This window comes from Methylobacterium sp. Leaf108 (genome assembly GCF_001423265.1).
In the GTDB taxonomy this organism is placed as follows: domain Bacteria; phylum Pseudomonadota; class Alphaproteobacteria; order Rhizobiales; family Beijerinckiaceae; genus Methylobacterium.
Genome location: NZ_LMND01000001.1, coordinates 727,116 through 778,553 on the forward strand (window position 1 = coordinate 727,116; position 51,438 = coordinate 778,553).

The 51,438-nt window shown below is 70.9% G+C and carries 50 protein-coding genes and 2 pseudogenes (1 of these 52 cut by a window edge); 31 read left to right on the forward strand and 21 right to left on the reverse strand.

The window, feature by feature from the left end; all coding sequences use genetic code 11:
• A protein-coding gene (locus ASF39_RS03420) for a DUF4926 domain-containing protein (RefSeq protein ID WP_056281022.1) crosses the window boundary here: on the reverse strand, positions 1-56 show its 5' end (the start). Its footprint begins 214 nt before the window's first position; the window shows 56 of its 270 coding nt (coding positions 1-56); the start codon lies at positions 54-56; its stop codon lies off the left edge, out of view.
• Positions 57-229: 173 nt separating this feature from the next.
• On the opposite strand from ASF39_RS03420, the gene dapB reads away from it, so the two are divergent.
• From dapB to ASF39_RS03440, 4 genes are all read left to right on the forward strand, one after another.
• Positions 230-1,027 (forward strand): 4-hydroxy-tetrahydrodipicolinate reductase, encoded by a 798-nt coding sequence (gene dapB / locus ASF39_RS03425; protein ID WP_055880690.1) that lies wholly within the window; start codon positions 230-232, stop codon positions 1,025-1,027.
• A gap of 117 nt (positions 1,028-1,144) precedes the next feature.
• Positions 1,145-1,783 (forward strand): 2,3-bisphosphoglycerate-dependent phosphoglycerate mutase, encoded by a 639-nt coding sequence (locus ASF39_RS03430; RefSeq protein ID WP_055880687.1) that lies wholly within the window; start codon positions 1,145-1,147, stop codon positions 1,781-1,783.
• Between the two features lie 8 nt (positions 1,784-1,791).
• The gene (locus tag ASF39_RS03435; RefSeq protein WP_056281024.1) at positions 1,792-2,487 is read left to right on the forward strand and encodes an alpha-ketoglutarate-dependent dioxygenase AlkB; all 696 of its coding nucleotides are present in this window, start codon (positions 1,792-1,794) and stop codon (positions 2,485-2,487) included.
• A gap of 114 nt (positions 2,488-2,601) precedes the next feature.
• Positions 2,602-3,561, forward strand: coding sequence for a hypothetical protein (locus ASF39_RS03440; protein WP_055880682.1), 960 nt, complete (start codon positions 2,602-2,604; stop codon positions 3,559-3,561).
• A gap of 182 nt (positions 3,562-3,743) precedes the next feature.
• On the opposite strand, the gene grpE is transcribed toward ASF39_RS03440, so the two are convergent.
• Entirely contained in the window at positions 3,744-4,385 is a 642-nt protein-coding gene (gene grpE / locus ASF39_RS03445; protein WP_056281026.1) for a nucleotide exchange factor GrpE, read from the reverse strand.
• Positions 4,386-4,473: 88 nt separating this feature from the next.
• The gene (locus tag ASF39_RS03450) at positions 4,474-7,263 is read right to left on the reverse strand and encodes a [protein-PII] uridylyltransferase (protein ID WP_055880677.1); all 2,790 of its coding nucleotides are present in this window, start codon (positions 7,261-7,263) and stop codon (positions 4,474-4,476) included.
• A gap of 181 nt (positions 7,264-7,444) precedes the next feature.
• Here ASF39_RS03450 and ASF39_RS03455 point away from each other — a divergent pair, with 181 nt between their 5' ends.
• The 3 genes from ASF39_RS03455 to ASF39_RS03465 all read left to right on the forward strand — a co-directional run bounded on the left by ASF39_RS03455 (position 7,445) and on the right by ASF39_RS03465 (position 9,970).
• Positions 7,445-7,738, forward strand: a complete 294-nt coding sequence (locus tag ASF39_RS03455; RefSeq protein WP_200938141.1) for an AbrB/MazE/SpoVT family DNA-binding domain-containing protein — start codon at positions 7,445-7,447, stop codon at positions 7,736-7,738.
• A 437-nt stretch (positions 7,739-8,175) separates the two neighbouring features.
• Positions 8,176-9,144: an aliphatic sulfonate ABC transporter substrate-binding protein gene (locus ASF39_RS03460; protein WP_056281030.1), complete on the forward strand. Its 969-nt coding sequence runs from the start codon at positions 8,176-8,178 to the stop codon at positions 9,142-9,144.
• Between the two features lie 10 nt (positions 9,145-9,154).
• Complete coding sequence (locus ASF39_RS03465) at positions 9,155-9,970, forward strand: ABC transporter permease (RefSeq protein ID WP_055880668.1); 816 nt, start codon at positions 9,155-9,157, stop codon at positions 9,968-9,970.
• A gap of 4 nt (positions 9,971-9,974) precedes the next feature.
• Here the strand turns inward: ASF39_RS03465 and ASF39_RS03470 are convergent, their stop codons facing one another.
• The 8 genes from ASF39_RS03470 to ASF39_RS03500 all read right to left on the reverse strand — a co-directional run bounded on the left by ASF39_RS03470 (position 9,975) and on the right by ASF39_RS03500 (position 16,088).
• The gene (locus ASF39_RS03470) at positions 9,975-10,676 is read right to left on the reverse strand and encodes a YggS family pyridoxal phosphate-dependent enzyme (protein WP_055880663.1); all 702 of its coding nucleotides are present in this window, start codon (positions 10,674-10,676) and stop codon (positions 9,975-9,977) included.
• A 113-nt stretch (positions 10,677-10,789) separates the two neighbouring features.
• Positions 10,790-11,194: a lysozyme inhibitor LprI family protein gene (locus ASF39_RS03475; RefSeq protein WP_056281031.1), complete on the reverse strand. Its 405-nt coding sequence runs from the start codon at positions 11,192-11,194 to the stop codon at positions 10,790-10,792.
• Between the two features lie 41 nt (positions 11,195-11,235).
• Entirely contained in the window at positions 11,236-11,634 is a 399-nt protein-coding gene (locus tag ASF39_RS03480; protein WP_056281033.1) for a DoxX family protein, read from the reverse strand.
• A 194-nt stretch (positions 11,635-11,828) separates the two neighbouring features.
• On the reverse strand, positions 11,829-12,005 hold the full coding sequence (locus ASF39_RS21715; protein ID WP_165700232.1) for a hypothetical protein: 177 nt from the start codon (positions 12,003-12,005) through the stop codon (positions 11,829-11,831).
• Between the two features lie 104 nt (positions 12,006-12,109).
• On the reverse strand, positions 12,110-12,598 hold the full coding sequence (gene cynS / locus ASF39_RS03485; RefSeq protein ID WP_055880655.1) for a cyanase: 489 nt from the start codon (positions 12,596-12,598) through the stop codon (positions 12,110-12,112).
• Between the two features lie 162 nt (positions 12,599-12,760).
• Positions 12,761-13,648, reverse strand: a complete 888-nt coding sequence (locus ASF39_RS03490; protein ID WP_244472258.1) for an ABC transporter ATP-binding protein — start codon at positions 13,646-13,648, stop codon at positions 12,761-12,763.
• 64 nt (positions 13,649-13,712) lie between these two features.
• Complete coding sequence (gene ntrB, locus ASF39_RS03495) at positions 13,713-14,555, reverse strand: nitrate ABC transporter permease (protein ID WP_055880648.1); 843 nt, start codon at positions 14,553-14,555, stop codon at positions 13,713-13,715.
• Positions 14,556-14,729: 174 nt separating this feature from the next.
• Positions 14,730-16,088, reverse strand: a complete 1,359-nt coding sequence (locus ASF39_RS03500; protein WP_056281035.1) for a CmpA/NrtA family ABC transporter substrate-binding protein — start codon at positions 16,086-16,088, stop codon at positions 14,730-14,732.
• Between the two features lie 297 nt (positions 16,089-16,385).
• Between ASF39_RS03500 and ASF39_RS03505 the strand changes: the two are divergent.
• The 5 genes and pseudogenes from ASF39_RS03505 (at position 16,386) to ada (ending at position 24,240) form a co-directional block, all read left to right on the forward strand.
• Positions 16,386-18,207: pseudogene (locus tag ASF39_RS03505) on the forward strand (sigma 54-interacting transcriptional regulator).
• 240 nt (positions 18,208-18,447) lie between these two features.
• Positions 18,448-19,023: a PilZ domain-containing protein gene (locus ASF39_RS03510; RefSeq protein ID WP_055881299.1), complete on the forward strand. Its 576-nt coding sequence runs from the start codon at positions 18,448-18,450 to the stop codon at positions 19,021-19,023.
• 123 nt (positions 19,024-19,146) lie between these two features.
• Positions 19,147-20,622, forward strand: coding sequence for a cytochrome P450 (locus ASF39_RS03515; protein WP_082494316.1), 1,476 nt, complete (start codon positions 19,147-19,149; stop codon positions 20,620-20,622).
• A complete protein-coding gene (locus ASF39_RS03520; protein ID WP_056281037.1) occupies positions 20,619-23,021 on the forward strand; it encodes an EAL domain-containing protein in 2,403 nt (800 codons plus the stop codon). Before ASF39_RS03515 ends, ASF39_RS03520 begins: the two co-directional genes overlap by 4 nt.
• 109 nt (positions 23,022-23,130) lie before the next feature.
• Positions 23,131-24,240 (forward strand): bifunctional DNA-binding transcriptional regulator/O6-methylguanine-DNA methyltransferase Ada, encoded by a 1,110-nt coding sequence (gene ada, locus ASF39_RS03525; RefSeq protein ID WP_056281038.1) that lies wholly within the window; start codon positions 23,131-23,133, stop codon positions 24,238-24,240.
• Here the strand turns inward: ada and ASF39_RS03530 are convergent.
• Both ASF39_RS03530 and ASF39_RS03535 read right to left on the reverse strand, forming a co-directional pair.
• Positions 24,218-24,787 carry a sigma-70 family RNA polymerase sigma factor gene (locus ASF39_RS03530; protein ID WP_055881292.1) on the reverse strand — a complete coding sequence of 190 codons (570 nt, stop codon included), beginning with the start codon at positions 24,785-24,787 and terminating at the stop codon, positions 24,218-24,220. The two genes, ada and ASF39_RS03530, sit on opposite strands and share 23 nt — an antisense overlap.
• Positions 24,787-25,086 (reverse strand): NepR family anti-sigma factor, encoded by a 300-nt coding sequence (locus tag ASF39_RS03535; RefSeq protein ID WP_156648297.1) that lies wholly within the window; start codon positions 25,084-25,086, stop codon positions 24,787-24,789. The genes ASF39_RS03530 and ASF39_RS03535 overlap by 1 nt, the downstream gene beginning before the upstream one ends.
• A 353-nt stretch (positions 25,087-25,439) precedes the next feature.
• On the opposite strand from ASF39_RS03535, the gene ASF39_RS03540 reads away from it, so the two are divergent.
• Both ASF39_RS03540 and ASF39_RS03545 read left to right on the forward strand, forming a co-directional pair.
• On the forward strand, positions 25,440-27,098 hold the full coding sequence (locus ASF39_RS03540) for an ABC transporter substrate-binding protein (protein WP_082494317.1): 1,659 nt from the start codon (positions 25,440-25,442) through the stop codon (positions 27,096-27,098).
• An 11-nt stretch (positions 27,099-27,109) separates the two neighbouring features.
• Positions 27,110-28,510 carry an amidase gene (locus ASF39_RS03545; protein WP_055880635.1) on the forward strand — a complete coding sequence of 467 codons (1,401 nt, stop codon included), beginning with the start codon at positions 27,110-27,112 and terminating at the stop codon, positions 28,508-28,510.
• A 12-nt stretch (positions 28,511-28,522) separates the two neighbouring features.
• Here the strand turns inward: ASF39_RS03545 and ASF39_RS03550 are convergent, their stop codons facing one another.
• Positions 28,523-28,969 carry a DMT family transporter gene (locus tag ASF39_RS03550; protein WP_055880631.1) on the reverse strand — a complete coding sequence of 149 codons (447 nt, stop codon included), beginning with the start codon at positions 28,967-28,969 and terminating at the stop codon, positions 28,523-28,525.
• A gap of 301 nt (positions 28,970-29,270) precedes the next feature.
• Between ASF39_RS03550 and ASF39_RS03555 the strand changes: the two genes are divergently transcribed.
• Positions 29,271-30,770, forward strand: a complete 1,500-nt coding sequence (locus ASF39_RS03555; RefSeq protein ID WP_244472246.1) for a hypothetical protein — start codon at positions 29,271-29,273, stop codon at positions 30,768-30,770.
• Between the two features lie 79 nt (positions 30,771-30,849).
• Here the strand turns inward: ASF39_RS03555 and ASF39_RS03560 are convergent, their stop codons facing one another.
• Positions 30,850-31,434: a phospholipase A2 family protein gene (locus ASF39_RS03560; protein ID WP_055880625.1), complete on the reverse strand. Its 585-nt coding sequence runs from the start codon at positions 31,432-31,434 to the stop codon at positions 30,850-30,852.
• Positions 31,435-31,596: 162 nt separating this feature from the next.
• Between ASF39_RS03560 and ASF39_RS03565 the strand changes: the two genes are divergently transcribed.
• The 3 genes from ASF39_RS03565 (at position 31,597) to ASF39_RS03575 (ending at position 34,468) form a co-directional block, all read left to right on the forward strand.
• A complete protein-coding gene (locus ASF39_RS03565; RefSeq protein ID WP_055880621.1) occupies positions 31,597-31,842 on the forward strand; it encodes a hypothetical protein in 246 nt (81 codons plus the stop codon).
• Positions 31,843-31,962: 120 nt separating this feature from the next.
• Entirely contained in the window at positions 31,963-33,117 is a 1,155-nt protein-coding gene (locus ASF39_RS03570) for an aminotransferase class I/II-fold pyridoxal phosphate-dependent enzyme (RefSeq protein WP_056281044.1), read from the forward strand.
• Between the two features lie 670 nt (positions 33,118-33,787).
• Complete coding sequence (locus ASF39_RS03575) at positions 33,788-34,468, forward strand: SDR family NAD(P)-dependent oxidoreductase (RefSeq protein ID WP_056281046.1); 681 nt, start codon at positions 33,788-33,790, stop codon at positions 34,466-34,468.
• A 21-nt stretch (positions 34,469-34,489) separates the two neighbouring features.
• On the opposite strand, the gene ASF39_RS03580 is transcribed toward ASF39_RS03575, so the two are convergent.
• Entirely contained in the window at positions 34,490-34,846 is a 357-nt protein-coding gene (locus ASF39_RS03580; protein WP_055880608.1) for a hypothetical protein, read from the reverse strand.
• Between the two features lie 261 nt (positions 34,847-35,107).
• Here ASF39_RS03580 and ASF39_RS03585 point away from each other — a divergent pair, with 261 nt between their 5' ends.
• Positions 35,108-36,001 carry a C40 family peptidase gene (locus ASF39_RS03585; RefSeq protein ID WP_056281048.1) on the forward strand — a complete coding sequence of 298 codons (894 nt, stop codon included), beginning with the start codon at positions 35,108-35,110 and terminating at the stop codon, positions 35,999-36,001.
• Positions 36,002-36,097: 96 nt separating this feature from the next.
• On the opposite strand, the gene hemJ is transcribed toward ASF39_RS03585, so the two are convergent.
• Both hemJ and hemE read right to left on the reverse strand, forming a co-directional pair.
• A complete protein-coding gene (gene hemJ / locus ASF39_RS03590; protein ID WP_055880602.1) occupies positions 36,098-36,544 on the reverse strand; it encodes a protoporphyrinogen oxidase HemJ in 447 nt (148 codons plus the stop codon).
• Positions 36,541-37,602, reverse strand: a complete 1,062-nt coding sequence (gene hemE / locus ASF39_RS03595; RefSeq protein ID WP_056281050.1) for a uroporphyrinogen decarboxylase — start codon at positions 37,600-37,602, stop codon at positions 36,541-36,543. Before hemE ends, hemJ begins: the two co-directional genes overlap by 4 nt.
• Before the next feature lie 530 nt (positions 37,603-38,132).
• Between hemE and ASF39_RS03600 the strand changes: the two genes are divergently transcribed.
• The 9 genes from ASF39_RS03600 (at position 38,133) to ASF39_RS03640 (ending at position 45,288) form a co-directional block, all read left to right on the forward strand.
• Positions 38,133-38,963, forward strand: a complete 831-nt coding sequence (locus ASF39_RS03600; RefSeq protein WP_055880596.1) for a pyruvate, water dikinase regulatory protein — start codon at positions 38,133-38,135, stop codon at positions 38,961-38,963.
• Positions 38,964-38,966: 3 nt separating this feature from the next.
• On the forward strand, positions 38,967-39,593 hold the full coding sequence (locus ASF39_RS03605; protein WP_244472247.1) for a Maf family nucleotide pyrophosphatase: 627 nt from the start codon (positions 38,967-38,969) through the stop codon (positions 39,591-39,593).
• 161 nt (positions 39,594-39,754) lie between these two features.
• Positions 39,755-40,684, forward strand: a complete 930-nt coding sequence (locus tag ASF39_RS03610; RefSeq protein ID WP_056281053.1) for a cation diffusion facilitator family transporter — start codon at positions 39,755-39,757, stop codon at positions 40,682-40,684.
• Positions 40,681-41,520, forward strand: coding sequence for a shikimate dehydrogenase (locus tag ASF39_RS03615; protein WP_056281055.1), 840 nt, complete (start codon positions 40,681-40,683; stop codon positions 41,518-41,520). The genes ASF39_RS03610 and ASF39_RS03615 overlap by 4 nt, the downstream gene beginning before the upstream one ends.
• The gene (gene coaE, locus ASF39_RS03620; RefSeq protein ID WP_056281057.1) at positions 41,517-42,116 is read left to right on the forward strand and encodes a dephospho-CoA kinase; all 600 of its coding nucleotides are present in this window, start codon (positions 41,517-41,519) and stop codon (positions 42,114-42,116) included. Before ASF39_RS03615 ends, coaE begins: the two co-directional genes overlap by 4 nt.
• A 24-nt stretch (positions 42,117-42,140) precedes the next feature.
• The gene (gene dnaQ, locus ASF39_RS03625) at positions 42,141-42,863 is read left to right on the forward strand and encodes a DNA polymerase III subunit epsilon (protein WP_056281059.1); all 723 of its coding nucleotides are present in this window, start codon (positions 42,141-42,143) and stop codon (positions 42,861-42,863) included.
• An 84-nt stretch (positions 42,864-42,947) separates the two neighbouring features.
• Positions 42,948-43,385 carry a hypothetical protein gene (locus ASF39_RS03630; RefSeq protein ID WP_055881284.1) on the forward strand — a complete coding sequence of 146 codons (438 nt, stop codon included), beginning with the start codon at positions 42,948-42,950 and terminating at the stop codon, positions 43,383-43,385.
• Positions 43,386-43,463: 78 nt separating this feature from the next.
• Complete coding sequence (locus ASF39_RS03635; protein WP_055880568.1) at positions 43,464-44,765, forward strand: PHB depolymerase family esterase; 1,302 nt, start codon at positions 43,464-43,466, stop codon at positions 44,763-44,765.
• Positions 44,766-44,889: 124 nt separating this feature from the next.
• Complete coding sequence (locus ASF39_RS03640) at positions 44,890-45,288, forward strand: hypothetical protein (protein ID WP_055880564.1); 399 nt, start codon at positions 44,890-44,892, stop codon at positions 45,286-45,288.
• A 156-nt stretch (positions 45,289-45,444) separates the two neighbouring features.
• On the opposite strand, the gene ASF39_RS03645 is transcribed toward ASF39_RS03640, so the two are convergent.
• The gene (locus tag ASF39_RS03645; protein WP_055880561.1) at positions 45,445-46,164 is read right to left on the reverse strand and encodes a GDSL-type esterase/lipase family protein; all 720 of its coding nucleotides are present in this window, start codon (positions 46,162-46,164) and stop codon (positions 45,445-45,447) included.
• A 152-nt stretch (positions 46,165-46,316) separates the two neighbouring features.
• Between ASF39_RS03645 and rlmN the strand changes: the two genes are divergently transcribed.
• The 3 genes from rlmN to ASF39_RS03660 all read left to right on the forward strand — a co-directional run bounded on the left by rlmN (position 46,317) and on the right by ASF39_RS03660 (position 50,376).
• Positions 46,317-47,606 (forward strand): 23S rRNA (adenine(2503)-C(2))-methyltransferase RlmN, encoded by a 1,290-nt coding sequence (gene rlmN / locus ASF39_RS03650; RefSeq protein ID WP_055880558.1) that lies wholly within the window; start codon positions 46,317-46,319, stop codon positions 47,604-47,606.
• Complete coding sequence (gene ggt, locus ASF39_RS03655) at positions 47,575-49,317, forward strand: gamma-glutamyltransferase (protein ID WP_055880554.1); 1,743 nt, start codon at positions 47,575-47,577, stop codon at positions 49,315-49,317. The genes rlmN and ggt overlap by 32 nt, the downstream gene beginning before the upstream one ends.
• A 297-nt stretch (positions 49,318-49,614) precedes the next feature.
• Positions 49,615-50,376: a lysophospholipid acyltransferase family protein gene (locus tag ASF39_RS03660; RefSeq protein ID WP_055880551.1), complete on the forward strand. Its 762-nt coding sequence runs from the start codon at positions 49,615-49,617 to the stop codon at positions 50,374-50,376.
• Between the two features lie 236 nt (positions 50,377-50,612).
• On the opposite strand, the pseudogene ASF39_RS03665 reads toward ASF39_RS03660, so the two are convergent.
• Positions 50,613-51,080 (reverse strand): annotated as a pseudogene (locus tag ASF39_RS03665) (integrase core domain-containing protein); the annotation flags it as partial.
• Positions 50,965-51,438 (reverse strand): integrase core domain-containing protein (locus tag ASF39_RS03670; protein ID WP_244472248.1); only part of this gene is annotated, 474 nt, incomplete at its 5' end. The pseudogene ASF39_RS03665 and the gene ASF39_RS03670, both read right to left, overlap by 116 nt.

Sequence of the window (51,438 nt, forward strand, 5' to 3'; positions counted from 1 at the left end):
TCGTCCTTTCGCGACAGATCCTGCTTTCGCACCAGGTCTTGGGCTGCGCTCGTCATGCGAGAACGATATGCCGTTCCCCATGCCGTGCAAGGTCCCTGCGCAAGGTCCCCGCGCCCCTGCCTCCTCGATCCCTTCGTCTTTGCAGAGTCTTGGCCGAGCAGAGTCTTGGCCGAGCCTTGGCAGAGCCGGCCCCAGGCTGTACCGCCAGCCGGAACGGTCGGAGGACAGCATGCGGCTCGTGGTGGTGGGCGCCGACGGGCGCATGGGGCGGATGCTGATCCGCGCAGTGGCCGAGGCCGAGGGCTGCACGCTGTCGGGGGCGATCGAGCGCGAGGGCTCGCCCGCGCTGGGCCAGGATGCCGGGACGCTGGCCGGCATCGGGGCGCTCGGCGTGCCCGTCACCGACGATCCGCTGCCGGTCTTCGCCGCCGCCGAGGGCGTGCTCGATTTCACCGTGCCCGCGGCCACCATCGTCTTTGCCGAACTCGCGGCCCAGGCGCGGATCGTCCACGTGGTCGGCACCACCGGGATGGACGAGGCCCACCTCGCCAGGCTGGCGGCCGCGGCCCATCACGCCAGGATCGTGCGCTCGGGCAACATGTCCCTCGGGGTCAACCTCGTGGCCGGGCTGGTGCGCAAGGTCGCCGCGGCCCTCGGCGAGGACTTCGACATCGAGATCGTCGAGATGCACCACCGCATGAAGGTGGATGCGCCGTCCGGCACCGCGCTGCTCCTCGGCGAGGCGGCGGCGGAGGGGCGCGGCGTGGCGCTCCCCGACGTGCGCGTCTCGACCCGCGACGGCCACACCGGCGCGCGCCGACCCGGCGACATCGGGTTCGCCACCCTGCGCGGCGGCAGCGTGGTCGGCGACCACAGCGTGGTCTTCGCCGGCCCCGGCGAGCGCATCACGCTCTCCCACCACGCCGAGGACCGCGCCATCTTCGCCCGCGGCGCGGTGCGCGCAGCGCGATGGGCCTTCGCCCGGCCGCCGGGCCTCTACGGCATGGCCGACGTGCTCGGGCTCTGATAGACGCGCTCGGCAAACGGCGCCCGCGTCATCGCGCGTTCAGGCTCGGGCAGGCATCAGCCGTGGCGGCGCACGTTTGTGCACCGCACCATCCACGACCGAAGGGATCGTTGCCCCATGGAGCGTCTGCTCGTCCTCGCTCGCCACGGCCAGAGCGAGTGGAACCTCAAGAAGCTGTTCACCGGCTGGCGCGACCCCGAACTGACCGAGCTCGGCATCGCCGAGGCCCGCACCGCCGGTCGCTGGCTCAAGGGCCAGGGTTTCGCCTTCGACGTCGCCTTCACCTCCAACCTGCGCCGGGCCCAGGACACCTGCTCGCTGATGCTGGAGGAGATGGGGCAGGGCGGTCTCGAGACCCACCGTGCCGAAGCCCTCAACGAGCGCGACTACGGCGACCTGTCGGGCCTCAACAAGGACGACGCCCGCGAGCGCTGGGGCGACGAGCAGGTGCGCCAGTGGCGCCGCTCCTACGACGTGCCGCCCCCCGGCGGCGAGAGCCTGAAGGACACCGCCGCCCGGGTGCTGCCCTACTACATCCAGTTCATCCTGCCCCGCGTCATGAACGGCGAGCGCGTGCTGGTGGCCGCCCACGGCAACTCCCTGCGCGCCCTGGTGATGGTCCTCGACGGCATGACCACCAAGACCATCGCCAGCCTCGAGATCGCCACCGGCATCCCGCTCGTCTACCACCTCAAGTCCGACACCACGGTGGAGAGCAAGTCGGTGCTGGAGCGCGACATCGACCAGGACCACTGATCCGGTCGATGGCCGCCGCCTCGCCCGGCGTGGTGCTGGCCCCGGGGCTCGTGCACCATCCGGGCTACCTCGACGCGGCGGCGCGCGACCGGCTCTGGACGGAGCTGGCGCGGGCGATGGACGAGGCCCCACCCTACACGCCGCGGATGCCGCGCACCGGCCGGCCGTTCTCGGTGCGGATGACCAACTGCGGCGCCCTCGGCTGGGTCTCGGACGAGGTCGGCTACCGCTACCAGGCGCATCACCCCGAGACCGGCCGGCCCTGGCCGGCGATGCCCTCGCTGGCGCTGCGCGCCTGGGCCGACCTGTCGGGCTACCATGCCGAGCCGGAGGCCTGCCTCGTCAACCTCTACGGCCCGGCCGCGCGCATGGGCCTGCACCAGGACCGCGACGAAGAGGCGCTGGATGCCCCGGTCGTCTCCCTGTCCCTGGGGGCCACCGCGCTGTTCCGCTACGGCGGGCTGCGGCGCGGCGACCCGACCCGGTCCGTCCGGCTCCGCTCGGGCGACGCCCTGGTGATCGGCGGGGTCTCCCGCCTGATCCACCACGGCGTCGACCGGCTGCTGCCGGCCGTGGTAGATCTTCTGGGCGAAGCGGGGGACGCGACGATTCCGGCGGTCATGGCCGATCGCCTGCCGGCCGGGGGGCGCTGTAATCTCACGTTGCGGCGGGTGCGGGTGCCCATGAGATCCGGCCACGCTTGACAGGGGAGGGATGTGGGCCGACCTCATCGGGGATCGAGACACGGCTCGGGGCGGCCCGACTGCCCCAAGCCGGCTGTCCCAAGACCGCCCACAGTGCCCGGAGACCAGGACCCGATGCGTCTGCGTGATTGTCTGCGCCCCTGTGCGGCGCTGGTGCTGAGCCTCGGCCTCACCGCGGCTGCCCTCGCGGCCGACGTGGTCTATCCGCCCAGCTCCCGCTTCGGGTTCACGCCGCCCTCCGACATGGCCCCCTCCAAGCGCTTCTCCGGGTTCGAGCGCCTGGAGGGCGGCGCCACGCTCTCGGTGGTGGAGCTGCCGCCCAGCGCCTACGTCGACCTCGAGAAGAGTTTCACCGACGAGAACCTGAAGTCGCAGGGCTTCGTCGTCTCGAGCCGCGAGGCGATCAAGGTCGCCGGCGAGGTCGACGCGGTGCTGTTCACCGGCGAGCAGCCGGTGGCCGAGCCGGCGGGCGCGCCCCCGATCAAGAAATGGCTGCTCCTCGTGGGCGATCCCACGGTCACCGGCATCATCATCGCCCAGAGCGTGCCCGGGGCGGAGACCGAGGAGACCATGCGCGGCATGCTCACGGGCGTGCACATCCGCCCCGCGCTCACCCTTCAGGAGCAGGTGGCGGCCCTGCCCTTCAAGGTCGGCACCGCCGCGGGCTTCCGCCCGGTCCGGGTGCTGGCCGGCAACTCGATGCTGATGACCTACGGCGCCAACGACGAGGTCAGCAACCTCGACCAGCCGATCCTGGTCCTGGCCCAGGCGGTGCAGCAGCCCCCCGCCGCCGACCAGCGCGAGGCCTTCGCCAGGGCCGCCCTCTATTCCAACCAGACCATGAAGGACTTCGTGATCGAGCGGTCGCAGAGCTACCGCCAGAACGGGGTCGACTGGCACGAGATGGTGGCCCGCGCCAAGGACCTGCCCACCGACATCCCGGTGGTGATCTCGCAGACCATCCGGTTCGCGCCCGACGGATACCTGCGCGCCGTCGGGGTGGTCCGCGCCGAACAGCGCGACGCCACCCTGTCGCGGTTCCGCGATGTCGTCGACAGCATCCAGCTCAAGTAGCGAACGCGCGTTCGGAAACCTCCGATACGGTGTCCGCTTGAATGAAGCGGGAACCGCATCACCGAGCCCGCGCGGCGCCTGAGCGAAGCCCATGTCCGCATCACGAAGTGATCAACCGGAAATGGGATGACAAGGCCTCGGACCGGACGGTGTGTCCGACCCGGGGCCTTGCCCGTCATCGCTCAGGCCGCGTCGTCGGCCGCCGGGCCGGCCGCGGCCTTCGGGCCGCCCTTGGCGACGCCGACGAGGGCCGGGCGCAGCACCCTGTCGCCGAGCACGTAGCCGGCCTGCATCACCTGCACCACGGTGCCGCTCGGCACCTCGGCATCGGGCACCTCGAACATCGCCTGGTGGCGGTTGGGATCGAACTTCTGGCCCTTGGGCTCCAGGAGCTTGACGCCGTGGCGCTCGAAGGTCTTGGCGAGGTCGCGCTCGGTGAGCTCGATGCCGTCGAGCAGCGCCTTGAACGGGCCGTCGGCGGTCTCGCGGGCGTCGGCCGGCACGCTCTCGATGGCGCGGCGGATGTTGTCGGCGGCGGTGAGCAGGTCGCGGGCGAAGTTGGTGACCGCGTAGGTGCGCGCGTCGGCGACCTCGCGCTCGGTGCGGCGGCGCAGGTTCTCCATCTCCGCCAGGGTGCGCAGGGTCCGGTCCTTGAACTCGTCGCGCTCGGCCATCAGCGTCGCCAGGGCTTCGGCGTGCTTGACGTCGCCGTTGGCGGAATCGGATTCGGCGGCCTGCGCCTCGCCGGGGGCGGACTCGTGGGCTGCCTGCGAAGCCTCGTTCGCCTCGCGCCGGTCCTCGTGCTCCATGTCGGTGGCCATCATCGGTTGTCGTCGATCGTTGAAGGAAAAGGGATGTCGGGGTCGCGGGTGATATCAGGCCCTCGCCGCCCGAAATCAAGTTGACCGGTCCTCACGCCTCGCGCGGCGGCGGCGAGTCGACCAGGGCTTCCAGCCCCTCGGCCCGCAGCGCCGCCACGTCACCGGCGAAAACCTCCATCACCGCGTTGCGGATCGCCACCTGCCGGTCGGGCTGGGTGACGCGGGTGCCGGTGAGGTCGGTGACGTAGAAGACGTCCACCGCCCGCTCGCCGAAGGTGGCGACATGGGCCGACGTGATGTTGAGGCTCAGCCGGCTCAGCGCCGTGGTCAGCTCGTAGAGCAAGCCCGGCCGGTCCAGCCCGGTGATCTCCACCACGGTCTCGCGGCTCGACAGGGCGTTGTCGATCGCCATGTCGGGCGGCACCAAGAAGGTGGTGGTGCGCGCGCTCGGGGGGTGCTTGTCGGCCACGAGGTCGGCGATGCGGATCTCGCCCTTGAGCGCCTTCTCGATCGCCATCGTGATGCGGCCGGCCCGGCGCAGCTCGTCCTCGTCCCGGTCGAAGGCGCGGGAGATGAAGATCGAATCGAGGGCAAAGCCGTCGGTGGTGGTGAAGATCTGCGCATCCACGATGTTGCCACCCGAGGCCGCGCAGGCGCCGGTGACGATGGCGAGCAGGCGCGGGTGGTCGGGGGAATAGATCGTGATCTCGGTGATGCCGCGGGCCGGGTCGGTCTCGCAGGCGGTGGCCACGGTGCGGCCCTGGGCGGCCAGGCGGTCGACGAAGCCGGCGTGCTTGAACTGGCGGGCGGAATCGACCTTGAGCCAGTAGGCCTGGTTGTGGCGGCCGGCATAGGCGTCGAAGGTGCCCGACTCCCAGTCGGCGAGTTGCTCGCGCAGGGCCATCTGGATGAGGCGGACCCGGTCGGTCCGGGCGATCTCGGAGTGGCCGCCCGAGAGCATCACCTCGGTCTCGTCGTAGAGGGTGCGCAGGAGCGTGCCCTTCCAGGCGGTCCACACGCCCGGGCCCACCGCCTTGATGTCGGCCACCGTCAGGATGGTGAGGAGCTTGAGGCGTTCCAGCGTCTGGACCACGCCCGCGAACTTCTCGATGGTCTTGGGGTCGGACAGGTCGCGGCTCTGGGCGGTCATCGACATCAGGAGATGGTGCTCGACGAGCCAGGCCACGGTCTCTGTCTCGGCCGGGCTGAGGCCGAAGCGGGGGCCGACCTTGAGGGCGATGGCGGCACCGGCGATGGAGTGGTCCTCCGGCCGGCCCTTGGCGATGTCGTGCAGGAGCACCGCCACGTAGAGGGCGCGCCGGTTGCTGATGGTGTTGATCAGGCGCGTGACCAGGGGGTGGTCCTCGGTCACCCGTCCCGAATCGATCGCCGCCAGCACGCCCAGCGAGCGCAGCAGGTGCTCGTCCACCGTGAAGTGGTGGTACATGTTGAACTGCATCATCGCGACGATGCGGCCGAAATCCGGGATGAAGCGGCCGAGCACGCCGGCCTCGTTCATCAGCCGCAGGATGGTCTCGGGCGAGTTCTTCGAGGTCAGGATGTCGAGGAACAGCCGGTTGGCCTCCCCGTCGGCCCGCAGGGAATGGCCGATCAGCCGCTGCGAGCGGTTGGCCAGGCGCGTCGCGTCCGGATGGATCGGCAGGTTGTGGCGGTCGGCCAGCCAGAACAGGCGGATCAGGTTGACCGGATCGCGCACGAAGGCGTCGCCGTCCTTGACGTTGATGCGGCCGTGGTCGTCCACGAAGTCCTCGGCCTCGATGGCGGAGGCGCGGAAGCGGTCGCGGAACCGGCCGATCCAGCGGTCGAGCACCGGGGTGCGCTTGGCGTGGCGCGCCTCCAGGGCGGCACAGACAATGGCGGTGAGGTCGCCGACGTCCTTGGCGATCAGGAAGTAGGCCTTCATGAACCGCTCGACGCCCGAGAGCCCGCCGCGGGGGCCGTAGCCGAAGCGCTCGGCGATCTTCGGCTGCAGGCCGAAGGACAGCCGTTCCTCCGAGCGGCCGGTGACGAAGTGCATGTGGCAGCGCACCCGCCACAGCAGCTCCTCGCAGCGCTCGAACAAGCGGTACTCCTCCGGCGTGAACAGGCCGGCGGGCACGAGCTCGCTCTGGTCGCGCACCCGGTAGGTGTACTTGGCGATCCAGAACAGGGTGTTGAGGTCGCGCAGCCCCCCCTTGCCGTCCTTGACGTTGGGCTCGACGAGGTAGCGCGAGGCCCCCGACTTGCTCACGCGCCCGTCGCGCTCGCGCAACTTGGCCTCGACGAATTCCGGTGCGGTCCACATCACGAGCTCGGTGTCGAAGCGCGTCACCAGCTCCTCGAACAGGACCCGCGACCCGAACAGGAAACGCGCTTCCAGGAGGGCGGTGCGGATCGTCATGTCCGCCTTGCCCTCGCGCAGGCACTCCTCCACCGAGCGGGTGGCGTGGCCGACCTTGAGCTTGAGGTCCCACAGCACGTAGAGCATCGCCTCGACGACGCTCTCCGACCACGCGGTCTGCTTGTAGGGCAGCAGGAACAGGAGATCGATGTCCGAGCCCGGCGCCATCGTGCCCCGGCCGTAGCCGCCGGTGGCGACCACGGCCAGCTGCTCGCCGGACGACGGATTGTCGTTGGGATAGAGCCGCCAGACCACGGCGTCGTGGATGGCGCGCACCACCGCATCGGTCAGCGCGCTGATGCGCCTGGCGCAGGCGACGCCGTCGCGCTCCTGCATCAGGCGCTCCTCGGCGTCCTTGTGCCCGGCCGCGATCACCGCCCGCAGTTCCGGCACCAGCACGGCGCGCAACTGCGTCGCCTCGCGGGCATCCCGCGGCAGGGCATCGAGGACGGACTTGAGGCTTGCGGCAGCGTCGAACATCGCGCTCCCGTAGCATGTTAAGCCGTCGCCGACAGCGGGCTCGCGGTGCGGGGAAACCACCGCATAGGGGCAGCGCGCGAGGAAGGCTGGACCGGTGCGGCTTGCGCACGAGCGGCACAAGGGATTTTGACCCACAGCCGATTAAAACGTATCTACATCGACGATACGCCAGTGAGTCGATATGGCTCGCCTGAGCGTACATCTCGTTGATACCGGCGCGGATCGAAAAATGTTCGTTCAGTTCTCACGGTGGGGCAACAGCCTCGCCATCCGCATTCCTGCGCACATCCTGCGGGATGTGGGCGCCAGCGAAGGCAGCGGTGCCGAGTTGCGCGTCGAAGATGGACAGATCGTCATTTCCCCCCGCGCGACTCAGCCTCGCTACACGTTCGAGGAACTGCTCGCCGGCATCACGAAAGACAACCTCCATGACGAGCAGTTCGTCGGGCCTCCCGTCGGAAACGAGTTCTGGTGAAACACGTTATTGTCCCGATCTCGGAGACATCATCGTTCTGAACTTCAGTCCGCATGGCGGGACGGAGCAGGGTTTCTGGCGTCCGGTGCTTGTGCTGACACCCCGATCCTACAATAACCTCGTCGGGCGATGCTTCGCGTGCCCCATCACCAGTCGCGGACGCGGCTACCCCTACGAGGTCGCCCTGCCACCCGGACACGGGACCCACGGCTTCGTACTGGCTGATCAGGGTAAGCCCCTTTCCTGGGCCGACCGTGGAGCGCGTTTCTCCAACATGGCCCCAGACAGCGTCATCGCAGAGGTCAAAGCGAAGATCGCCGCCTTCCTCCAACTCCCCTGAAGCGTTCTCTTCAGCGGATTTTCCGTTTGACACTCCGAACGCGATTGCCTAGCTCACCCCTGTGAGCCCGCGTCGACGGGCATCGGGGAGCTCCGCCATGCACCTGTCCCGTCGCGGCCTCGCGAGCGCCGCCCTCGCCCTGTTGCTCTCGCACGGCGCGGCCTTCGCCGCCGACGTGAAGGAGATCCGGCTCGACTGGGCGACCTACAACCCGGTCGGCCTCGTCCTCAAGGACAAGGGCTTCCTCGAAGAGGCGCTCAAGGACAAGGGCATCAAGGTCCGCTGGACCCAGTCGCTCGGCTCCAACAAGGCGCTGGAATTCCTCAACGCCGGCGCCATCGACATCGGCTCCTCGGCCGGCGCCGCCGCCCTGCTGGCGCGCATCAACGGCAACCCGATCAAGGCGATCTACGCCTTCTCGCGCCCGGAATGGACCGCGCTCGTCACCCGCAAGGACACCGGCATCGCCAAGCCGGCCGACCTCAAGGGCAAGCGCATCGCCGTCACCCGCGGCACCGATCCGCACATCTTCCTGATCCGCGCCCTACAGGGGGCCGGCCTCACCGAGAAGGACGCCAAGCTCGTCCTGCTGCAGCATGCCGACGGACGCGCCGCCCTCGAGCGCGGCGACGTCGATGCCTGGGCCGGCCTCGACCCGATGATGGCGGCCTCCGAGATCGAGGCCGGCAACGTCCTGTTCTTCCGCGATGCCTCCGCCAACACCTGGGGCGTGCTCGACGTGCGCGAGGATTTCGCCACCGCCAACCCCGAGCTCGTCAAGGCGGTGATCGCCGCCTACGAGCAGGCCCGCGCCTACGCCATCGCCAACCCGGATTCGCTGAAGCAGGCCCTCGTGGCGGCCACCAAGCTGCCCGAGCCGGTGATCGCCCGCCAGATCGAGCGCACCGACCTCACCCAGCCCGTCGTCGGCGCCGCCCAGGCCCAGAGCATCGAGGCGGCGGGCGTGGCATTGCAGCAGGCCGGCGTGGTCCCCGCCGAGGTCGACGTGAAGGCGGCGGTGGCCGGCCTGATCGACACGCGGTTCGCGCCCGTCCCGGCCCGCTGAGCGTCCGCCCATGGCCTCGTCCGGCAGCGCGGCCACCCCACGGCCGAAGGTTTCCTGGGGCTCGGCCGGCCAGGTCGTCCTCGGGCTCCTGCTACCGCTGGCGGTGGCGCTCGGCTGGGAGTTCGCGGTGCGGGCCGGCCTGGCGCAGGGGCGGCTGCTGCCGCCGCCGAGCCGGATCGTCGCCGCCCTCCAGGCGATGGCCGTCTCGGGCGACCTGTGGCTGCACGTCAACGCCACCCTCACCCGCGTCGGCCTCGGCTTCGTGCTGGGCGCCACCGCCGGCATCGCGGTGGGCGCGCTCACCGGCACGCTGCCCTTCGCCCGCCACCTCCTCGATCCGACCCTGCAGGCCCTGCGGGCGGTGCCCTCGCTGGCCTGGGTGCCGCTGTTCATCCTGTGGCTCGGCATCCTCGAGACGCCCAAGGTGGTGCTGATCGCGGTGGGGGTGTTCTTCCCGGTCTACATCGGGGTGGCCGGGGCCATCGCCTCGGTCGACCGCAAGCTGATCGAGGTCGGCCGCATCTTCCGCCTGTCGAAGGCGGCGCTCGCCCGGCGCATCCTCCTGCCCGCCGTGCTGCCGGCCACCCTGGTGGCCCTGCGCACCGGCCTCGGGCTCGGCTTCCTGTTCGTGGTGGCCGCCGAGCTGATGGGCGCCTCGGAGGGGCTCGGCTACCTCCTCGTGGACGGGCAGCAGTTCAGCCGGGCCGACCAGATCCTGGCGGCGATCATCGCCTTCGCGATCCTGGGCAAGCTCGCCGACGCCGTCCTCGTGGCCCTGACCCGGCCCCTGACCCGCTGGCAGGATACCGCCCGCGAGATCATGTAGCGGCTCAGGCCGGATCGGGCCGCACCCGCGCCCCGAAGATCGCGGTCCCCACCCGCACATGGGTGGCGCCCATCTGGATCGCGGCCTCGTAGTCGGCGCTCATCCCCATCGAGAGCATGGGCAGGCCGTGGCGCTCGGCGATGGCGGCCAGGAGCCCGAAATGCGCCGAGGGCGGGTCCTCGGCGGGCGGAATGCACATCAGGCCCGAGATCGTCAGCCCGTGGGTGTCGCGGCACTCGGCCAGCAGCGTGTCGACCTGCGCGGGCGAGACGCCGCCCTTCTGCGGCTCGTCGCCGGTGTTGACCTGGACGAGCAGTTTCGGGGAACGCCCGACGCGGGCGATCTCCTTGGCCAGCGCCGCGGCCAGCGACAGCCGGTCGAGGCCGTGGATGACGTCGAACAGCTCCACCGCCTCGCGGGCCTTGTTGGATTGCAAAGGCCCGACGAGGTGCAGTTCGACGTCGGGGAAGCGTTCGCGCAGGGCCGGCCACTTGGCCTTGGATTCCTGCACGTAGTTCTCGCCGAACACCCGCTGCCCGGCCTCCAGGGCGGTGAGGATGCCCTCCGCCGCGATGGTCTTGGAGACCGCGACCAGGGTGACGGTCGCCGGATCGCGCCCGTGGTCCCCGGCGGCGCGGCGGATGCCCTCCAGGGTCGCGGCGAGCCCGGCGGCGACGTCGGCGGTGGGGGGGTGGGTCTCGGCCATGGGTGCTCTCACGGATCATCTTGCAGCGTCGTGCGCCAGTAGCATCCGCCACAGACCCCGCGAAGCGCGGCGTTCCCCGGTATCGGACCGAGGGCGGATTAGGCGCCCCCGATCTATCGCGTGCAGGACGGGTCGCCGCCGGGGCACGTCAGCTGGTCGAGGAGATCCGCGGTCCTCCGCCCCGTGAGGTCGCGCTTGCAGTCGCCGACCAGGAACGGCGCCAGGGTGCCGTTGTTGCCGGGGTCTTGCGTGTCGTAGCCGGACCGCAGCTCGCATTCCCGGTCGCGAAACACGATCCAGGCCCGCTGCGCGGCGACGAGGTTGCGCCTGCCGTTGGCATCGAGCCGGTCGCCGAGCTGCCGGTACGCCCGGTTCAGGGCCGCGTCGGCCTCGCCGAGCGCCGCGCCGATGCAGGCATTCCTGTCCTGCTGCGCCTCGAGGTCCGCGCAAGGCCCCGTCGCCGCGACGGCGACGCCGGGGAGGCAGAGCGCGACGAGAAGGACGGCGAGACGGCGCATGGTGACGGGCTCCGCGGGGCCTCGTTCGAACGCAGGTGACCTCAGACCCGGCGGCGCTGCGCGTCCAGGCTCCACGGCCCGGGGCCGGCGGCGGCGAGGTAGAGGATGACGAAGCAGAACAGGATCGCGAGTTCGCCGCCGTTGAGGATGGGATAGAAGCTGCGCTGCGCGTGGGCCAGGAAATAGGCCACCGCCATCTGCCCGGAGAGGATGAAGGCCACCGGGCGGGTGAAGAGGCCGAGCACGATCAGCACGCCGCCTACCAGTTCGAGGAGGCCGGCGGTGCCCGACAGCGACAGCAGGGCGGGCATGCCGCGCTCGCTCGGCGGGAACCCGAGGATCTTCTGGGTGCCGTGCTGAAGGAACAGGAGCCCCGTCATGATGCGAAGGACGCTGAGCAGGCGCGGGGCCCAGGTGAGCGAGAGGGCGTCGAGGTTCATGCGGTCGTCTCCCTAAGCAGGATCCGCAAACCGGCCCTGCGGCCTTGCGATCGGACCCGGCGACACACCAAGGACCCGGGCGGATTCAACGGCGTCCCGGCCCAGGCGCGCATCGAGCATGAAACGGGCGCGGCCGTCGACCCTCGGTGGCGCTGCCGCACCGCACCATCCACCGCCGCGTGGTCCTCCCGGACCTACCGGAACAGCGCCATCAGGGCGTGGGCCATGGTCGCCCCGCCGATCGGCGCGACGAGCAGGAGCAGGGCGTTCAAGGCCAGCACCCACACCAGCACCCGCTCCTGCCGCTTCGTGATGCGGGGCTTGCGGGACGGCGGTTCGAGCGGCGGCCGCCAGCCATCGTCGACATACATCGGCCCCTCCACTCCCGGCGGCGTCCACGACCGTATTCTCCGGCGCGCGATGGTAGTGCGCGCCGATCATCGTGCCAACGCCGCGGCTTGCGTGCGGCCGGACGCTACGGCTCCTTGAAGCCGTAGTCGGGCACGCCGTCCTCGTTGTCGTAGTACTTGTAGGGCAGGAACTTGCCCGAGAGGTTCATCTTGACCCGGTCGCCCTTGTTGTTGGGCTCGCGCTCCATGGTCATGTTGAAGTCGATCGCCGACATGATGCCGTCACCGAAATCCTCCTGGATCAGCTCCTTCCAGGTGGTGCCGTAGACCATCACCAGCTCGTAGAAGCGGTAGATCAGCGGGTCGGTGGGCGGCATCTGCGGGATCGAGCCGCGATAGGGCGCCTCGTTGAGCATCCGCTCCTCGGCCTGGCTGAGGCCGAACAGTTCGGCCGCCTTCTTCGCCTGGGCCTTGGGCAGCTTCATCTGGCCCATGCAGGCGGCGGTGATGAGGATCGGCGAGATCCCGCCGATCTCGGCCTGGATGTGCTTCCAGGTCCAGCCCTTCTCGCGCTTGATGTCGAGCAGCTTCTCGGTGAGGTCTTCGCGCTTCATGATGGGTCTCCCGGTTGCATGATGGTGGAGCAGGGTCGCGCGGGTCTCCCTCTCCCAGGGGGAGAGGGCAGGGGTGAGGGGAGTGCGTTCTCCGACGAGGTCGCACACCTCACCCTCTCCCTCTCCTTCCAGGAGAGGGGACCCGCGCTTGGTTCGGCGTGCTCAGCCGAGCGCCGCCGCGGCCTCGTCGGCCTCGGTCAGGGTCAGCCGGACGACGGGCGGGTGGCGCTGGTCGTAGCCGGGCGGGCTCTCGTCGCGCAGGGTCTTCGAGCGGCTGACCAAGAAATCGATGAGGTGGTTGCGCAGGGCGTAGTAGCCGGGCTGGCGGTGCAGCCCGGTCCGCGAGCGGACCTTGGGCAGCGGGTTCTCGACGATCTCGGCGACCTTGGCCTGCGGACCGTTGGTCATCAGCACGATGCGGTCGGCGAGATAGATCGACTCGTCGACGTCGTGGGTGATCATGAACACGGTCTGGCCGGTCTCGAGGCAGATGCGCCGGACCTCGTCCTGCAGGGTGCCGCGGGTGAGGGCGTCGAGCGCCGAGAACGGCTCGTCCATGAGCAGCATCTTGGGCGCGATCGAGAGCGCCCGGGCGATGCCGACCCGCTGCTTCATGCCCCCCGAGAGCTCGGCCGGGCGCTTGTGCTCGGAGCCCGCCAGACCCACCGTGGCGATGGCCTCGGCGGCCCGGGCCTCGACCTCGGCGCGACCGGCCTTGGGCCAGCGCGACGACACCGCGTAGGCGACGTTGCCGAGCACGCTGCGCCAGGGCAGCAGGGCATGGCCCTGGAAGATCACCGCCCGGTCGAGGCTCGGCCCCTCGATCGCCTTGCCGTCGGCGATGACGACGCCCTCGCTCGGGGCTTCGAGACCGGCCAGGATGTTGAGCACCGTGGTCTTGCCGCAGCCCGAATGCCCGATCATGCAGACGAACTCGCCTCGGCGCATGGGCAGCCACAGGTTCTCGAACACGGTGGTCGCCTTGCCGCCGGGGGCCGGGTAGCGCCGGGCGATGCCCTCGATGGAGAGGAAGCGTTCGGAGGGGGACATGCGGCCGGGTTCCGGGCTGTCGGAGGCGGCGGGAGTGAAGGGTGTGAGCGCGTTCATCGCCGCCTCATTCCGGGAAGGTGACGAGGCGCTGGGCCCTCGCAAGGAGCTGGTCGAGGACCATGCCGACGACGCCGATGAGCAGGATCGAGGTGATCACATTGGTGATCGAGAGGTTGTTCCACTCGTTCCAGACGAAGTAGCCGATGCCGGTGCCGCCCACGAGCATCTCGGCCGCCACGATGACGAGCCAGGCGATGCCGATGGAGATGCGCATGCCGGTGAGGATGGTGGGGGCGGCCGCCGGCAGGATCACCGTGAAGGCCCGCCGCAGCGGCCCGACCTCCAGGGTGCGGGCGACGTTGAGCCATTCCTTGCGGGTGCCCGAGACCCCGAAGGCGGTGTTGATCAGCATCGGCCAGAGCGAGCAGATGAAGATCACGAAGATCGCCGACAGGCCCGAATCCTTGATCGTGAACAGCGCCAGCGGCATCCAGGCCAGGGGCGAGACCGGCTTGAGGAGCTGGATGTAGGGGTCGAGCGCCTTGCTCATCAGCGGCGACATCCCGATCACGAACCCGATCGGGATCGCCACCAGCACCGCCAGCCCGTAGCCGAGCGCCACCCGCCCGATCGAATAGGCGATCTGGATGCCGAGCCCCTTGTCGTTGGGCCCGCGGTCGTAGAACGGGTCCTTGAGGTGGCCCCAGATCGTGGCGGCGACGTCGAGCGGGCCGGGCATCGCCGACTTGCCGGTGGTGGCCGAGGCCCCCATCAGCGCGGCGTATTCCGGGTCCATCGCCTCGGTCTTGGTCAGGCCGCTCACCGCGATGTGCCAGGCGAGCAGGAACAGCGCGAGGAGGCCGAGCGACACGATCGCGGCGCGCAGGTTGAGGGAGGGGCTGGGCATGGGGATGTCGGCTCCGCATGGAACGCCGTCGCCGGCCGGTTGACGAAGATCGGGTGTTCGAGCGCGGGTCCCCTCTCCTGGAAGGAGAGGGACAGGGTGAGGTGTGCGACACCTCCGGAGGGTCCGCTGCCCTCACCCCCGCCCTCTCCCCATGGGAGAGGGAGCGCGCGGGCCTCAGAGCGCCCGCTTGATCGCGAAGGACTCCAGGTATTCCTTCGGCTTGGCCGGATCGAAGGGCTTGCCCATCACCGAGAAGGTCTTGGTGGTGGAGGCCGGCGGGGTGACGCCGTCCTGCTCCATGCGCTTGATCGCGTCGGTGGCCAGGAACACCCGCTTGGCGACGCCGTCGTAGTCGACGTCGCCCTTGATCTGACCCCAGCGCTTCATCTGGGTCATGATCCACACGGCGAAGGACTGCCACGGGAAGGGGTCGAAATCGACGCGGTCGGCCACCTTCTTCACGCCGCCCAGGCCGTCGGCGTAGGTGCCGGTGAGGACCTGCTCCACCACCGTGAGCGGCTGGTTGAGGTAGTTGGCCGGGGCGATCGCCGCGGCGATCTCCTTGCGGTTCTCGGCCTTCGACGCGTAGCTCGTCGCCTCGATGATCGCCCGCAGGAGCGCGGCGTAGGTGTTGGGCGTCTGGGTCACGAAGTCCTGCGAGGCGGCGAAGGCGCAGCAGGGGTGGCGGTCCCAGATCTCCTTGGAGAGGAGGTGGATGAAGCCGACGCCGTCGTAGACCGCCCGCTGGTTGACCGGATCGGGCGCCAGGAAGCCGTCGATGTTGTCGGCGCGCAGGTTGGCGACCATGTCCGGCGGCGGCACGCTGCGGATCTGCACGTCGGCGTCGGGGTCGATGCCGGCCTCCGCCAGGTAGTAGCGCAGCAGGTAGTTGTGCATCGAGTAGTCGAACGGCACCGCGAGCTTGAAGCCCTTCCAGTCCTTGGGGTCGCGCCGGTCCTTGTGCTTCATGGCGAGCGTGATCGCCTGGCCGTTGACGTTCTCCACCGCCGGCATCGTGTAGGGGGTGGGCGTCGAGCCGAGTCCCAGGGAGATGGCGATGGGCATCGGCGCCAGCATGTGGGCGGCGTCGTATTCCTTGTTCAGGGTCTTGTCGCGGATGACCGCCCAGCCCGCCGTCTTGACGACCTCCACCTCGAGGCCCTGCTTGGCGTAGAACCCCATCGGCGAGGCCATGATGATCGGCGTGGCGCAGGTGATCGGGATGAACCCGATCTTGAGCGCCTTCTTCTCCGGGGTGCCGGCCTGGGCCAGGGCCTCGGCGGCGAACTTCACGGGGAAGAACTGGCTGACGGCGGCCAGCGCGGTGGCCGCGCCGACGCTCCTGAGGAAGGCCCGGCGCTGGGCGTCGTGGGGGAACAGCGCGCGCATCACCGCGCCCTCCACCACCCGCTCGATCTGCGCGTCGCCCGTCGGCGCCGCATCGTGCTCGGCCTGGCTGGCATGGGCGCCGCAGGAGCAGCCGCGCTGCCTGAGCGTCAGCCTCGCATTGAACGGATCGTCGAACAGCGCCATCGCGTTTGCCTCGCCCGGGGTGATGGAGAGGGATCAGCAAAGGGTGTGCCAGCGGCGATCCGGTGAGGTTCGTCAAGGCTTCGAGGGGTTTAGCGGCCATTTCGTGAATGCGAAGTTTCGTAGTCTACGAATTTTGGTCGTCCGTGCTACGAAGTCTCGTCGCTCGGGTGAGGCGGCTCCGGAGCGACGGCGAGGTTTCGCATGGCCACCTCCGATCCATCGTCGGTCGCGGGACTCCCCTCCCCGCAAGGGGGAGGGGACGCGTTCGGCCCCGCCTTCGAGGGTGCGCCCGAGGCGATGCTGGTGTTCGACCCCGTGGCCGACGCCATCCGCGATGCCAACCCGGCGGCGGCCCGGCTCCTGGGCTACGACCGCGCGACACTCCGCGCCATGCGTGTCACCGCCCTCCACCCCGAGCAGGTTCCGACGCTGATCGTGTTCACCCAGGCCGTCCAGGCGCGGGGGCGCGACTGGACCCATGCGCTCTCGCCCCGGCACGCCGAGGGCCACGGGCTCCATGTGGAGTACAGTGGCGCATTGCTGCCGGGAGACCCCCAGACCGTCCTCGTGAGCCTGTTCGACCTCGACGAGCGCCGCCGCCGCCTCGTCGATACGCAGGCCGATGCGCACATGCGCGCGGGCCTCACCGAGTGGCAGCGCATGGAGCGCATCTTCGCGGACATCGAGCGCGAGAACCAGTTGATCCTGCGGGCGGCGGGCGAGGGCATCTACGGCGTCAACGCCGACGGGATCACCACCTTCATCAACCCGGCCGCCGAGCGGATGCTGGGCTGGCAGGCCAGCGACCTCGTCGGGCGCGACATGCATGCCACCGTCCACCACAGCCACGCCGACGGCTGCCACTAACCCCCACCACGACTGCCCGATCTACGCGGCCTTCCGCGACGGCGCCGTGCATCAGGTCGACACCGAGGTGTTCTGGCGCCGGGACGGGTCGGCGTTCCACGTGGAATACACCTCGACGCCGATCCGCGACCGCGGCCGCCTGCTCGGCGCCGTCATCGTGTTCCGCGACATCAGCCAGCGCCGCGAGGCCGACGAGCGCCTGCGCAGGGCCCTGGCGGAGGTCGATTCCCTGCGCGAGCGCCTGGAGCTCGAGAACGCCTACCTGCGCGAGGAGATCCGCGAGGGCGGCCACCACCAGGGCATCATCGGCCGCTCGCCGGCCATCGAGGCGACCCTGCGCCAGATCGACCTCGTGGCCGGCACCGACGCCACCGTTCTGGTGACCGGCGAATCCGGCACCGGCAAGGAGCTGATCGCCCGCGCCATCCACGAGGCGAGCCGCCGCCGCGACCGGCCGCTGATCCGCGTGAACTGTGCCGCGATCCCGCGCGAACTGTTCGAGAGCGAGTTCTTCGGGCACGCCCGGGGCGCCTTCACCGGGGCGCTGCGCGACCGGGTCGGGCGGTTCGATCTGGCCGACGGCGGCACGCTGTTCCTCGACGAGGTCGGCGAGATTCCCCTCGACCTCCAGGGCAAGCTGCTGCGGGTGCTGCAGGAGCGCCAGTTCGAGCGCGTCGGCGAGGAACGCACGCGGGCGGTCGACGTGCGCCTGGTGGCGGCCACCAACCGCGACCTCAAGGCCGAGGTGAAGCGCGGCCGCTTTCGCGAGGACCTCTATTTCCGGCTCAACGTCTTTCCCATCGCCGCCGTCCCCTTGCGCGAGCGCCCGGAGGACATCCCCCTCATCGCCCAGCACTTCCTGCGCGGCGTGGTCAAGCGGCTCAACATCCCCGAGCTGCGCCTGACCGAGGGGGACGTCCGCCGGCTGACGCGCTACGACTGGCCGGGCAACGTGCGCGAACTCGAGAACATCATCGAGCGCGCCGCGATTCTGGCGGTGCGCGGCCGCCTGCGCTTCGACCTGCCCGAGCCGGAGGCGACCGCCGCCGTCCACCCCGTCGCCTTCGATCCGCAGCCCACCGCCCCCGCCACCGAGGCCGACCGCCGCGCCAAGGCCCGCGCCGACATCGTGGCCGCCCTCGCGCTGGCCCAGGGCCGCATCTTCGGCACCGGCGGCGCCGCCGAGATCCTGGGGCTCAAGCCGACGACCCTGGCCTCGCGGATCAAGGTCCTGGGCATCCGCCGCCGGTGACGATCCAGGACCCGCGACACCGGCACCATCGAGACCGTCGCCCTGGCCGGTCCCATGCGTGGGATCGAGGACGCGTCTCATGTGTCCACGAGCCGAATCGCCGCCGTCCAGGCCTTGGTCATGGACAAGACCGCTCGACCGCAGCGCCCAACCGTGAGGTGCAGACAAATGTCGCGATCGGCGAAGGCCGGCGCGAACGTCTCGCGCTGTAGACCGTCGTTCGTCTTCGCGGGAGCCTCGATGATCGAGCGACGTGCCATGACCCGGGTCAAGCTCGTGTTGCCGGCCCTGTGCTGGGGCAAGGCGAGGCCTGATTTCTATGCCGTCACCGACGACGTCACCGGGTTCGGGATCCGGTTCAAGTCCGCCACGGTGCCCGCGGTCGGCGAGCGCCTGACCTGCAGCATCCGGCATGCCGGCTCCATCGAGACGCGGGTGATCCGCGCGGAGAAGCACCGCTTCGCGGTGCGCGTCCTGCGCGCCGAATATCCCCTCCGGCTGGTGGCCCGGAACCTCGTTTCCCTCGCCAACGAGCAGAATGCCCGTCCGCCCGCCGAGCGCGCCGCGCCGCGGATCGTGCCGCGCGAGCAGGAGGTGGTGGTCACCACCGCGCTGGGGGCGACGATCCCGGGCCGGGTGCTCAACATCTCGGTGTCCGGGGCCGCGGTCTCCCTCGACCGGCCCCTCGCCGTCGGCACCCTGATCATGATCGGCAACACCCCGGCCAAGGTCGCCCGCGCCTTCGACAACGGCATCGGCGCCGCGTTCCTGTCCCCGCTGGCCGACGGTCGGGTCGGCCCGGAGGTGGTGCTGTGAGACACGGCCGTTCCAGGCCGTGATGAAGGGCCCGCACCAAGGTCTCGGAGCGATACGATCCAGAGTTCACGGTCCGTCAACACAGCATCTCTAGCGTCCGTCGGTAACGACCCAGGATGACCGATGCAGATCGCCAGTACGCCAGGCTTTTCGGAGGACGGACCGACCCGCTGGTCGTCCCCGACCGCTTGGTCCGCGCTGACGGCGGCGTTGGCTTCTCCGGTGCTGCTGCGCCGGATCGTACGCAACATGATCGAATCCTGGCCCGCCGAGGTCTACGAGGACGGCCTCGTCGAGGTCGCCCGGTTCGGCCGCCGGACGTTCTTCGTCTGCGATCCCGCCCTGATCAGGGCCCTGATGGTCGATCGGGCCGAGGCGCTGGTGCGCGAGGACTTCATGATCGCGGCCCTGTCGCCGATGCTGGGCCGCGGCATCCTAACCTCCGACGGCGCTCGCTGGCGCGACCAGCGCCGGACGGTGGCGCCGGTGTTCCGGCCCGATGCCATCGCGGCCCTGGTGCCGTCGATGCGGGAGGCCGTGGCGCGTACGGCCGAGCGGTGGGACGCGCAGGGTGCCGGCACCCGCGACGTCCTCGACGAGATGATGCGCACCACCTTCGACATCATTGGCAGCACCATGCTGCCCAAGGAGCCGAGTCTCGACGTGGCGGCCTTCGGGACGTCGCTGACCACCTACCTCGACAGCGTCGGCTGGCGCATCGGCCTGTCGATGCTGGGCGCGCCCGCCTGGATGCCGCATCCCGGCGCGGGCAAGGCCGCCCGGGCGGCCGCGACCTTGCGCGCCGGCATCGCCGACGTCGTGGCCCGGCGCCGGGCCAGCGCCGAGCCGGGCGACGACCTCCTCGGCCTGATGATGCAGGCCCGCGACCCCGAGGCGGCGACGGGCTGCCCGCATCGCACCGCGGGCATGGGCAAGATCGAGACCGAGAGCGGTCACGGCAGGACCGGTCCCGGGCACCACGGCGCCGCCGGCATGTCCGACCAGGCGCTGACCGACAACCTCCTCACCTTCATCGCCGCCGGGCACGAGACCACGGCCCTGGCGATGGCCTGGATCTTTCGCCTGCTCGCCGAACACCCGCGGATCGAGGGACGCCTGCGCGCCGAGATCGCGGCGGCCGGACCGGCGGCCTCCCCCGACGACCTCCCCTACGCCCGCCAGGTCGTCATGGAGGCGATGCGCCTCTATCCGCCCGCCCCCATGGTGGTGCGCCAGGCCGCGCAGGAGATCCGCCTCGGGGGCGCCACCATCCCGGCCGGGGCCTCGGTCCACATCCCGGTCTATGCGATCCACCGCCACCGCGCGCTCTGGGGCGACCCCGAGGCCTTCGATCCGGACCGGTTCGCGCCGGGCGTCCAGCGCGACCGCTACGGCTACCTCCCGTTCGGGGCCGGACCGCGGGTGTGCATCGGCATGGGCTTCGCGCTGGCCGAATGCAGCGTGATCCTGGCCGGCCTCCTGCCGCACTTCCGGTTCGAGGCGGCGGCCGGGCCCCGGCCGCAGGCCCGGTTCAAGGTCACCCTGCGGCCCCACGGCGGGATGCCGCTGCGGGTGGTCCCACGGCGGCTCGCCCCATGACCGGCACGCTCTTTCCGATCCCGCTGCCGCGCCTGCCCGACGCGGCGGAGGCGGTTCCGGCGCGCTACCGCGAGGAGACGATGGCCGGGCAGTTGGCCGAGACCATCGATCTCGCCTCGCACCTTGCCATCACCCACGTCGTCGTCGCCGTGGCGGTGATGACCTTCTTCTGGGACGTGGCCTCGCACCGCTACCTCGTCAGCCTGGTCGCGGCGGTGACGATCTTCTCCGGGCTGCTGCCGGCGATCGGCTGGGTCGGCCGCCACAGGCAGGCCTGGCTGCCCGGCCTCGGCGTGCGGACGAAGGCGGTGCGCATCCTCATCCTGGGCCTCGGCCTCGCCTGGAGCACGATGCCGTTCGTGCTGTTCGGCCCCTCGGGGGTCGACCACCGCATGCTCGTGGTGGCGATCACCGCCGGGCTCATCGCCACCGCCTTCGTGCTCAACGGCATTCCCCACCTGGCGATCTGCTTCTGCGTGCCCCTGGTGGTCGGGAGCTTCCTGGCCCTGGTCCTGACCGGCGAGCAGGCCTCGTTCCTCCTGGCGGTGCTCCTGGCGATCTACGCCGCCTTCGTCCTCGCCAGCGTGCGGCGCATGACCCGGCTCTCCACCGAGCGCATCCTCGACCGGGTGCGCGTCTTCCACCAGAACGAGACGATCGGGCTGCTGCTCCACGAGTTCGAGGCCAACACCAGCGACTGGCTATGGGAGACGGACGCGGCCGGGACCCTGCAGCACGTCTCCGAGCGCATGGCCGAGGTCTCGGGCATCGCCATGGCCGACCTCCTGCACGCGCCGTTCGACCGGCTGCTGCGCTCGGGCCGGCCGGACGCGCCCCTGGGCGACGGCGGCCGCGAACTGATCGCGCTGACCCGCAGCGCCACCGCCTTCCGCGACCATGTCGTCGAGATCCCCGGGCCCGACGGGCCGCGCTGGTGGCGCCTGAGCGGAAAACCCACCTACGACCGCGACGGCAGCTTCGTGGGGGTCCGCGGGGTCGGCTCCGACATCACGGCGACCCGGCGTTCGGAGGACCGGATCGCCTATCTCGCCAGCTACGATTCCCTCACCTGCCTCGCCAACCGCGCCCTGTTCGGGCTGCAGGCGGGGGCCGAATGCGAGCGGGCCGGGCGGGTGAACGAGCCCTGCGCCCTGCTGTACATGGACCTCGACGGCTTCAAGATCGTCAACGACACCTTCGGCCACAACATCGGAGACCGCCTGCTGCAGCAGGTGGCGCGCCGCCTGCGCACCGCCGTGGACACCGGCGAGCTCGTGGCGCGCCTGGGCGGCGACGAGTTCGCCATCCTCCACCGGCGGATCACCGACGACGCGGCCGTGGGCCTGGCCGAACGGCTGATCGCCATCGTCAGCGCGCCCTATGTCATCGACGGGATCCAGGTCGAGATCGGCGCCAGCGTCGGCATCGGCATGACACCGCGCGATGCGGTGGAGCCCGAGAGCCTGATGGGCAAGGCCGACCTCGCCCTCTACCACGCCAAGTCGAGCGGAAAGGGCCGGGTCTCGATGTTCGAGCCGACCCTGGAGCGGGCGATGCGCACCCGCCGGGACCTCGAGACCGACCTCAAGGCCGCCATCGCCCAGGGCGAACTCGACCTCCACTACCAGCCCCTGGTGAACCTGCGCACCGGCCGCGTCGATTCCTTCGAGGCGCTCCTGCGCTGGAGCACGCCGGCCCGCGGCGTCATCTCCCCGGCCGACTTCGTGCCGGTGGCCGAGGCCTGCGGCCTGATCTCGGCCATCGGGCGCTGGGTGCTGGGCCGGGCCTGCGCCGAGGCCGTCCGCTGGCCGGCGGCCACCCGGATCGCGGTGAACATCTCACCGTCCCACTTCCGCCATTCGGACCTTCTGCAGGACGTGGTCGACGCCCTCTCGGCCAGCGGCCTCGACCCGCGTCGGCTCGAACTGGAGATCACCGAATCGATCTTCTTCGAGATGAACGCGGCGATCGCCTCGAACCTGCGCGAACTGCGGGCGCTGGGAGTCCGCATCGCCCTCGACGACTTCGGCACCGGCTATTCGAGCCTGAGCTACCTGATCCGGTTCCCCGTCGACAAGATCAAGATCGACCGCTCGTTCATCAAGGACATGAACACCCGCCACGAGTGCCTGGCGATCATCGAGGCGATCCTGACGCTGGCGCGCAAGCTGTCGATCAGGGTCACGGCGGAGGGCGTCGAGAGCGTCGAGCAGGCGATCATGCTGCAGGCCCGCCGGTGCGACGACATCCAGGGGTTCCTGTTCAGCCCGGCGCGACCGGCCGGCGAGGTGCCCCTGCTCCTCGAGATGCTGCCGATGCGGTTCCACGCGATCTTCCCCGTCCAGGCACGCGAGCCCGGGCGGGAGATCGAGGACGCCCACGCCCGGCTCTCGGCCTGACCGGGCCTTTCGCGGGCGGTTCGACCGCAAGGATCGGGATGCGCCCGCCCGCGGCCTGCCCCATAGGATCGTCGCGGGGTGCCCGACCGGCACGCCGGGAGGACGGGCGATGACGGGGGCGCAGGATACGATAGGACAGGATACGGCACGCTGGCAGGCGCTCCTGGCGCGCGACGCCGCCGCCGACGGGACGTTCGTCTACGGGGTTCGCAGCACCGGCGTCTTCTGCCGCCCGAGCTGTCCCGCCCGGCGGCCGCGCCGCGACCGCGTCAGCTTCCATGCGGATGCGGCCGAGGCGCGTGCGGCGGGGTTTCGCCCCTGCCTGCGCTGCCGGCCGGACGGCGAGAGCCTCACCGAGCGCCATGCCGTCGCGGTGACGCGGGCCTGCCGGCGGATCGAGGCCGCCGAGGAACCGCCCGACCTCGACGCCCTGGCGCGGGACGCCGGCATGAGCCGCTTCCACTTCCACCGGGTGTTCAAGGCCGCGACCGGCGTGACGCCGCGCGCCTACGGCGCCGCGGTGCGGGCCCGGCGGGTCGCGGGGGCGTTGCCAGATGCCGGCACGATCACGCAGGCGGTCCATGCCGCCGGCTACGGCGCGGCGAGTGCCTTCTATGCCGAGGCGAAGGGGCGGCTGGGCATGGCGCCCTCGCGCTACCGCGGCGGCGGGGCCGGCACGCGCATTCGCTTCGCGCTCGGCGCCTGCAGCCTCGGGGCGATCCTGGTGGCGGCCACCGAGGTGGGCGTCTGCGCCGTCCTCCTCGGCGACGACCCCGACGTGCTCCTGCGCGATCTCCAGGACCGGTTCGGCCGGGCCGACCTCGTCGGGGGCGACCCGGCGTTCGAGACCCTGGTGGCGCGGGTGGTCGGCCTCGTGGAGGCCCCCGCCCTCGGGGCGGACCTGCCGCTCGACATCGGCGGCACCGCCTTCCAGCAGCGGGTATGGGCGGCCCTGCGCCGGATCCCGGCGGGCCGGACGGCCACCTATGCCGAGATCGCCGCCGCCATCGGGCAGCCGGGCGCCTCGCGGGCGGTGGGCATGGCCTGCGGCGCCAACGCCATCGCCGTGGCGATCCCCTGCCACCGGGTCGTGCGCGGCGACGGCACCCTGTCGGGCTACCGCTGGGGCATCGACCGCAAGCGCGCGCTTCTCGCCCGCGAGGGGGCGGTCGCGGAGGGTCCTGACCCGATGCGCATCATCCCATCGCCGCGCGGGTGACGCCGTCGGCGCCGATGTCGTCGCTGCCGGCCATGCCGAGATCCTGGATCAGGCGGCCGCGGGCGCGGCTGACCCGGCTCTTGACGGTGCCCACCGCCACCCCGCAGATCGCGGCGGCCTCCTCGTAGGTGAAGCTCTGGGCGCCCACCAGCACCAGCGCCTCGCGCTGGCTCAGGGGCAGGGCGTCCAGCGCGCTGTGGAACTCGCGCAGTTCGAGGCGGACCTCCTGCTCGGGCAGGCTCGTGAGGCGCGCGGCATGGACGCCGTCGGCATCCTCGACCTCGCGCTTGCGCTTGCGCTGCTCGGAATAGAACAGGTTGCGCAGGATGGTGAACAGCCAGGCGGTGAGGTTGGTGCCGCGCTGGAAGCTGTCCGCCTTGGTCCAGGCCCGCACGAGCGTGTCCTGCACGAGGTCGTCGCTGCGGTCGAGGTCGTAGGTGAGGGTGTAGGCGAACGCCCTCAAGGCCGGGATCGAGCCGATCAGCATGTCGCGCATCTCGGCATCGGCGCCGCTCGGGGTGCCGATCGGCTGGGGTGAGGCCACCATCATGACGTCTCCCGCGGGGTTACGATGCCGCTCGAGGCGGAGAGGTCGGCGAGCAGGGTCTCGAAACGCTCCGGCAACGGCTGGGTCAGGACGTCGGCATAGAGGAGCTTGAGGTTGCGCCCGATCCGATGCCGGGCCTCGGCGTCGATCGGTCCCTGGTCCCGCGCCGGCCGTGCGCCCTTGGGCACCAACCGGATCACCGTGGCGGTAAGGGGTGCCCCGTTCGGGGCATCGGTGACGGTAGGGGGTGCCCCGTTCGGGGCATCGGCGGCCGATGGCGCGGCCTGATCCTGTATCATGGCTCTCGGGTCCTCGACGGTCGGAGCCCCGGGCCCGCCCGAAGGCGGGCGCCAAGGCGAAAATCGGGAGCGACCGTTCTCTGGAGCCTGCGCTAGTGAGGTGGCGTTTAATGCGTTCTGAAGAATGCATTCATTCTACCTTAAGGCGGGCCTCGTCGTTCCGGCCAAGCTCAAGTCCTTGAGGAAGCTTGAGAACGAGCTTGGCAGGAGCCCCGGCAACCCTTGCCACCACCCTCGCCGTGCATACACGGCACCGCGTTTGCATTCTGCCGCGGGCACCCCGATGCGTGTCTGAGCCCGCGCGCGACCCGGCGTTCGGTGGCCTTCGACCCGGCCCATGGAGACCATGCCCGATGACGCTATCCCGGCTGCCGCGCGCGTCCCGCCGCCACGACGCCAGCCCGCGGTCCCGTCTCCCGCGCCGGCTCGCCGCCGCTGTGGCGGCAAGCGCCCTGATGGCGGCCGGGCCGGCGTGGGGGGAGGGCGTCTTGCGCATCGCCATGACGGCGGCCGACATCCCCACCACCACCGGCATGCCCAACAACGGCTTCGAGGGGATGCGCTTCCTCGGCTATCCGGTGTTCGAGAGCCTGGTGCTGTGGGATCTGACCCGCACCGACGGGCCGGCCGGCCTCAGGCCGGGCCTCGCCGAACGCTGGGAGCAATCGGCCACCGACAAGAAGACCTGGATCTTCCACCTGCGCCGGGGCGTCACCTTCCACGACGGCACGCCGTTCGACGCCGATGCGGTGATCTGGAACCTCGACCGCTTCTTCAAGGCCGACAGCCCGCAGTACGAACTGCAGGGCGCCGGCATCACCCGCGCCCGCGCCTCGCTCCTGGAGAGCTACGCCCGGATCGACGACCACACCGTCTCGATCACCTCTTCGGTGGTGGCCTCCTACTTCCCGTTCATGACCGCCTACGTGCTGTTCACCTCGCCGGCCTCCTACGAGAAAGCGGGCCGGGACTGGGCCAAGGTGGCGATGCTGCCGGCGGCCGGCACCGGGCCGTTCCGGATCACGCGGGTGGCGCCGCGCGAATCGGTCGTGCTCGCCCGCAACGACGGCTATTGGGACAGGGAGCGGGTGGCCAAGGTCGACACGATCCGGCTCTCGCCGATCCCCGAGGCCAACGCCCGCATCGCGGCCCTGCGCGCCGGCCAGGTCGATTGGATCGAGGCCCCGGCGCCCGACGGTATCGCCTCGCTCAAACAGGCCGGCTTCACCATCACCACCGGCTCCTACCCGCACGTATGGCCGTGGTTCTACAACATCGGCGCGGCCGCCAGCCCGCTGAAGGACGTGCGGGTGCGCCAGGCCCTCAACTACTGCATCGACCGCGAGGGCATGACGAACTTCCTCGGCGGCACCGCCGAGCCGGCGGTGGGCTGGCTCAAGGCGAGCGACCCGAACTTCGGCGCGCCCGCCAACCGCTACCGCTTCGACCCGGACAAGGGCAGGGCGCTGCTGGCCGCCGCCGGCTACGGCGTGGGCAAGCCTCTCGCCTTCAAGGTGATGATCTCCACCTCCGGTTCGGGGCAGATGCAGCCCCTGCCGATGAACGAGTTTTTGCAGGAGAACCTCAGCCAAGCCTGCGGCGTCGCGGTGAGCTTCATCGTCTCGGAATGGCAGGTGCTGTTCTCGTCGCTGCGATCGAGCCCCGATGCGCCCTCGCTCCAGGGCGCCATGGCGCTCAACGTCAGCTCGCCCTCGTCGGACCCCTCGGTGATGGCGCGCTACTTCTCGTCCGCCAACATCCCACCCAAGGGCTTCAACTTCGAGCATTGGTCCGACGCGGCCTTCGACGCCGCCCTCAAGACCCTGTCGGAATCCGCCGACCCCGCCGAGATCGCCACCGCGACGCGGGCCGCCCACGAGCGCCTTGTCGACGATCCGCCCTGGCTGTTCGTGGTCCACGACCTCAACCCGCGGGCGATGTCGCCCAAGGTGAAAGGCTTCGTCTCGCCGCAATCCTGGTTCGTGGACCTCACCCGCGTCAGCGTCCAGTAGGAACACCGCTCATGAGCGAGACCGTCACCGATCCGAGCCTGTTGCCGGCCCACGTCCTGGCCGACCGCATCGCGTCGAAAAAACTCTCCCCGGTGGAGGCGGTCGAGGCGATGCTCGGTCGCATCGCTCGGCTCGATCCGCGCCTGAGGGCCTTCGTCGAGGTCTACGGGGCCGATGCGCGGCTGGCCGCAGAAGGGGCCGATCGGGCGATCCGTTCGGGCCATGCGGTCGGGCCGCTGCACGGCGTGCCGGTGGCGCTGAAAGACCTCGTCGACGTCGAGGGGCGCATCACCACCGGCGGTTCGCTCGCCTTCCCCGACCGGCGCGCTACGTCGACGGCCACCATCGTGCGCCGGATGATCGGCCAGGGCATGATCGTGCTGGGCAAGACCCACACCGTCGAGTTCGCCTTCGGCGGCTGGGGCACCAACGCCCGCATGGGCACGCCCTGGAACCCGTGGGACCTGACGCGGGCGCGCACGCCGGGCGGGTCGAGCAGCGGCTCGGCCGTGGCGGTGGCCGCGCGCATGGCACCCTGGGCGATCGGCACCGACACCGGCGGCTCGATCCGGATGCCGGCCTCGTTCTGCGGGCTGACCGGGCTCAAGGTCACCACCGGGCGCATCAGCGCGGCCGGGATCGTGCCGCTCAGCGCCACCCTCGACACGCCGGGGCCGATGGCCCGCAGCGTCGCCGATGTCGCCCTGCTCTACGACGTGCTGCAGGGGCCGGACCCGCGCGATCCCAACACCCGCGGCATCCTGCCGGCCGATCCGATGGCGAGCCTGCACCGGGGCGTGCGCGGCCTGCGGCTGGGCCGGATGCCGGCGTCCGAGCGCATCGGCGTCACAGCCGAGATGCTGGCGGCCTACGACCGCTCCCTCGACACCCTCGCCGATCTCGGCGCCGAGATCGTCGAGGTCGCGCTCCCCTTCCGCCTCGCCGACCTGATGAGCGCCTCCACCATCCATCTGGCGGAGGCGCATTTCGTGAACGGGCGGCTCGCCGAGGACCCCGACAGCCCCCTCGACCCGGCGGTGCGCAAGCGCATCCTCGGCGGGGCCGGCATCTCGGCCCACGACTACCTCCTCGCCCGCCAGACCCAGGCCGCCATGAAGCGCCAGATGGCGACCGCGATGGCCGACCTCGACGCCGTGCTGACCCCGACCACGGAGGAGCCGGCGGTGCCGCTCGACGGCCTCGACCAGGACAGGATGCCCTCGCGCTTCACCCGCTTCGGCAACCTCCTCGAACTCTGCGCCCTGGCGCTGCCCAACGGCGCCACCCCGGCCGGGCTGCCGCTCTCGCTCCAGATCGTGTGCAAGCCCTACGACGAGGCCATGGCCCTGCGCATCGGCCAGGCGCTGCAGGCGGCCACCGACTGGCACCTGCGGATGCCGCCGGGATTGTGAAGCGGACGTCGTCTACCGGCGGATCAGCACGACGCCGCCGATGAGCAGCGCCCCGCCGAGGAGGCGGGAGAGGTCCACCGGCCGTTGCGGCACGCCGAGCAGGCCGACGTGGTCGACGGCCATGGCGGCGAACATCTGGCCGGCGACCAGTAGCGCCATGAAGGTCGCGGCCCCGAGCACCGGCACGAGCTGGATGCCGAGGCCGACGAAGATCGCGCCGAACAGCCCCCCGCTCCAGGCCCACCACGGGATGCGCGCCGCCACGCTCGCCGACGGAACCGGATCACGCAGCGCGACGGCCAGGAGCGCCATGCATCCGAGCCCGACGAGATAGCTCACGACGCCTGACCACGCCGCCGAGGTCAGGGCGGTGCGCAGGTTGGTGTTCAAGGCCTGCTGCACGACGATGCTGGCACCCGCCAGTACCGCGAGCGCCGAGGGGACGAGGATGTGGAGCATCGGCCGGTGGACCCCGTTGGGCGACGCCGCGTCGCCGAGAGTCTTTGACAACCACCCGGCCGCCGGGCCGTCAAATGCCCGCAGCCGCCGAAACCCGAAGAACCGGATCTTAAGCGCGCGGCCTCAGCCTGACTGTACCGGCCTTCTCGCGACCGGGAAGGCCGCCGCCAGGGCGTGACGCGCTCACGGGACGAGCACAGCCTCACCTGTTTCCCGTGAAACACCCGATCCACCGGTAGAGACGCGCTCCGCCCCGATGGTCAACGACCCACCTTTTTTCGCCCCCCCGACGCGGTTGCGCGTGGCGACCTTCGCGGTGCTGTTCGTCCTGGCGCTCCTGCCGGTCCTGACGACGACGATCCCGGCGATGGTCGACTACCCCAACCACCTCGCCCGCATGGTGGTCCTCGTGACCGACGGCACCGCGGCCGCCAACCCGGCCTATGCGGTGACCTGGGCGTTCTCTCCCAACCTCGCCATGGACCTCGCGGTGCCGCAGCTCGCCCGGTCGATGAGCGTGGAGGCGGCGACCCGGCTGTTCCTGTTGCTGAGCCAGATCCTCACCGTCACCGGCGCCTGCGCCATCGAAGGCGCGGTCAAGCGCCGGTTCGAGGCGAGCGGGTTCTTCGCCGTCATGATGCTCACCAGCGTCCCCTTCGCCTGGGGCTTCGTGAACTTCCAGTTCGGGCTCGGGATCGCCCTGTGGGGCATCGCGGGCTGGCTCGTGCTGCAGGACCGGCCCTGGCCGCTGCGGCTCGTCCTCCACGCCCTCGTCGTGGCGGTGCTGTTCGGCGCGCATCTGTTCGCGCTCGGGCTCTACGGCGTCACGCTCGGCCTGCACGAAGCCTGGCGGGCGGCGACCCGGCGCCCGCCCCTGCGCGAGACGGGTCTCCGGTTCGCGGGCCTCGCCGCCCCGGCCGTCGTCCTTCTCGGGCTGATGCTGGCCTTCGGCGGCCAGGTCGGGTCGCAGGGCACGGTCTGGAACGCCGCCTGGAAGCTGCGCGCCTTCGTCGTCACCCTCAACGGCTACCACATGGGGCTCTCGCTCGCCGGCACCGCGGTGCTGGCGGTGCTCGGCTATCTCCTCGCCAAGCACCGGGCGGTGCGCGTCCTGCAATCGGGCCTGTGGCTCATGGCCGGGCTGGCGCTGCTGTTCGTCGCCCTGCCGACGACGCTGTTCGACACCGCCTTCGTCGACCTGCGGGTGGTGGTCGCCGCCGCCCTGATCGTGCCGGGCTTCCTCGCGTTCACGCCGCCGAGCGAACGCTTCGCCCGGATCGCCACGGGCGCCGTCCTCTGCGTCATCCTGGTCAACCTCGCCACCGCGCTGGTGGTGGCGCAGGGCTACCGCACCGAATACGCCACGCTGGTCGCCTCGTTCGGGCAGATCGACCGGGGTGCGCGCGTCCTCGTCGGCCACAGCGGGGAGGGGGCCGACCCACCGCTCTCAAGCTTGAGCGAATACCCGATCTACAACGCGCCGACCCTGGCGGTGGCCTATGCACAGGCCTTCGTGCCGACGCTGTTCACGGCCGCGGGCAAGCAGCCGATCACGGTGCGCGAGCCCTATCGGCGCCTCGCCGTGCCCTACGGCGGCCCCGCCCCCATCGCGGTGCTGGCCGCCATCGCCAACGGCGGCCCCGCCCTCGACCAGCCCGCCTTCGTCCGGAACTGGCCCGCCGATTTCACCTATCTCTACCTCGTCGGCCCGGTGGTCCCGAATCCGCTGCCGCAGCTCCTGACGCGGCTGGCGGCGGGCTCGCGCTTCACGCTCTACCGGATCGCCAAGCCGGCCCGGTAGAGTTGCCGGCCCGGTAGAGTTGCCGGCCCGGTAGAGTTGCCGGCCCGGTAGAGTTGCCGGCCCGGTAGAGTTGCCGGCATCAGGGCGTGCGGCACGCCATGGCGGCGGCCGCCTCGATCACGCTGAGGGCACGGCGCCGGACCTCCAGGGAGGCTCGCGGGCTGTCGGAGACGGCGCTCGCCTCGCGCTTGAGGGCCGCATCGCAGGCGCAGGATCTGTATCCGCTGGTGTCGTAGCAGGTGTCGTGGCGCATGCAGGCCTCGTCGAGGGCGTCGGTGGGCGGCAATCCCTCGCCGCGCTGACCCGTCCCGCAGTAGTTCCCGTGGAACAATTCCTTGCCGGCCAGGACCCTGCCGAGGTCGCCGCGCGGCGGGGCCGGCGCCTCGGTGTCGCCTCCCGGGTTGAGGTCGTTGGCGGGGCCGCCCGCCTTGGATGCCGAGCCGCGCAACACCTTCGGGATGCCGGAGCGTTCGTCGGGCTCGTTCAGGGCCTGGCCGGCGCGGGCGTTCGGGTCGGCGAGATCCGGCAGCGGCGGCGGTGGGCCCGGGCGCGGCTCGTCCACCTCCGACGTCGCGGGCGTCTCCTCGGCGGCGACCTGTGCCGAAACGGCCTGCGAGCCGGCCACGAGCAACAGCCCGACCAGCGCGAGGAGATATGGTCTCATCGAGTCCCCCAAGAATGCGGAGCCAGCAACACCGAGCCCGGCGATTCCGTTCCGGACCGGCACGGCCACGCCCCCGGCGCAAGGCGAAAGGCGCGTGCAACGGTTCCGGCGTCCCTGACGTTCTCGTCAGCCCGGACAGGCCGGGCGTCTTGGGAGCACATCATGCTGGTACGTTTTGGGCTGGGCGTCGTTCTGGCCGCGATGGCCGGGGGTGCCGCGTTGGCCGCTCCCATGTCGGCCGAGGACAAGGCCGTGCTGCAACAGCAGTGCGCCGGCGACTTCACGCAGTTCTGCGCCGGTCTGCCGCCCGAGGACGGTCCCGAGACACAGGCCTGCTTCGAAAAGAACATGTCCAAGCTGTCCCCGGGCTGCCAGACCGCCATCCAAGCCTACAAGAAGAAGGGCTGAGATCGTGCGGCGCAGGACCTCCGCGCGCCGCACATCGACGGTTGGCAGGATCGCGGTCCTGCCGACCACACGTCCCGCGTTCCCTTGACATCCGGGTGTCCGCATCGCTTCCACGGGCGCATGCACGGGTCCATCTCCAGTCTCGACGCCTTTGCGGGTGCGCAGCTCGCCCGCCTGGAGGAGACCGCCCTGCGCCGGCGCCTCGTGCCGACCGCGCGCGGGGCCGCTGCCATGGCCGAGCGCGGGGGCCGCGCCCTGGTCTCGTTCTCCTGCAACGACTACCTCGGGCTCTCCAACGACCCGCGGGTGATCGCGGCGGCGCAAGCCGCGACCGCCCGCTACGGGGCCGGGGCGGGGGCCTCGCGCCTCGTCACCGGCAGCCACCCGCTACTCCCTGCCCTCGAGGAGCGGCTGGCCGCCCACAAGGGCACGCAAGCCGCCCTGGTGTTCGGCAGCGGCTACCTGGCCAACCTCGGCATCGTCACCGGGCTCGCCGGGCCGCGCGACCTCGTCCTCGTCGATTCCCTGGCACACTCCTGCCTCTGGGCCGGGGCCCGGCTCTCGGGTGCGCAGGTGGTCCGTTTCGCTCACAACGACACGGCCGATCTCGCCGCGGCCCTGGAGCGCCATCGCGCCCGGCATCGCCACGCCCTGATCCTCACCGAGCGGGTGTTCAGCATGGACGGCGACCGCGGCCCGGTCGCCGACATCCTGTCGGTGGCGGAGCGCCACGACGCCTGGACGGTGGTGGACGATGCCCACGGCCTCGGGGTGATCGGCCCCGATGCGCGCGCACCGCTGGAAATGGGTACCCTGTCGAAGGCGCTCGGCTCCTACGGCGGCTATCTGTGCGCGTCCCGCGCCGTCGTCGACCTGCTCACGAGCCGGGCGGCCAGCTTCGTCTACACCACCGGCCTGCCGCCGGCCTCGGCGGCGGCGGCGCTGGCCGCACTGGCCATCCTCGAGGCCGAGCCCGAGCGGGCCGCCCGGCCGTTGACCCTCGCCCGCCGCCTCACCGCCGCCCTCGGGTTGCCGGAGGCGCAAAGCCCGATCGTGCCGATCCACGTCGGCGAGGCGGCATCGGCCCTGGCGCTCTCGGCGGCCCTGGAAGAGCGCGGCTTCCTGGTGGTGGCGATCCGACCGCCCACCGTCCCGGCGGGCACCGCGCGGCTGCGGGTGGCGCTCTCGGCGGCCCATACCGAGGCGCAGGTCGACGCGCTGGCCGAGGCCATCGCCGCGCTGCGAGCCCGGTCGTGGGCCAGCGTCTCGGTTTGAAATCTGGCGCCGCTCAAGCGTTGGCTGTCGGCCCTTAGCGGCCACGCAGGAGTGCGAGCCGTTCAAAGCATAATTTCATCGGCATAATTTCATCGGAATGTAATCGGCAGTGTTGCTTTCAATGTCGATGTGTTGGGCGGCAGAGGAGGCAACGGCAGCGGTCTCGCGGATCGGACAGCACGAATGACTGCATCGTCCAGATCCGCCGAACCACTGCCTTTCACTACCACGATGTCGCTGACGTTACCTGCGCGGTTCACCACGAACTGAACGATCGTCGTCGGTGGGCCGGTTGGTCGCCTGTAAACGGAAGGCAGCCGGATTTGCTGGGCAATGTCTCGACTTGCTTGCGTCGCCCACTCCCCAATGCCTTCGGACTGCGCTTGTCCAGGCCCCAATAGAAGGGCAGTTAGACACGAGATAATTAGATAATGACGCCATGGCATAGATGAGCTTACCCACTCATCCTGAGTTTGAGAAGGTCTACTTCCATCCTCAGCGGACGGCGAGCCAATATCAAACGACGACCCGGTCGGGACGGACCTCGACGCGCGAAAAAGACCGGTGTGCCAGCGCACCTCCTCGGCGTTGCCCGAAGGCGGCGGCCGCCCGACTTCACGGGGCGCAGACACCCGTCACCGCGCCCTGAGCGACAGCGAGGATCCTCCCCATGGCACAGCGCAACGCCCTCATCGTCGGAGCCTCGCGCGGGCTCGGCCTCGGCCTCGTCGAGACCTTCCTGGCACGCGGCTGGTCCGTCACCGCCACGCAGCGATCGCCCTCGCCCGGTCTCGCCGCGATCGCGTCCGACGCGCTCGACCTCGAGACGGCCGACATCGACGACGACGCGGCGGTGGCCGCGCTGCACGACCGCCTCGGCGGGCGCCGCTTCGACCTGGTGTTCGTGGTGGCGGGCGTGGCGACCCAGGCGCACGATCCGCTGCACCTGGTGCCGCGCGAGGTCGCGGCCGCCGTCTATCTCACCAATGCCGTCAGCCCGGTCCGCTTCGCCGAAGCGTTCCGCGACCGGCTGGCGCCGGGCGGGCTTGTCGCCGTCATGAGCTCGGTGCTCGGCAGCGTCGGCCTCAACGACAGCGGCGGCTGGGAAAACTACCGCGCCAGCAAGGCGGCCCTGAACACCCTGGCGCGCAGCTTCGAAATCCGCCACCGCGACGAGGGTTTCGGCGTGGCGTTGATCCATCCGGGCTGGGTTCGCACCGAGATGGGCGGGGCGGACGCCGACATCGACGTGGAGACGAGCGTCAACGGTGTCGCCGACGTGATCGAGGGACGCCTCGGCCAGACCGGCTGCGTCTACCTCGACTACACGGGCAAGACGCTGGACTGGTGAGGGCCGACCGGGTTCCCGGTGCTACCGCCGCCCGTCGATGGGGGGGCGGCCACGGCGCTCGACGATCACCGGCGGGCGGGTGCGGCGCTCCACGATGACGGTGCGGGGCGGCCGGTTCGGGGTGCCGGTGCTGAGGATGCGCTCCGGCTGCCGCTCGGGCCGCGCCTTGGCCGCCTCCAGCACGTGGGGGCGGACCTCGTCGAGGGGCAGGCCGATCAGCCCGGCGGCGATCTCCACCTGCTGCTCGACGTCGTCGGCGAGGTCGCGGGCGGCGGCCACGGCCTCGGGAATCGTCGGCGGCTCGCGGCGGACGCGGATCGGCGGGAGATCCTGGAAGGATTTCGGAATCTTCTTCACAGCACGGCTCGCGATCGTCATCCCATGAGGATATACGCCAGACCGTCCGCTTTGTGCATTGCACCAAACGCGGCCCGCCCCGCGCGGCGAGCGAGGCTCGAGCGGGTTTTTCGCCCCGATGACCGGATTTCGACCACGGCTCCGGGCCCACCGCCATACCAAAGGGCAATCCGGGCCCCGATGATGAGCGATGAGGCAGAAGTCTGCGTCGTCATGCCGCGAGAGTCGCCGCACGGGCGGTCGACTTGCGATGGGCCGGTCGCCGCCCGATAATCTCGCGCGATGACCGTCGATCGCTTCGCCACCACCGACCGCCGCCTGTTGCCGGCGCGCCCCGACCTCGCCGACCATCGCCTGCGCGGCCGGATCACCGCGACGCGCTACGTCGAGGGCGAGCCGCGCCGGGTGCTCGCCGGCTCGGCCCCCCTCTGCCGCGGCCCCGGCCGCGACGCGGGCCTCGATACCGAGGCGCAGCGGGGCGAGCCGGTGACACTCTACGAGGATTGGGAGGGATTCTCCTTCGTGCAGCTCGGCAGCGACGGCTACGTCGGCTACCTGCCGAGCGCGGCGCTGGGCCCGGTCGACCCCACGCCCACCCACCGCGTCACGGCGCTGCGCACCTTCGTCTATCCCGCGCCGGACCTGAAGCAGCCGGTGCTGGCCCATCTCGGGCTCGGCGCCACCCTCGCGCTCGGCGAGAGCGAGGGCGCCTATCGCCGGATCGTTGGGGGCATCGCGGCGGACGGCCGGCTCATCCACGACGCCTTCGTGTTCGCGGCCCATTGCGCCCCCCTCGAGGAGACGGCGGCCGACATCGCCGGGAGCGCCGAGCGGCTGATCGGGACGCCCTACCTGTGGGGCGGCCGCACCAGCCTGGGCCTCGACTGCTCAGGCCTGGTGCAGTTGTGCTGCTCGCTCGCCGGCCTGTCCGTCCCCCGCGACGCCGACCAGCAGGAGGCGGCCCTGGGCGAGGCGCTGCCCCTCGACCCGTCCGGCCTGCGGCGGGGCGACCTCGTGTTCTGGCGCGGCCACGTCGGGATCATGCTCGACCCGGCCACCCTCATTCACGCCAACGGCCATCACATGGCGGTGGCGGCCGAACCCCTCGACACGGCGATGACGCGCATCCGCGAGACGAGCTACGGCGCGGTGACGTCCCTGCGACGGCCGGGCTGAGGGCCGCGATCGCGGGGGGAGCGATACCGCCGTCGTCCGTGCTGCGGCGATGCGCTTTCCCGCGAGGGACGGGCCGTCAGGCAAAAATCCGCCCGCTCACCAGAGACCGGGCTTCACGATCACCAGCACCACCACGACGATCATCAGGAGCGTCGGCACCTCGTTGATGACGCGGTAGAACTTGTGGCCGCGCCGGTTCCGGTCGGCGGCGAAGTCCTTGACCATGCGGGCGAGCCAGCCGTGGATGCCGCTCATCGCCAGCACCAGGGCGAGTTTGGCCTGCATCCAGCCCTCGGCCCAATAGCCGCTCTGCCAGACCAGGACGAGGCCGAAGGCCCAGGTGGCGATCATGGCCGGCGTCATGATCGCCTTGAGGAGCCGGCGCTCCATCACCTTGAACGTCTCGGACTGCCCCGCCGACCCGGGACCGGGCGGCAGCGAGGCGTGGTAGACGAACAGGCGCGGCAGGTAGAGCAGCGCCGCCATCCAGGCGATCATCGCGACGACGTGGCCGGCCTTGATCCAGAGGTAGAGGTCGCTCATCGGCGAAGGCGCGCCAGCATCCGCTCGACGTGAGCGATCGGCGTCTGCGGCGTGATGCCGTGGCCGAGGTTGAAGATGTGGGGCCTGCCCTTCACCGCCTCACGCACCGCGTCGACGGCCGCGTCCAGCGCCTCGCCGCCCTCGATCAGCACGTCGGGGTGGACGTTGCCCTGCGTCACCGTGGTGTCGGGGATGCGGGCACGCAATTCGGCGAGATCCACCGACCAGTCGACGCCCACAGCATCGGCGCCGGTTTCGGGCACCACGCGGGCGTGGCCCTCGAGGCCCGAGCCGCGGGCGAACACGATGATCCTGGCGCCCGGCACCCGGGCGCGCACGCCGGCGACCATCCGGGCGATGGGCTCGAACGACCATTGCTTGAGGGCGTCGCCCTGCGTCTCCGGCAGCGTGCCGGCGTGCGACTCGAAGATCTGCACGGCGTCGACGCCGGCCTCGAACTGACGCACGAGGTATTCGATCTGCACGTCGACCAGGCGGTCGATCAGCGCCTTCACCAGTTCGGGCTCGCGGCGGGCGAGGTCGCGCGAAGGGGCGAGATCCGGCGTGCCGCGCCCGCCGATCATGTAGCTCGCCACCGTCCAGGGCGCGCCGCAGAACCCGAGCAAGGTGGTCTCGAAGGGCAGTTCGGCCCGCAGCCGCCGCACCGCCTCGAACACCGGCGCGAGGTGGGTGAAGATCGCCGGGTCGTCGGCCTGGCGCAGGCGGTCGAACTCGGCCCGGCCCTCCAGCGGGTCGAGGCGGGGGCCTTCGCCCTCAACGAACCGCACCCTCTGGCCCAGCGCGTCGGGGATCACGAGGATGTCGGAGAACAGGATCGAGGCCTCGAAGCCGAACCGGCGGATCGGCTGCAGGGTCACTTCCACCGCATAGTCGGGGGTGTAGCAGAGGTCGAGGAACGACCCGGCCCTGGCACGAACCTCGCGGTACTCCGGCAGGTAGCGCCCGGCCTGTCGCATCACCCAGGCCGGAGGCGGAAACATGGCTTCTCCGGACAGGACACGCAGGACCGCGCGGTCCTCTCGGCGAAGCTGGCTCATCGGGTCTCCTCGAAACGGGGTGTCGGCGTCGGTGTCGTGTGTAGCATCACCGATCGGGGTCTTGGCCAGAGCGAAAACGCCGGCGCCGCCCCGATCGTGGAATCGCCTCGGATCGATCCACACAGGGCCCCCTTAAAGAGAGAAAGAAAGACTCTTGAGGACTCTGTTTTTTCAGTTGGAGACTGGATGTCGGGAGCGGAAATCCATCCACAGGCGATCCCTGGGGCGACGGCGTTAACCGGGCTTTAACGGATCGTGAGCAATCTGAGCATTCGATCAGCAGAGTCAGGCGCTTGCCGCCTCGACCCTCCCCGACGACCGCTCGCCGTCCCGGATTCTCCCAAAACCGGTCCCGGCACGAGTCGGTTGCGACACGCTGTTGATCCAGGAGTCGACGATCGTGCAGGCGAGATCCCTGGACGGTCCCGTTGAGCCGGCTTATCCACACTCGTCGACTCCTCCCGCGCGACGCGGTGGATGACGCCCCGACCGGCCGCCGTCCCGATCGCGCCGAAGGACCTCTGCGCCCGATGAGCCGAAGCTACTTCCATCTCCATCTCGTGTCGGATTCCACCGGCGAGACCCTCATCAACGTCGGCCGGGCGGCGGCCGCGCAATACGAGGGCATCTCGGCCATCGAGCACGTCTATCCGCTCGTCCGCTCGGGGCCGCAGCTGGAGCGGGTGATCTCGGAGATCGAGGCCGCACCCGGCCTCGTGCTCTACACCCTCGTCGGCCACGACCTCACCCAGCGCCTGGAGGCGGCCTGCCGCGAGACCGGCTCGCCCTGCCTGTCGGTGCTGCAGCCGGTGCACGCCCTGCTGCAGTCCTACCTCGGGGCCGAGACGACGGCCCGGCCGGGCGCCCAGCACATGCTGAACGCCGAGTACTTCAAGCGCATCGACGCCATGAACTTCACCCTGGCGCACGACGACGGCAACCTGCCCCTCGACCTCGACGAGGCCGACGTCATCCTGATCGGGGTCAGCCGCACCTCGAAGACGCCCACCGCGATCTATCTGGCCAACCGCGGGCTCAAGACCGCGAACTTCCCCCTGGTGCCCAACATGCCGGTGCCCGAATCCCTCGAGACCGCGCGCAAGCCGCTGATGGTCGGCCTGCTCGCCAGCCCCGAGCGCATCGTGCACATCCGCCAGAACCGGCTCCTCAGCCTCAAGGCCGACGATTCCTCGCTCTACGTCGACCGCAGCGCGGTCGCCGACGAGGTCGCCGCCTGCCGCCGGCTGTGCGCCAAGCACCGCTGGCCGACCATCGACGTCACCCGCCGCTCGATCGAGGAGACGGCCGCCGCCATCCTCGACCTGCACCGCGAGCACCGCCTCAAGTTCATCGCCAGCTGAGCGATGGCAGGCCATTCCATGACCAGCCTCTGGACCCGGTCCGACCCGCTGCTCCTGGCCTCCGCCAGCCCGACCCGGCGCCTGCTGCTGGACGGCGCCGGGCTCACCGTCGAGGCCTGCGCGGCCGATGTCGACGAGCGGGGACTGGAGGCCGCCGGTCACGACGGCCCGGCCGCCCTCGCCCTGGTGCTCGCCCGGGCCAAGGCCCGCGCGGTCGCGCAGCGGTTTCCCGGCCGCCTCGTGGTCGGCGCCGACCAGGTCCTGTCCTGCGACGGCGCGTTCCTGCACAAGCCGGCCGACCTCGCCCAGGCGCGGGAACAGATCGCGATGCTCTCGGGCCGGACCCACAGCCTGCACGCGGCCGTGGCCATCGCCGAAGGGGGCGAGGTGGTGGACGGCTTCGTCGAGGAGGCGCGGCTGACCCTGCGCCGCCTCGATGCGGAGCAGATCGCCCGCTACGTCGCGCTGGCCGGGCCGGCGCGGGTGACCGCCAGCGTCGGCGGCTACCAGCTCGAGGGCCTGGGCATCCACCTGTTCGAGAGGATCGAGGGCGACCACAGCACGATCCTGGGGTTGCCGCTGCTGCCGTTGTTGAAGCGGTTGCGGGAGCGGGGATGCCTCGCGTTCTGACACGGGCGCGTGGACGGACCGCAGTCGACGGTCCTCACGGCTCGTCAGGGTGGATCGCGGGTTCGCCTTTCCCGGCAGGCGGGGAGAGGGGATGCGCACCTCTCGATCCCACAGAGCGGTCAGGGTATCGAACCCTCCACACAAGACGATAAGGGCGCCTCGTGGCCGATCACGCGCACGACCATCACCACGGTCATCACGGACATGATCACGCCCCCGCCTCGTTCGGGCGGGCCTTCGCCATCGGCATCGTCCTCAACACGGTGTTCGTGGTGGTGGAGGCCGGCTACGGCGTCGCCAGCCAGTCGATGTCGCTGGTGGCCGATGCCGGGCACAACCTCTCCGACGTGCTCGCCCTCGTCGTCGCCTGGGTCGCCTCGCGCCTGGTGACGCGGCCGGCGAGCGCCCGCTTCACCTACGGGCTGCGCGGGTCGTCGATCCTGGCGGCGCTGTTCAACGCGGTCTTCCTCCTGCTCGCCACCGGGATGATCATCTGGGAGGCGGCCTCGCGCCTCGTCGATCCCACCCCCGTGGCCGGCGGCACCGTGATGGCGGTGGCCGGCGTCGGCATCCTCGTCAACGGCGTCACCGCCTGGCTGTTCGCCTCCGGGCGCAAGGGCGACATCAACATCCGCGGCGCCTACCTCCACATGCTCGCCGACACCGCCGTCTCGGCCGGCGTCGTGGTCGCCGGCCTCGTCATCCTGGTCACCGGGTTCGACTGGGTCGACCCGCTGGTGAGCCTCGTCATCGCCGCCCTCATCGTTTGGAGTTCCTGGGGCCTCCTGCGCGACAGCACCGTCATGGCGCTCTCGGCGGTGCCGCAGAACCTCGACCCCGCGGCCATCGCCGCCTTCCTCACCGCACGGCCGGGGGTGAGCGCCCTGCACGACCTCCACGTCTGGCCGGTGAGCACCACCGAGACGGCGCTGACCGCCCACCTCGTCATGGCAGCCGGGCACCCCGGCAACGGCTTCCTGGTCGAGACGGCCGAGGCCCTGCGCCACCGCTTCGGCATCGCCCACACCACGCTCCAGATCGAGGATCCCGGCGGCCCCGCCTGTCCCCTCGCGCAAGGCTGCCGCCCATGATCCGCGCCTTCGTCGTCGGCCACCCCATCGCCCATTCGCGCTCGCCGCTGATCCACGGCCATTGGCTCGCCGCGTTCGGGATCGACGGGCGCTACGAGCGGATCGACGTGGCGCCCTCGGCGTTTCCCGCCTTCCTGCGCGACCTGCGCGAGCAGGGGCTGGCCGGCGGCAACGTCACCATCCCCCACAAGGAGGCTGCCTTCGCCCTCGTCGACGTCCTTACCCCGCGGGCCGCCCGCATCGGCGCGGTCAACACCCTGTTCTTTTCCGAGGACGGCCGGCTCACCGGCGACAACACCGACGCACCGGGCTTCATCGCCCACCTCGACCAGAGCCTGGGTCGCGACTGGCCGAGCCGCGGCGACGGCTCGGCCGTCGTGCTCGGGGCGGGGGGAGCGGCGCGGGCCATCGTGGTCGGGCTCCTCGAACGCGGCATCGCCCGGGTGGCAGTGGCCAACCGCACGCCCGAACGGGCGCTCGGCCTCGTCGCCCTCGACCCCGCCCGCGTCCGCGCCATCGCCTGGGACGAACTCCCCGCCGCGCTCGCGCCCGCCGGGCTCCTCGTCAACACGACCTCGCTCGGCATGGCCGGCCATCCGCCCCTCGTCCTCGACGTGGCGGCGCTGGGCTCCGAGGCGGCGGTGGCCGACATCGTCTACGCACCCCTCGAGACGCCGCTGCTGGCCGCCGCCCGCGCCCGCGGGCTCGATGCCGTCGACGGGCTCGGCATGCTGCTGCACCAGGCGGTGCCGGGGTTCGCCCGCTGGTTCGGCCGCACCCCTTCGGTGACGCCGGCCCTGCGCGAGCGCATCCTCGCCGACCTCGCCCCGTCATGACCGGGCGCGCGCGGACGGTCCTCGGCCTCACCGGGTCGATCGGCATGGGCAAATCGGCGACGGCGGCGATGTTCGCCAAGCGCGGCGTGCCCGTTCACGATTCCGACGCGGCCGTCCATGCCCTCTACGGGCCGGGAGGAGGGGCTGGGCCGGCCATCGCCGCGATCGCACCGGATGCGGTCGGCGCCGACGGCGCCGTCGACCGCAAGGCCCTGCGCGCGGCGGTGCTCGGCGATCCCGCCCGCATGGCCGCTCTGGAAGCGATCGTCCATCCCCTCGTCCAGGCGGAGAGCCGGGCCTTCCTGGCCCGCCACGCCGACGCGCCCCTTGTCGTCCTCGACATCCCCCTCCTCTACGAGAGCGGTGCCGAGCGCCGCTGCGACGCCGTCCTCGTCGTCACGGCCGATCCGGAGGTGCAGCGCGCGCGGGTGCTCGCCCGGCCCGGGATGACGGAGGCGGTGTTCTCGGCGATCCTCGCCAAGCAGATGCCCGATGCCGAGAAACGGGCGCGCGCCGACATCGTGATCGACACCGGCCACGGCTTTGACCGGACCGAAAGGGAGGTCGATGCTATCCTTGAACGATTGCGCGGCTGAAGCCGTCGCCAACCGGAATGCCACATGCTGCGCGAGATCGTCCTCGACACCGAAACCACCGGCACCGATGCCAAGGGCGGCGACCGGTTGATCGAGATCGGCTGCGTCGAACTCGTCAACCACATCCAGACCGGGGTGAATTTCCACCGCTACTGCAACCCGCAGCGGCCGGTCTCGCAGGGGGCGTTCGCCGTCCACGGCCTCTCGGACGCCTTTCTGGCCGACAAGCCGCTGTTCGCCGACATCGTCGCGGACCTCGTCGCGTTCTGCGGCGATTCCCCCCTCGTCATCCACAACGCCCCCTTCGACGTGGGCTTCCTCAACGCCGAGTTCGCGCGGCTGGCCGCCGCCGCCCCGCCGCCGATCGTCCTCGAGTCGGTGGTCGACACCCTGCAGCTGGCGCGGCGCAAGCACCCCGGCGCGGCCAACAACCTCGATGCTCTGTGCGTCCGCTACGGCATCGACACCGCCCGGCGCACCAAGCACGGGGCGCTCCTCGACGCGCAGATCCTCGCCGAAGTCTACATGGAGCTGCTGGGCGGCAAGCAGACCACCCTCGGGCTGACCGCGCTCACCGCCTCGCAGGACCCCGGCCTCGCCCCGGGCGACGAGGTCGGCGCCGCCGCGCCGCGCCGTGCCCGCAGCCGCATCACCCCCGCCGAACGGGAGGCGCACGCCGCCTTCTGCGCCACCCTGGGCGGAACCCCGGTCTGGTCCGACTACCGCAGCGCCACCGACGCGGCGTGATGCTGCGTTGCACGATCGTGCATATTGCAATGCATCATCGCAAGCCCATATACCATCCAACGGGATGGCGTGAGGATGGTGGTGATGCTGCAGATCGAGGACCCGCCGGTAGCTCCGGGCAAGGCCCCCGCGCGCTCCGGCGATAGCGAGAAGATCACGATCAACCTCGGTTTCGTCGATCTCGGCCATATCGACCTCCTCGTCTCCGAGGGGGTCTATGCCAACCGCACCGACTTCATCCGCACCGCCATCCGTAACCAGACCGAACGCCATGCCGAGGTGACCCGCCAGGCGGTGGCTCGCAACCGGGTGGAGCTGGGACTGCGCCACTTCACCCGCGCCGACCTCGAAGACGCCCGCGCCAGGGGCGAGACCCTGCACATCCGGGTGCTGGGCCTCGCCAGCATCGCCTACGACGTGAGCCCCGACCTCGCCCGGGCCACCATCGCCTCCCTCGACGTCCTGGGCAGCCTGCACGCCAGCCCCGCCGTCAAGGCGGCCCTGAGCGACCGCCTGCGCTGATCCAGCCGATACCCCCTTGTCCCGATAGCGCCACGCGTCTCCGAAGGGAGACCGGACGTTCTTGAAAGCGATTCCCCCATGTCCGAGTCGTCGAACGGAATCCAGGCCCGCATCGCCGAAATGATGGAGGCCACCCGCATGACCGGGGCAGGGCGCCTGCACGAGGCGACCGCGCTGATCCAGCGGGCCCTGACCGGCGCCGCGCCGACCTCCTCCCAGCCGAACCCGTCCCAGCCGAAGGCGATCGAACCCAGGACCATCGACCTGACGGCCGAACCGGTCGAGCCGCGTCCCGCGTCCTCCTCCAAGACCACGTCCGCGTCCTCGTCCACCTCGCAGGCGCCCGAGGCGCCGCAGGCGGCGGCGTTCAACCGGGCCGGCTTCCAGGGCCCGGTGCTGCCGGAGCGGGTGCGCGAGGTCGTCAGCACCGTGGTCGGCGGGCTCGGGCGCAACGTCGCGCCGTTGTTCAAGGGGCTGGTGCCGGGCGCGGCGGTGGCACCGCGGGTGGCCGGGGCCGGCACCTTCTCCGAACATGCCTTCGAGAACGCCGCCGGCGCCCGTTCCTACAAGCTCTACGTTCCGAGCAACCTCGCGGCCCGGCCGCCGCTGGTGGTGATGCTGCACGGCTGCTCGCAGTCGCCCGACGACTTCGCCGCCGGCACCGGCATGAACGAGCTCGCCGAGGAACTCGGGTTCCTGGTGGTTTATCCAGGCCAGTCCGGCCGGGCCAACGGCCAGAAGTGCTGGAACTGGTTCGAGCCGCGCGACCAGGGCCGCGACGGCGGCGAGGCCGGCATCATCGCCGGCATCACCAGGGCGGTCACCGCCGCGCACGGGGCCGATCCCGCCCGCGTCTACATCGCCGGGCTCTCGGCCGGTGCGGCGGCGGCGGCCAACGTCGCCCATGCCTATCCCGACCTCTATGCCGGGGTCGGCGTCCATTCGGGGCTGGCGGCGGGCTGCGCCCGCGACCTCTCCTCCGCCCTGATGGCCATGAACATGGGCGCCCCGGGCGCCAATCCGCCCAATGGCTTCGGGGCACCGGCGGCGGGCATCCGCATCCCCACCATCGTCGTCCACGGCGAGGGCGATGGCACCGTCAGCCCCCGCAACGGCGACCAGGTCCTGGCCCAGGCCGGCATCGCCCGGCTCGAAGCGCTGGAGACGCCCGCTCCTCAGGCCAGCCCCGGCGGCCTCGCCTATACCCGCACCCGCTATGCCGACGCCGACGGCCGCGTGCTGGTGGAGAACTGGGTGGTCAAGGGCCTCGGCCACGCCTGGTCGGGAGGGCGTGCGGGGGCGAGCTACACCGACCCGCGTGGACCCGACGCATCGCGCGCCATGCTCACCTTCTTCCTCTCGCACAGCCTCGGGCACTGACGGGGCAAGCGGTCGGTGCTTCGATGTGGTCCCTTGGCCGCAGCGGCGGACCGACCTATGTGGCGGTCTCCGAAGCGGGACGTTTGAGCAGCCCGCGCGGGACGATTGAGGAAACCACCACGCCATGTCGACATCCCCGCTCCCCCTGCGCCTCGTCCTGGGGCTCGCCCTCGCGGCCGCACCGACGTTTGCGAGCGCGCAGATCCGCAACGCGCCCAACCCGCGCGCCTTGGAGTTCGCCGCCTACATTTTCTCGGCGGCCAACGTCTGCGGCTACCGCATCGGCGTCGAGCAGTTCGACGCCCTGCTCCAGAAGCAGAACGTCGACCCCAAGGACGTCGCCCCGCGCGGCCCCTTCGGCGCCAAGGTCCAGACCATGTTCGCGCTGATGTCCAACCAGATGCAGCTCAACCGCGAGCGCTCCTGCCTCGCGGTGGCCGGCGAGTACGGCCCGGAGGGCACCGTCGCCAAGGACGTGCTCCTGCCCGCCGCTGCGCCGGCCGAGCCGAAGCCGGCGCAGTAGGGTCGGGCTTTTCGGCCGTCGCACCTGGCGCGAGGCGGGTGTCGCGTCACCTTTCTCCCGCGGACGCTGCCCTTCCACCCGACACCTCGGGATGAGGGCAGGGTGTGGGAGGAGCCGACAGCGTTCGGAGATGCGCGAGCGCGAACCCGCCTGTCCTCACGGCGCTCCCGCCGCCTCCAACCTCAGGCGGACCGCAGCGCCGAGCACCGCGTATCCCTCCGGGGTCAGATGGACCATGTCGGGCGCGAAGGTCGGGCAGTGGTCGTCGGCGCAGCGCAGGGCGGTGTCGTCCACCATCACGGCGTTGCCCCGCCTCGTCAGGAGGTTCTCGAGTTCGCGGTTGAAACCGATGCGGTCGGCATCGCGAAAGGCGGATTTCTTGCCCCTGGGCAGGATGCCCACCACCACCAGCCTCGGCTTGCGCCACAGGGCGTCGATCCGCTCGACGATCTGCCGGACCCCCTCCCGGATCGCGCAGACCTTGTCGAGATAGCCGAGGTTGTTGGTGCCGATCATCAGAAACACGGTGCGCGGCGACAGCGTCGCGTAGCGCGCGTCCTGCAGGCGCCACAGGACGTTCTGGGTGCGGTCGCTGCCGACGCCGAGGTTCAGGACCTTCGCACCGAAGGTCTCGGCCACCGATGCGGCGGGCCATAGCTGGGTCAGGCTGTCGCCGAGCAGGACGACATCGCCGTCCTGCGCTTCGCCAACCGTGACGCCGACCGCCCGGGCGCGTCGATAGGCGGTGGCGCTCTGGGGCGGCACCGGGATCGTCGCCACCGCGATGTCGGCCTCGTCGCAGGCCGCGTCCTGCGCCTGGGCCGGAGACAGGAGACACAGCGCCACCAGGGCGCCGACGTGGATCGCTCGGATCATCCGTTCCTCCGCCCGTGCCCGGCCCGGGCGGCCCGCCGCCTTACCGTCGCCGCCCGCCCGCCCGCAAGCGCAACGGCGCCATTCGCGTTCGACCGCGGAATCGCCTAAGAGGAGGCCGTTCCCCAAAAATCTTCGAAGGCACGAGACATTCCATGGCGACGGCGTCGTTCGACACCGCGGCGCGCGAGGCGGGCGCCGTGACAGCAATCGAGAAGCTGCCCGATTTCGTCCCCGAGGCGGTGCCGGGGGTGCGCTCGTCCCTGGTCGGGCTGACCCGCGACGACCTGAAGGCCCGGCTCGGGGCGATCGGCGTGTCCGAGCGCGAGCAGAAGATGCGCGCCGCCCAGGTCTGGCACTGGCTCAACGTGCGCGGCGCCACCCAGTTCTCCGACATGACCAACGTCGGCAAGGGGCTGAAGGCGCAGCTCGCCGAGGCCTATACCCTCGACCGGCCCGAGGTCGTCACCGAGCAGGTTTCTCGCGACGGCACCCGCAAGTGGCTCCTGCGGATGCCGCCCACCGGCCGGCACGACCACAACCGCGGCGCCGAGATCGAATGCGTCTACATTCCCGGCCGGGGGAGGGGCACCCTGTGCGTCTCCTCCCAGGTCGGCTGCACGCTCACCTGCTCGTTCTGCCACACCGGCACCCAGCGCCTCGTGCGCAACCTCACCGCCGCCGAGATCACGGCCCAGGTGGTAGTGGCCCGTGACCGCCTCAACGATTGGGCCGGCCAGAACCCGGTGCAGGCCGGGGCCGACGAGACCCGGCGGGCGGTGACCAACATCGTGTTCATGGGCATGGGCGAACCCCTCTACAACACCGACGCGGTGATCGACGCCGTCGGCGTCATGGCCGACCAGGACGGGCTCGGCCTCTCGCGCCGGCGCATCACCGTCTCGACCTCCGGGGTGGTGCCGCAGATGCAGCGCCTGGGCACCGACGCCCATGCGATGCTGGCGATCTCGCTGCACGCCGTGCGCGACGACCTGCGCGACACCCTGGTGCCGCTCAACCGCAAGTACCCGCTGGCCGAGCTGATCGCCGCCTGCCGCGCCTATCCGGGCCTCAACAACGCCCGGCGCATCACCTTCGAATACGTGATGCTCAAGGGCGTCAACGACACCGACGCCGACGCCCGCGAACTCGTGCGCCTGCTCAAGGGCATCCCGGCCAAGATCAACCTGATCCCGTTCAACCCCTGGCCGGGCTCGGCCTACGCCTGCTCCGAGTGGGAGCGGATCGAGCGCTTCGCCGAGATCGTCTACGACGCCGGCTACGCCTCTCCCGTGCGGACCCCGCGCGGCCGCGACATCCTGGCCGCCTGCGGCCAGCTGAAGAGCGAGACGGAAAAGCTGCGGGCGCGCGCCCGCATGATGCTCGACGAGGGGATCGGTGCGGAAGGACTCTATGCGGCAGCCGACGAGAGCGACGACGACTGACCTTCTCCGCGTCGGGCTCGCCCTCCTTCTCCTGAGCGGACCGCTCCGGGCGCAGACGCCGCCGATCCAGTCCGACGACGCCCGGGTGCTCCCGGTATTGGCGCGCCACGGCATGGTCTCGTCGCAGGACGCCACGGCGACGCGGGTCGGGGTCGACATTCTCAGGCGCGGCGGCAACGCCGTCGATGCCGCCGTGGCGGTGGGGTTCGCCCTGGCCGTGACCCTGCCGCGGGCGGGCAACCTCGGCGGCGGCGGCTTCATGCTGGTGCACCGGGCCGAGCCGGCGGCCACGGTGGCGATCGACTACCGCGAGACCGCCCCGGCGGCGGCCAGCCGCGACATGTTCCTCGACGCCCGCGGCGAGCCCGACCCGTCCGCCTCCACCCGGAGCGGCAAGGCCATCGGCGTGCCCGGCACCGTGCGGGGCCTGACCGACGCCCACCGCCTCTACGGTTCGGGCCGCCTGTCGCTCGCCGATCTCGTCGCCCCGGCCGAGGCGCTGGCCCGCGGCGGCATCCCGGTGGAGGCCGGGCTCGCCGATTCGCTGCCCCGGGCCGCCGGGCTCTTGGGGCGCTGGCCGTCGAGCCGGGCGATCTTCTTCTCCGGGACCGCGCCCCTGGCCCGCGGCGACACCCTCGTCCAGACCGATCTCGCCGACACCCTCAAGGCCATCGCCGCGCGAGGGGCCGACGCCTTCTACCGCGGGCCGGTCGCCGAGAGGATCGCCGCGGCGGTGCGGGGGGCGGGCGGCGTGATGACGGCGGCCGATCTCGATGCCTACCGCACGGTGGTGCGCGAGCCGGTGCGCGGCCGCTACCGCGGCTACGAGGTCGTCTCGATGCCGCCGCCGAGTTCGGGCGGCATCCATCTCCTGCAGATCCTCAACATCCTGGAGGGCTTCGACCTCGCCCGGATGGGGGCGGGCAGCGCCGAGGCGATCCATCATCTGGCCGAGGCGATGAAGCCCGCCTACGCCGACCGCGCCACCTGGCTCGGCGACCCCGCCCACACCCAGGTGCCGGTGGAGGGGCTGACCGCGAAATCCTACGCCGCGACCTTACGCGCGGCCATCGATCCGGCCCGCGCCCGCAGCGCCGATTCCGTCAAGGCCGGCGATCCGCTCGCGTTCGAGCCCGACCAGACCACCCACTTCTCGGTGATCGATGCGGCCGGCAACGCGGTCTCGAACACCACCACCCTCAACTTCTCCTACGGCGTCGGCCTCGTCGCCGAGGGTACCGGCGTGCTCCTCAACAACGAGATGGACGATTTCTCGGCCAAGGTCGGGGCCACCAACGCCTACGGCCTCGTGGGCGGCAAGGCCAACGCGGTGGCGGCCGGCGCCCGCCCGCTCTCGTCGATGACCCCGACCTTCCTGTTCCGGGACGGCCGGCTGGTGCTGGCCACCGGCAGCCCGGGGGGCAGCCGCATCATCTCGACCGTGCTGCAGGTGGTGGTCGGCCTCGTCGACTTCGGCTTCAACCTCGCCCAGGCGGTGGCGGCCCCGCGCATCCACCACCAGTGGCGGCCCGACCGCCTGAGCGTCGAGGAGGGCGTCTCGCCCGATACCCTGGCGCTCCTGCGCGCGCGGGGCCACGCCGTGGCGGTGGGCCAGAGCTCCGGCTCGGCCAATTCCGTGATGGCGGCGGAGGGATTGCTCGCCGGGGCCGCCGATCCGCGCCAGCGCGGCACCCTCGCCGAGGGATATTGAGGGCCACTCCCTACCCAGGGCGCTCGGGTGAACCCGATCGCCCTGTCGTCTTGGGTTTGCCTCAAGCGCCGGCGGCCGCATCCGCGGCCTTGGGCTCACGCTTCGCGCGACGCTTTGCAGGACGTGCGTCCTGCAAAGCCCGCTCCGCGGGGCGCTCTTCGCGCCCGGTCCATCGACAATCGGGTTTCACCCGATTGTCCCGACTCCCTACCCGGCACGGTGGTGAAGCGGGGACCGGCGCGCTACACGCAGGCGGCCGGCCCCGGCGTCGCGGGGGCGGCGTGACCCGGGTCGTCGATGCTCCTCCTCCGATCGCTTGCCTTCAACTGCGCCTTCTACCTCGCCACCACGGTGATCGCCGTGGCCGGCCTGCCGACCCTGGTCTCCCGCCGCGCGGTGATCCGGCTGGCGCAGGTCTGGGGCCGCACCACCCTGTGGCTGCTGCGCGTGGTCGGCGGTCTGACGGTGGAGTTCCGCGGCCTGGAGAACCGGCCGGCCGGGGCCTGCATCGTGGCGGCCAAGCACCAGTCGGCGCTGGAGACCCTGGCGCTGGTCACGGTGTTCCCGGACTTCGCCTACATCCTCAAGCGCGAGCTTCTCTGGATCCCGCTGATCGGCTGGTACCTGTCGCGCAGCGGCATGGTGGCGATCGACCGCAGCCGCGGCGCCAAGGCGATGGCGACCATGAACGAGGCCGCCGCCCAGGCGATCCGCGACGGCCGCCAGCTCATCATCTTCCCCGAGGGGACCCGCCGGGCGCCCGGCGCCGCCCCCGCCTACAAGCTCGGCATCACCCATCTCTACGCGGCGCTCGACGTGCCCTGCGTGCCCGTGGCCCTCGACACCGGCCTCTATTGGCCGCGCCGCAGCCTGATGCGGCGCCCGGGCACCACCGTCATCGCCTTCCTGCCCCCGATCCTGCCGGGCCTCGACCGCGCGACGTTCCTCGACCGGTTGCAGGAGCGGGTCGAGGACGCCTCGAACGCGCTGCTGGCCGCCGCACCCTACCCGGCGCCGGTCCTCGCGCGGGAAGAGCGGGAACCGCAGCGCATGGCGTGAGGAGGGCCGAACGCTCTCCCCACCCCTTTGTGGGGAGGAGGTTCAGGGGGTGGTGGTGGCTGGGCGACGCTCGGTCGGTGGCAGGCGGAACCACCCCCACCGCCCTACTCCTCCCCACAAGGGGGAGGAGAGGTGCGCGCTTCACCGAGGCTTCATGGAGAGGAAACGATCTCATTCTTCAGCGACGCTCTGTCCCTGACGGTGATCGGCCCCCACGCGGTGGTCCAAGGGTAAAGTTAGTGCGCGGTAGGCCGCTCCACCACGGGTAGCTTGGCCGGCGGAGCTGGTCGGGCGAGCGCAGCTGGCCAAGCGGAGAACGCTGGCACGAACACCTCGGGTGCCGGCGGCCGRTATCCCAGCGATGCATGTGGGCGCACGCCGTTGTAGTGACGCCTCCAGCTTTCGATCACGATYTGCGCCTCCTTGAGGGTGTAGAAGATCTCGCCATTCAGGAGTTCGTCGCGCAGACGCGCGTTGAAGCTCTCGACGTACCCATTCTCCCACGGTGAGCCTGGCGTGATRTAGGCGGTTTTGCTGCCGAYCGCGGTGATCCAGGCTTGCACAGCCTTCGCGATGAACTCCGGCCCATTATCCGAACGAATATGGCCCGGTACGCCACGCAGGATGAACAGGTCCGAGAGCACGTCGATGACGTCGATCCCCTTGAGCTTGCGTGCGACCCGGATCGCCAGGCATTCGTGTGTGGAGCGCAGCTGGCCAAGCGGAGAACGCTGGCACGAACACCTCGGGTGCCGGCGGCCGGTATCCCAGCGATGCATGTGGGCGCACGCCGTTGTAGTGACGCCTCCAGCTTTCGATCACGATTTGCGCCTCCTTGWGTGTGKAGAAGATCTCGCCATTCAGGAGTTCGTCGCGCAGACGCGCGTTGAAGCTCTCGACGTACCCATTCTCCCACGGTGAGCCTGGCGTGATGTAGGCGGTTTTGCTGCCGACCGCGGTGATCCAGGCTTGCACAGCCTTCGCGATGAACTCCGGCCCATTATCCGAACGAATATGGCCCGGTACGCCACGCAGGATGAACAGGTCCGAGAGCACGTCGAT

Coding starts and splice junctions, on each gene's coding strand:
- dapB (WP_055880690.1), top strand. CDS start 230: ATGCGGCTCGTGGTGGTGGGCGCCGACGGGCGCATGGGGCGGATGCTG.
- ASF39_RS03430 (WP_055880687.1), top strand. CDS start 1,145: ATGGAGCGTCTGCTCGTCCTCGCTCGCCACGGCCAGAGCGAGTGGAAC.
- ASF39_RS03435 (WP_056281024.1), top strand. CDS start 1,792: ATGGCCGCCGCCTCGCCCGGCGTGGTGCTGGCCCCGGGGCTCGTGCAC.
- ASF39_RS03440 (WP_055880682.1), top strand. CDS start 2,602: ATGCGTCTGCGTGATTGTCTGCGCCCCTGTGCGGCGCTGGTGCTGAGC.
- grpE (WP_056281026.1), bottom strand. CDS start 4,385: ATGATGGCCACCGACATGGAGCACGAGGACCGGCGCGAGGCGAACGAG.
- ASF39_RS03450 (WP_055880677.1), bottom strand. CDS start 7,263: ATGTTCGACGCTGCCGCAAGCCTCAAGTCCGTCCTCGATGCCCTGCCG.
- ASF39_RS03455 (WP_200938141.1), top strand. CDS start 7,445: ATGGCTCGCCTGAGCGTACATCTCGTTGATACCGGCGCGGATCGAAAA.
- ASF39_RS03460 (WP_056281030.1), top strand. CDS start 8,176: ATGCACCTGTCCCGTCGCGGCCTCGCGAGCGCCGCCCTCGCCCTGTTG.
- ASF39_RS03465 (WP_055880668.1), top strand. CDS start 9,155: ATGGCCTCGTCCGGCAGCGCGGCCACCCCACGGCCGAAGGTTTCCTGG.
- ASF39_RS03470 (WP_055880663.1), bottom strand. CDS start 10,676: ATGGCCGAGACCCACCCCCCCACCGCCGACGTCGCCGCCGGGCTCGCC.
- ASF39_RS03475 (WP_056281031.1), bottom strand. CDS start 11,194: ATGCGCCGTCTCGCCGTCCTTCTCGTCGCGCTCTGCCTCCCCGGCGTC.
- ASF39_RS03480 (WP_056281033.1), bottom strand. CDS start 11,634: ATGAACCTCGACGCCCTCTCGCTCACCTGGGCCCCGCGCCTGCTCAGC.
- ASF39_RS21715 (WP_165700232.1), bottom strand. CDS start 12,005: ATGTATGTCGACGATGGCTGGCGGCCGCCGCTCGAACCGCCGTCCCGC.
- cynS (WP_055880655.1), bottom strand. CDS start 12,598: ATGAAGCGCGAAGACCTCACCGAGAAGCTGCTCGACATCAAGCGCGAG.
- ASF39_RS03490 (WP_244472258.1), bottom strand. CDS start 13,648: ATGTCCCCCTCCGAACGCTTCCTCTCCATCGAGGGCATCGCCCGGCGC.
- ntrB (WP_055880648.1), bottom strand. CDS start 14,555: ATGCCCAGCCCCTCCCTCAACCTGCGCGCCGCGATCGTGTCGCTCGGC.
- ASF39_RS03500 (WP_056281035.1), bottom strand. CDS start 16,088: ATGGCGCTGTTCGACGATCCGTTCAATGCGAGGCTGACGCTCAGGCAG.
- ASF39_RS03510 (WP_055881299.1), top strand. CDS start 18,448: ATGATCGAGCGACGTGCCATGACCCGGGTCAAGCTCGTGTTGCCGGCC.
- ASF39_RS03515 (WP_082494316.1), top strand. CDS start 19,147: ATGCAGATCGCCAGTACGCCAGGCTTTTCGGAGGACGGACCGACCCGC.
- ASF39_RS03520 (WP_056281037.1), top strand. CDS start 20,619: ATGACCGGCACGCTCTTTCCGATCCCGCTGCCGCGCCTGCCCGACGCG.
- ada (WP_056281038.1), top strand. CDS start 23,131: ATGACGGGGGCGCAGGATACGATAGGACAGGATACGGCACGCTGGCAG.
- ASF39_RS03530 (WP_055881292.1), bottom strand. CDS start 24,787: ATGGTGGCCTCACCCCAGCCGATCGGCACCCCGAGCGGCGCCGATGCC.
- ASF39_RS03535 (WP_156648297.1), bottom strand. CDS start 25,086: ATGATACAGGATCAGGCCGCGCCATCGGCCGCCGATGCCCCGAACGGG.
- ASF39_RS03540 (WP_082494317.1), top strand. CDS start 25,440: ATGACGCTATCCCGGCTGCCGCGCGCGTCCCGCCGCCACGACGCCAGC.
- ASF39_RS03545 (WP_055880635.1), top strand. CDS start 27,110: ATGAGCGAGACCGTCACCGATCCGAGCCTGTTGCCGGCCCACGTCCTG.
- ASF39_RS03550 (WP_055880631.1), bottom strand. CDS start 28,969: ATGCTCCACATCCTCGTCCCCTCGGCGCTCGCGGTACTGGCGGGTGCC.
- ASF39_RS03560 (WP_055880625.1), bottom strand. CDS start 31,434: ATGAGACCATATCTCCTCGCGCTGGTCGGGCTGTTGCTCGTGGCCGGC.
- ASF39_RS03565 (WP_055880621.1), top strand. CDS start 31,597: ATGCTGGTACGTTTTGGGCTGGGCGTCGTTCTGGCCGCGATGGCCGGG.
- ASF39_RS03570 (WP_056281044.1), top strand. CDS start 31,963: ATGCACGGGTCCATCTCCAGTCTCGACGCCTTTGCGGGTGCGCAGCTC.
- ASF39_RS03575 (WP_056281046.1), top strand. CDS start 33,788: ATGGCACAGCGCAACGCCCTCATCGTCGGAGCCTCGCGCGGGCTCGGC.
- ASF39_RS03580 (WP_055880608.1), bottom strand. CDS start 34,846: ATGACGATCGCGAGCCGTGCTGTGAAGAAGATTCCGAAATCCTTCCAG.
- ASF39_RS03585 (WP_056281048.1), top strand. CDS start 35,108: ATGACCGTCGATCGCTTCGCCACCACCGACCGCCGCCTGTTGCCGGCG.
- hemJ (WP_055880602.1), bottom strand. CDS start 36,544: ATGAGCGACCTCTACCTCTGGATCAAGGCCGGCCACGTCGTCGCGATG.
- hemE (WP_056281050.1), bottom strand. CDS start 37,602: ATGAGCCAGCTTCGCCGAGAGGACCGCGCGGTCCTGCGTGTCCTGTCC.
- ASF39_RS03600 (WP_055880596.1), top strand. CDS start 38,133: ATGAGCCGAAGCTACTTCCATCTCCATCTCGTGTCGGATTCCACCGGC.
- ASF39_RS03605 (WP_244472247.1), top strand. CDS start 38,967: ATGGCAGGCCATTCCATGACCAGCCTCTGGACCCGGTCCGACCCGCTG.
- ASF39_RS03615 (WP_056281055.1), top strand. CDS start 40,681: ATGATCCGCGCCTTCGTCGTCGGCCACCCCATCGCCCATTCGCGCTCG.
- coaE (WP_056281057.1), top strand. CDS start 41,517: ATGACCGGGCGCGCGCGGACGGTCCTCGGCCTCACCGGGTCGATCGGC.
- dnaQ (WP_056281059.1), top strand. CDS start 42,141: ATGCTGCGCGAGATCGTCCTCGACACCGAAACCACCGGCACCGATGCC.
- ASF39_RS03630 (WP_055881284.1), top strand. CDS start 42,948: ATGCTGCAGATCGAGGACCCGCCGGTAGCTCCGGGCAAGGCCCCCGCG.
- ASF39_RS03635 (WP_055880568.1), top strand. CDS start 43,464: ATGTCCGAGTCGTCGAACGGAATCCAGGCCCGCATCGCCGAAATGATG.
- ASF39_RS03640 (WP_055880564.1), top strand. CDS start 44,890: ATGTCGACATCCCCGCTCCCCCTGCGCCTCGTCCTGGGGCTCGCCCTC.
- ASF39_RS03645 (WP_055880561.1), bottom strand. CDS start 46,164: ATGATCCGAGCGATCCACGTCGGCGCCCTGGTGGCGCTGTGTCTCCTG.
- rlmN (WP_055880558.1), top strand. CDS start 46,317: ATGGCGACGGCGTCGTTCGACACCGCGGCGCGCGAGGCGGGCGCCGTG.
- ggt (WP_055880554.1), top strand. CDS start 47,575: ATGCGGCAGCCGACGAGAGCGACGACGACTGACCTTCTCCGCGTCGGG.
- ASF39_RS03660 (WP_055880551.1), top strand. CDS start 49,615: ATGCTCCTCCTCCGATCGCTTGCCTTCAACTGCGCCTTCTACCTCGCC.